The following is a 55847-nucleotide window of genomic DNA, read 5'->3' as shown; positions in this document are numbered from 1 at the left end:
TCCGGCGAACCGCCGAAGAGCTCGATGTTGAACGGGCCCTTGCCGTCCTTCAGGCCGAGACCGTCGACGATCGAGGACGCCTGGAGAACGCCGACCTGGAAATTGTCGAAGGTCGCGTAATAGTCGACATTGCCGGAATTGCGGATCAGGCGGTCATAGGCGATGACCTTGATACCGCTGTCGGCGGCCTGCTGCAGAACGTCGGTCAGCGTGGTGCCGTCGATCGAGGCGATCACCAGCACCTTGGCGCCCTTGGTGACCATGTTCTCGATCTGCGAGAGCTGGGTCGGGATGTCGTCTTCGGCGTACTGGAGATCGGTCTTGTAGCCGCGCTCCTGAAGCACCTTCACCATGTTGTCGCCGTCGGCGATCCAACGCGTGGAGGACTTGGTGGGCATGGCGATGCCGACGGTGCCCTTTTCCTGCGCGAAGGCGCCCGACATCAGCGTGAGGCCGAGGGCGACGCCCGCCGCCAGGATCTTCAGAGATTTCATGCTTCTCCCCTTTGATGACGCAAGACGGGCATCCCTCGCCTGCGATTGCGCGACCGTCCCCATCCTGCGTGACCCCGGTCCGATCCGCGGCCATCGCGGCACTCCCGGACAAAGGGCAGGAGACAGTCGTATTTCCAGCCGGGCGCGAGCCGCTGGGGGCTCGCCTTCCCTTCCCCGATCACCCTCCGTGAGGAGGTCCCGATCGGCCGAAGATCGGCGGCGCCGGGTTTCTGCCGGCGCCGCCCTTATGGATTACTTGATCTGGTCGGCCTTGTAGTAGCCGCTGTCGATCAGAACCTTCTGGACATTGTCCTTGGTGACGAGGATCGGCTTCAGGAGTTCGGCCGGCACGATCTTCTCGCCGTTGTTGTAGGTCTTGGTGTCATTGACCGTGACCTCCTTGCCTGCAGCCATGGCGTCGACCATGTCCACGGTAACCTTGGCGAGATCGCGCGTGTCCTTGAAGATGGTCGAGGTCTGGTCGCCTGCGAGGATCGCCTTCACCGAAGGCAGCTCGGCGTCCTGGCCGGTGATGACCGGCATCTTCTTGCCGCCCGAACCGTAGCCGACGCCCTTCAGCGACGAGATGATGCCGATGGCGAGAACGTCGTTGGGAGCCAGCACGGCGTCGACGGTCTTGTCGGTGTAATGAGCCGACAGGAGATTATCCATGCGCGACTGTGCGGTGGAAGCGTCCCAACGCAGGGTGCCGACCGTGTTCATGCCGGTCTGGCCCGACGGGATCACGAGCTTGCCCTGATCAATATACGGCTTCAGCACGCTCATCGCGCCGTCGTAGAAGAAATAGGCGTTGTTGTCGTCCGGCGAGCCGCCGAAGAGCTCGATGTTGAACGGACCCTTGCCTTCCTTCAGGCCAAGCGCGTCGACGATCGAATTAGCCTGATAGACGCCGACCTGGAAATTGTCGAAGGTCGCGTAGTAGTCGACATCCGGCGAATTGCGGATCAGACGATCGTAGGCGATCACCTTGATGCCGTCCGCATGAGCGCGCTTGAGAATGTCGGTCATGGTCGTGCCATCGACCGGTGCGATCACCAGAACCTTGGCGCCCTTGGTAACCATGTTCTCGATCTGCGAGAGCTGGGTCGAGACGTCGTCCTCGGCATATTGAAGGTCGGCCGCGTAGCCCTTGTCCTTCAAAGTCTTCACCATGTTGGCGCCGTCCGCGATCCAGCGCGCGACGGACTTGTCGGGCATCGAGACGCCGACCGTGCCCTTGTCCTGCGCGGACGCGGCGCTCGCCAGAGCGACCGCACCAAGCGACGCCGCAACCAAGAGTGTCTTCAAAATCTTCATTCAGCCCTCCCGAACGAGGCCGGGCTGACAGCCCTTCCCCGGAACCGCGGGTCATGCCCGCGCTGCGTGACCCGACTCGGGTGTCTCTCCTCACCCGAAATCGAATTGTCTGACGATTAAACCATCGTCAATTCAGCGACAATGGAATTCTTCCAGCCGTCTGATTTATCCTAAACCGAATATTCGGTCGTAGAGCAAGACGGTCTCGTCGGCGCGCACACGTATTTCTTGTGAGGTCATTCCCGGCTTGTAGAGCGAGGAACCGAGGCCGAAGGAGCGCACGCCGACTTTCGAAAAGGCCTCGAAATCCTTCTCCGACACGCCGCCAACCACGCCGACTTCGCAATCCTTCGGCAGCACCGCGCGGATAGCGGAGACGCCGGCCGGGCCAAGGACGCTGGCGGGGAAGAACTTCAACGCCGAGGCGCCGGCGGCGAGCGCCTGGAACGCCTCGGTGGGCGTAAAGACGCCGGGCATGGTCAGCATGCCATGCTCGCCGGCCCGGCGCAGAACGCCGGAGTCGACATTCGGCGAAACCAGAAGACGTCCGCCGACATCGGCCAGCCGATCGACATTCTCCACCGAAAGGACGGTGCCCGCTCCGATCCAGTGCCGGTCCGACCCGAGGCGCACGGCCGTTTCGATCGAGCGAAAGGCGTCGGGCGAGTTCAAAGGGATTTCGATCGCCTCAAAGCCCGCCTCGATCAGCTCCGACACGACGGACTCGACCTCTTCCGGCCGGATACCGCGCAGAATGGCGACGAGCGAGCGGCTGAACTGCGGCCAGGGAACGCGGGTCGAGGACATGGATCAGCTCTCCGCTGCAAAAAGGGATCGGGCGGCCTGCGCGAGGCCATGCCGGACGCAGGCGTCCGCATCGAGATGCCGGAACGCTCCAAAGCCCACGGCCTCGAAGGCGGCCGCATAGAGATCGGCGATCGAACCGGAGGCCAGCAGCGCGGCCCCCTTCAAAGCGCCGTGCCGCTCGGCCGCGCCGGCCAGTTCCAGGCCGAGAAGAAGGCCGGACAGGCGCGCCGCCTGCTCGGCCGGCTCCGTGCCGTGCAGGAGCCACCCGGCGCGAATTGAGAAGAGCATGTTGGTCGCCAGCGCAGGCGCCTCGAAGGCGCGGCGCACGCCGTCGAGAAAGGCAGGCGTGGCACCGACAGCCGCCTCGCCTTCCACCGCCTGCCGCAAGATGGAGTGCGTGCGCAGGAGCTGGAACAATTCGCCGGTCATGAAAGTGGAAAAAGATTCGATCACTCCGTCCGACAGCGAGACCCATTTGGAATGGGTGCCCGGCATGCAGACGAGACCGCTGCGATAGCCCTCGGCAACGACGCCGAGAAGCTGCGTTTCCTCGCCGCGCATCACGTCCGGCTCCCAGGCGGCGCGCTGCGCGAGACCCGGCAGGATGAAGACATCTCGCGCGAGGCCCGGCACCTTGACGGCGCGCGAGCCGAGATCGCCGAGTTCCAGCGGCGTTTCAAGATAGGCCGCCTCGAGCCAGCCGGCGCGCGAGCCGACCATCCCGCAGAGAACCGCTGGCGCCTCAGTGCCCAAGCCGAGCTGGGAAAGATGCGTTTCCAGAACGGTCTCGAAGCCGCGCTCGCTAGCGGTCGTCAGCCCGTCCTTGGCGCGGGTCTCGGCGAGAACGCGCCCCTCCCCGTCTATAGCCCAGGCGCGAAAGGAGGTCGTGCCCCAGTCGACGGCCGCATAGGTCGGCATCATGGCGCGGTAATCCGAACGCGCGGGTCGGGAATGCCGCGCGCATGGACGTCGAGAAGCAGGGTCTTGCCCGACTGCGGATCGGCCAGCCTCTCAGCCTCGCTCATGCCTTCCTGCGCCGTGGTTACCAAGAGACGGTCGAGATCGGCTCCGACGAAGGCGGGGCAGCTCGGCCGGGTCGCCGGCACGCGGATCGTGCGGATCCGATCGCCTTCCGGCGAATAGACGTCGATCGAGGAGGCGCCCCAGCGCGCGCTCCAGATCCGCCCGTCCGCATCCACCACCGCGCCGTCCAAGCCGCCCTCGCCGCCGCGATGATCGTAGAGCACGGATGGCTGACCGATCGGCAGGCCGGTGTCGGGGTCCAGCGGAACGCGGTGGAGAAGGCCGACATGCGTGTCGGTAAAATAGCCCGTGCGCCCGTCCGGCGAGAAGCAGATGCCGTTCGGGATCGTGATGTCGGAATAAAGACGGCGAAGTTCGCCATCCCGAAACCAGTAGATCGAGCCGACGCCCTCTTCCGCCTTGCGGCCCATCGTGCCGATCCAGAGCGCGCCCGCCGGGTGGACGCGGCCGTCGTTCGATCGCGTGCCGGCATTGTAGGACTCGAGCGCGGTGTGCAGCTCCATGCGCCCGTTCACGATGTCGCGGACGAGGAGCCCGTCGGCCGTCGCCACGAGCTGGCGAGCGTCGTCGATCGGCGCGAGCACGCTGCCCATCGACGGCAGGTCGTGCACGCGGACCGAGCGATCGGCGATGCGCGCTTCGAACAGCTTGCGTTCGAGAATGTCGAACCACCAGGCCGTGTCGGTCCGCCCGTCATAGGACGGACCTTCGCCCAGATGGCACCTATGGTCCGACAGAATCTCGATCGCAACGTCGCTCAAGCCGCGCTCCCTTCCTGACCTTGATTGAGGTCGTATCTTAGTGCCCGCGCCTTAGTGGTTGTCGCGCGGCACGCCGCGCGTCTGCGCGAGGCGCTGGTACTGGACCGCGTTTTCGAGCACGGCGCCAGTCTCCATTTGGCCGACCAGCGTGCGCTGGATTTCCTGCCAGGGGGTCTGGTGCTCGGGATACTTGTAGCCGCCCTCGGCTTTCAGCGCCGCGCGGCGCTCGGCCAGCTCCTCGTCGGAGATGAGGATGTTGGCCGAACCTCGACCGAGATCGATCCGCACCCGGTCGCCCGTCTTCAACACGGCGAGATTGCCGCCCGCCGCCGCTTCCGGCGAAGCGTTGAGGATGGACGGCGAACCCGAGGTGCCGGACTGACGACCGTCGCCTATGCAGGCGAGCGAGGTGACGCCTTGCTTGATGAGATAGTCCGGCGCCCGCATGTTCACGACCTCGGCCGCGCCGGGATAGCCGATCGGGCCGGCGCCGCGCATGAAGAGGATCGTGTGCGCGTCGATCCCGAGCGCGGGATCGTCGATCCGGTGGTGGTAGTCCTCCGGCCCGTCGAACACCACCGCCCGGCCCTCGAAGGCGTTCGGGTCTTCCGGGTTGACGAGGTAGCGGTCGCGGAACTCCGGCGAGATCACCGAGGTCTTCATGATCGCGGACGAGAAGAGATTGCCCTTCAGGACGAGGAAGCCGGCCTTGTCCTTCAGCGGCTTGTCATAGGGGCGGATGACGTTCTCGTCCTCGATGATCGCGCCACGGCAATTGTCGCCGATCGTGCGGCCGTTCGCGGTGATGGCGCCCTCGTGAATGAGCCCCTGCGTCATCAGCTGGTTCACCACGGCCGGCACGCCGCCGGCATGGTAATAGTCTTCGCCGAGATACTCGCCGGCCGGCTGCAGGTTGACGAGCAGCGGGATTTCCTCGCCGAACTCCTGCCAATCATCGATCGACAGCTCGACGCCGATATGGCGAGCCAGCGCGTTGAGGTGGATCGGCGCGTTGGTGGAACCGCCGATCGCCGAGTTGACGCGGATGGCGTTGATGAAGGCTTCGCGCGTGAGGATATCGGAGGGCTTCAGGTCCTCGCGCACCATGTCCACGATGCGAAGGCCCGTGCGATAGGAGACCTCCTGCCGGTCACGATAAGGTGCGGGGATCGCTGCCGAGCCCGGCAGCTGCATGCCTAGGGCCTCGGCCAGCGAGTTCATCGTCGTCGCCGTGCCCATCGTGTTGCAATAGCCGGTGGAGGGCGCCGAGGAGGCGACAAGCTTCACGAAGCCGGCATAGTCGATCTCGCCCTTGGCCATCAGCTCACGGGCCTTCCAGACGATGGTGCCAGAGCCGGTGCGCTGGCCGCGGAACCAACCGTTCAGCATAGGGCCGACCGAAAGGGCGATCGCGGGAATGTTCACGGTCGCCGCCGCCATGAGGCAGGCAGGCGTGGTCTTGTCGCAACCGATGGTGAGCACGACGCCGTCGAGCGGATAGCCGTACAGGATCTCGACAAGGCCGAGATAGGCTAGATTGCGGTCGAGGCCGGCGGTCGGCCGCTTGCCGGTTTCTTGGATCGGATGAACCGGAAACTCGATGGCGATGCCGCCCGCTTCGCGAATGCCCTCGCGCAGGCGGTTGGCCAGTTCCAGATGATGGCGGTTGCAGGGCGAGAGATCGGAGCCCGTCTGCGCGATGCCAATGATCGGCCGGCCGGACTGGAGTTCTTCCTGGCTGAGCCCGAAATTCATGTATCGCTCGAGATAGAGCGCGGTCATGTCCGCATTGGCGGGATTGTCGAACCAAGCGCGCGAGCGCAGCTTGGTGTGCGCGCGGCCATGGGCGGCGTTGCCGTTCGGGCTGGTGAGTTCGGTGCTCATTGGGTCTTCTCCCCTTGGGGGTCCTTGCCCCTGGCCGCTCCGCTGGCGCAGGCGGCCGATCGGTCAGATCGTCGAAAATTTGAAGATGGAGCGGTGGCGGTAGGTCGCCCCCGCATCGAGACGCGCCGTCGGAAAGTCGGGCCGGTTCGGCGTGTCGGGATAAAGTTGCGGCTCCAGGCAGAAGGCGTCGCCCATGCGATAGGCGTGTCCGTTCTTGCCCGCCACCGTGCCGTTGAGGAAATTGCCGGAATAGAACTGGACGCCCGGCTGGTCGGTCCAGAGTTCCATCGCCCGGCCGCTCGCCTCGTCCTCGACCCGCGCGGCAAAGCGCGGCGCGTCCATCTTTCCACCATCGAGGCAGAAATTGTGGTCGTATCCCCGGCCGCGCAGGATCTGCTCGTGCGAGGCGTCGCGAACGCGCCCGCCGATCTCGGCCGGCGCCCGGAAGTCGAAGGGCGTGCCTTCGACCGGCGCGGGACCGCCTTCGGGAATCGAGCCGCCATCGATCGGCAGATAGGTCTCGGCCGCGATGCGTAGGCGATGCGATAGAACGCTCGCTGGCTCGGTGGCGCCGCCGAGGTTGAAATAGGCGTGGTTGGTAAGGTTTACGACGGTCGGGCGATCGCTCACCGCCTCAAAGTCGAGTTCCAGCTCGCCGGCCCGGAGCCGGTAGGTCACGCGCGTGTCGAGCGTACCGGGAAAGCCGGCCTCGCCGTCCGCACTCTGCCGCGCGAAGGTGACGAAGGGATCGGCCTCGTTACCCAGCGCCTCGATCCGCCAGACGCGCTGGTCGAACCCATCCGCGCCGCCATGCAGCGCGTTGGCGCCGTCGTTCGGCGCAATTTCGACGGTGTGGCCGTCCAGATCGAAGCGACCCTTGGCGATGCGGTTGGCATAACGGCCGATCGTGGCGCCGAAGAAGCTGCGATGCTCGACATAGCCGGCCAGATCGTCATGGCCGAGCACGATGTCGCCCGTCGTCCCGCCGCGATCCGGCGCATGCAAAGCCTGTAGCGTCGCGCCATAGGTCAGGACGCGCGCTTCCAGGCCGCCCGCCCGCAGCGTGATGATCTCGACCGTCTCGCCCGAGGCAAGCACGCCGAAGGGCGCGCGAGACACCGCATCCGCCATGAGCTCAATCCTCGATGAAGGCTTCGACGCCGTGACGGCGGCCGAGCAGGAAGGCGTCCGCCACGTGCTGAAGCGGCGACAGGTCGACGTCGAGCGCGCCGGTTTTGGTCATTTCCACGAAGCGCCGGTAGAGGCCGACATATTCGGCATCCGCCTCGTCCACCTGCGGCGCGTCGTCGATGAAGAGCTTCTTGCCGCCCTCGCGCAGGCTGAGGCGGCCCATGTCGGTCTCGACGTGAATGTTCCAGGTTTCGCCGCCTGTCTCGCGCCAGTCGAACTCGGCGCGGATCGGCGTGCCGACCGCATCGGTGAACTCGAGATCGGCAGCGATCGGCGCGGCGCGGTTCTCGGGAAAGGACAGGTCTGAGCGCAGGAGAAACATCGGACGCGGCAGGATGGCGGTCACGATCGACAGCGCGTTGATGCCGGGATCGAAGACGCCGAGGCCGCCGGGCTGCCAGATCCAGTCCTGGTTCGGATGCCACTTGCGGACGTTTTCCTTCCACTCGACATGCACCGAGCGGATTTCGGCGTCCGCCAAAAAGGCGCGCGCCGGCGCAACGGCGGAGGCCTCGCGCGAATGCCACGTGGCGAACAACGTGACGCCCTTCTGCCTGGCGAGGGAGACGAGCGGCGCGATCTCGCTGACCGTGGCGCCCGGAGGCTTTTCCAGCATCACATGCTTGCCGGCCCGCAGCGCGGCCTCGGCCTGGGCGTTGCGGCCCTGCGGCGGGGTGCAGAGCGACACGGCGTCGATCTCGGAGCCCATACCGGCGAGCAGCGCGTCGACGTCAGGGAAAGACGGCAAACCATCGATCGATGCGTTACGGCTGGCGATGGCGACGAGATCGACGCCCTCGACCTTGGCGATCGATGGAACGTGCTGGTCGCGGGCGATCTTGCCGAGGCCGACAATGGCGGTGCGAAGCGTCATCGATCGACCCTCAGAGCGCCTTGACCGACACCGGCGTCTCGGCCGCCGTGGCAAGCGTGTTGACCAGCGGCAGGCGGAAGGGGCGCGCCTCGATCTCGAACCGGTCGCCGTCCTGCGTCTTCACGCCGTCGGTGACGGAGAGCGTCGCCGTGCCGAAGAAGTGGACGTGCAGATCGCCAGGGCGGCGGAACAGATCGTACTTGAAATGGTGATGCTCGAGATTGCGGATCGAATGCGACATGTTCGCCTCGCCCGACACGAAGGGCTTGTCGAACACGACCTCCTCTCCGCGCAGGATGCGCGACGAGCCTTCGACGCCCTCCGGCAATTCTCCGACCAGAAGCTCCGGGCCGAGCGAGGCCTGACGCAGCTTGGAATGGGCGAGCCAGAGATAGTTGCCGCGCTCGGTCACATGGTCCGAGAACTCGTTGGCGAGGCAATAGCCGAGGCGGAAGGGCGTGCCGTCGGGGCCGATCAGGTAGATGCCGGCAAGCTCGGGCTCCTCGCCGCCATCCAGCGCGAAGGCGGGCGAGCTCAGCGCCTCGCCGGGGCCGACAAGGCAGGAGCCGTCGCCCTTGTAGAACCATTCGGGCTGCGCGCCGACCTGCCCCTCGGCCGGCTTGCCGCCCTCGACGCCGAGGCGGAACATCTTCATGGAATCGGTGACATGCTCGCCCGCCGCCGACTTGTGCATCTTGTCGCGACCGTCGGCGGAGCCGAGATGCGTGAGACCCGTTCCGGCGACGATGAAATGCGCGGGGTCGGCATGATGGATCGGCAGGCCGATGCGCCCTTCCGCCAGAGCGGCATCGAGATCCACCCCCTCGCCGCGCCCGGCGGCATTCACCGTGGCCGCAAGGGTGGCGCCGTTTCCGATGGCCGCATTCGCCAGATCGTAGACCGAGGCATATCCCGGAACGACATAGGCCGCGCCATCGTCATCGCTTGCCACGACGGCCAGCGCGCCACCGAGTTTCACCTGGAGAAGTCGAAGTGCCATCGCGGTTCGATCCGTTGGGTCGGGAGGTAGCCGAGTTCGCACCGCTGTGTCCCACTCCAACGCGGCGCCAATTGTCTGCGTTATTTCGAACCGTTCCATCCTTGTCAATGAGACGCACCACCGCTCCGCCGATGGCAAGGGAGAATTCGTCGCTGCACCGCAAAAGAGGCTGACAGAGGGTCTCGGGCCCGACGCTGGACAAGGTCCGGCCGGCACCGTAACCAACCCATCCAATCCCTCGACCAGAGCGGGCAAGCCGAGATGAAACCGCAGTCCGTCGCCCTCCACCAACCCATGCTCGCGTCGTGGCGAACGCATGTGAAGGCGACCTTCGCGCTCGGCCTGCCGCTGGTCGGCGCGCAGCTCGCGCAGATTTCGATCAACGTCACGAACACGGTGATGATCGGCCAGCTTGGCGCGGCGGAACTAGCCGCCGCCGTACTGGCGACGCAAACGTTCTACGTCTTCTGGATGTTCGGCTCGGGCTTCGCCTATGCCGTCATGCCGTTGGCCGCCGCCGCGCATGGCAATGGCGACACGCGGGCCGTACGCCGATCGGTCCGCATGGGGCTGTGGGTCGTGGCTCTCTTCAGCCTCCTCGTGATGGTTCCCCTCTGGTTCACGGAGGCGATCCTCGTAGCGCTCGGCCAGGAGCCCGGCATCGCGGCGCAGGCCGGCGCCTATGTGCGCGTGCTCCAATGGTCGATGCTGCCTTATCTCTCCACCTTCGTGCTGCGCTCCTATCTCAGCGCACTGGAGCGGCCGAGCGTCGTGCTTGGCATCACGCTGCTCGGCGCCGGGCTCAACGCCGTGTTTAACTATGTCCTGATCTTCGGCCATTTCGGCGCGCCGGCGCTGGGGCTCACTGGCTCGGGCATCGCCTCGGTCGGCACGTCCATCGTCACGCTCCTGCTTCTCGTCGCCTACACGAGGCGCGCGCGCGGGCTCGAGGTCTTCGAACTCTGGCGTCGCTTCTACGCGCCGGACTGGGCGGCGTTTTTCGAGGTGCTGCGGCTCGGCTGGCCGATCGGCGCGACGATCCTTGCGGAGGTCGGCCTCTTCACCGCCGCGTCCATCATGATGGGCTGGATCGGCACGCTGGAACTCGCCGCGCATGGCATCGCGCTGCAGCTCGCATCGATTTCGTTCATGATCCCGCTCGGTCTTGCCAGCGCCGCAACGGTGCGGGTCGGCACCGCCTTCGGTCGGCACGACGCGGCCAATCTCGCCCGCGCGGCGCGCACGTCGCTGATCGTGGCGGGCGTCATCTCCTGCTCCGCCGCCGCCCTGTTCTGGGCCATTCCGACCGCTCTGATCGGCCTTTATCTCGACATGAGCCTGCCGAACGCGGAGGCTGTTCTCGCCGCGGCCGTACCACTGCTGGCGGTCGCCGCGGCCTTCCAGATCGTCGATTCGTTGCAGGTCACGGCCAGCGGCATCCTGCGCGGCATGAAGGACACCCGGCTTCCCATGTTCATCGCCGTCGCCAGCTACTGGCTGGTCGGAATGCCCATCGCCTACGGCCTTGCCTTCGGCCTTGGCTGGAACGGAACCGGGGTCTGGTGGGGCCTCGCGGCGGGGCTGCTCGTGGCCGCACTTCTCATGAGCGTGCGCTTCGCGATTCTCGAGACGCGGTGGCGAAAAGGCCTCGCGCAAACCGCTCTGGCTTGAGCGATCGGGCGACGGGGAGCCGTCGTGACAATTTCACAACTTCCCCTCTCCGGAATCTTTCTACATTAACTTTCGCTGCTCATCATGTGGTGCGGCGCGATACGAAGGACCGGGAGGTTGCCGGGGCATGGGGCTCCGATCAGCACCTTGGCCCATCGTATCGCCGGAATGGAAGCTGGCCTTTCCTCAGGCTGGATTCAGGAAGGGCGTAGAACATGCAGCATGCTGGCGGTCTTCAGGGCAAACGCGTCCTCGTCGTCGAGGACGAGTTCCTGGTCGCGCTGGATCTGGAATGCGAGTTGGAAGAGTCCGGCGCCGAGGTGACCTGCGCGAGCACGCTGGGACAGGCGACGGGTGTCGCCAAATCCGGCGCCTTCGACGCCGTGGTTCTCGATCTCAACCTGCATGGCGAAACGTCGTACCCGCTGGCGGACTATCTCGCCGCGAACGACGTGCCCTTTGTATTTCACACCGGTCAGGGCGAGCAGAGCATCCTGGCAAAGCGCTATCCCGGCGTCGCGGTCTGCAACAAGCCCTGCGACGGCCGAGTCCTTCTGAGGACGCTGGAATACGCGATGTCCGAGCACACAGGGGCTTCCGGCCAGTCAGCCTGAGCGTTTCCGCAAGCCGCCAGCGCAACCATTTCGGGGCCGACGAGTTCATTTGTCACAGTCGGCGCAGGAACGCTCCGACCCCACAGATGAACTGGAGCCCGACAGGATGAAGAAGACCCTTTTCGCCGCCGCTTCGCTGACGCTGCTCCTGGCCGGATCGGCCTTCGCCCAATCGTCCACGACGACCAATCCCGTGCCGGGCACGAGCGCAGGCGAAGAAAGCAAGATGCCGGCCGGCGCGGCTAGCAAGGTGACGACCACGACGGACGCAACGAGCGTCGATACCAAGGAGTCTGCCAGCAAAGTTCCGGTTCCCGGCAATGGCTCCGGTATAGACAGCACCGAGCCAGTTCGCCCGCCTGTGATCGGCACGGATGCGAATGCCGTTCCGAGCGACACGAGCAACCCGGTTCCCGGCACGAGTGCTGGCGAGAACAGCACCACGCCCGCTCGCTGAGGCCTAAATTCCCATACGAAAAGGGCGGCTCGTAAGCCGCCCTTTTTTTGTGCCTGCTGTTTGACATCGAAACCGATCGTCAATGAGAGGCGTGCGAGCCCTTCTCCGCGTTTCGCTTGCGCGTTTCGGCAGCCTTCTTCGCGGAGGCGGAACGCTCGACTGCGGTGCGCGAAGCCGAAGCTTTGCCACCCTTTTCGCCGCCCTTCTTGGACGAGTCGTGATTTTCGGGGTGGCCCCTGCCCGAGCCGCTCTTGTTCCCCCCGCCGCTTTCCTTGTTCACCGTCGCCCAGGCCCGGCGCTCGGCTTCCTTCTCGGGAACGCCACGCGCCTCGTAGCCCTCCGCGATGTGATCGGCCTTCCGCTCCTGCTTGTCGGTGTATTTCGACTTGTCGCCCCGGGGCATGGAGATCATCCTTTCAAGCCAAATTGAAAGACTTAATTCACGGCCGACGGGTGCGGTTCCCGCCCGGTGCTTGCGGGGCTATTCCATATTGGTGTGATGGCCGCGCATGGTCTCGCTGGAGACATGGAGCAGGCCCTTGAGCTTCAGCACCATGAGCTCGAACAGCACGAAAAGCGCGCCCTCGAAGAGCGAGCCCATGGGCAGCACGGAACTGGCTGTCTCGCCCTGATCGTCCGCCATGGTCTGAGCCGGGATGGTCAGCACGAAATCCGCCATGCCCGGCACGCGGCCCATGGGCTGCGCGGTCACCACGAGAACCCTGGCACCCGCCGCCTTGGCGACGCCGATCAGGGCGACTGACGTCGAGATCTCTCCGGGGCCGCAGACGACGAGAAAGAGGTCGCCGGGCCCGAGCGGTGGCACGGTCATGTCGCCCACTACCGACACGGAGCGTCCGAGATGGAAGAGGCGCATGGCGAAGCCCTTGAGCTGCAACCCCTCGCGCCCGCCGGCATAGGTGCAGACATGCCGGGCCTCAGCGATCATGCGGCAGGCCTGATCGACCTGCGTGTCGTCAATCCGCGAAACGGCGCCCGCCAGCTCGTCGATCGCGGTGCGATAAAGATCGGTCATGCTCTTCCTCCCTTAGACGATGCCGCCGCCGGAGCCCCGGGACGCCGGGCGCTCGGCCGAGACCTTGGCGCGATAACCGCTGGCGCGATAGGCCGCGATCGGATCGATCGCGCCACCGGCTTCCAGTCGTGCACGGGCGAGGATGGGTTCGACATCGAGCCGGAACCCGTCCTTGAGCGTTTCCGAGGCCATCACGGCGTCGTTCTCGTCCTGGAAGCCGGCGAGCGCCGCGCGGTCCACGAGAAGCGCCTGTGTATAGGCGCGGCGGATTTCCCCGGCTGTGCGGATCAGGCTTTCGATCGGGTCGGTGACGTTGTGCGACTGGTCGATCATGTAGGACGGATGCAGCGCATCCAGCCGCGCCCCGGCCCCAACCAGTTCGTTGAAGACGAGGAAGAGGCGGAACGGATCGATCGATCCCGCATCCAGATCGTCGTCGCCATACTTGGAGTCGTTGAAGTGGAAGCCGCCGAGCTTGCCGGTGTGAACGAGCCGCGAGACGATCTGCTCGATGTTCACGTTCGGCGCATGGTGGCCGAGATCCACGAGGCAGAAGGCCTTTTCGCCAAGCTCCACGGCGGTCAGATAGCTCGTGCCCCAATCCTGCACCACGGTGGAATAGAAGGCCGGCTCGTACATCTTGTGCTCGGAAAAGATGCGCCAATCCGCCGGGAGACCGGACACGATCTCCTTCATCGCGCCGAGATAGCGCTCGAAGGCGCGGCCGAGATCGCTCTGCCCGGGAAAGTTGGACCCGTCGCCGATCCACACCGTCAAAGCCTTGGAACCGATCGCCTCGCCAATCCCTACAGTTTCCAAATTGTGCTCAACAGCCTGGCGTCGCACAGCTACATCCGTATGGGACAGCGAACCATATCTGTACGAGTGTGGTTGGTTCGGATCGTCAGGATGATCCTGAAACGTATTGGAATTCATCGCATCAAAGCCGAGGCCCAGCTCCTCGGCCTTAGCGCGGAGATCGGCGGGGTCGGCCTTGTCCCAAGGAATGTGAAGCGAGACGGTCGGCGTCGCGCGGCCGAGATCGTTGATCACCGCGCAGTCGTCCAGCTTCTCGAAAATGCCGCGTGGCTCGCCGGTGCCGGGGAAGCGGGCAAAGCGCGTGCCGCCCGTCCCAACGCCCCAGGAGGGAACGGCGACCGTGAAGGCCGAGACCTTGCGCGTCACCTCGTCGATGGAGATGCCGCGCCGGTCGAGGCGCGCGCCGAGCGCGGCGTAATCCTCGTCGAGCGCCCGGCGGCGGGTCTCGTTGCTCTTGTCGATAATGACGCGATCGATGCGCGAAGCCATGCGCTGTCCTCCCCGTTGCGAAAGCATCCGGTAGCGTCCTCCGGCCGCCGGATGCGTCTTATCCGTTTGCGTCAGCGTGTGAACGAGATCTGGTTGCCCGCGTCCACGTTGACGATATTGCCTGTGGACTTGGCCGACAGTTCGCTCGACAGGAAGTAGACGGCCTCCGCAATGTCCTCGGGAAAGACCGAGCGCTTCAGGAGCGAACGCTGGCGGTAGTGCTCCTCGAGCTGCGCCTCGTCGATCTTGGAAGAGGCGGCGCGCTGCTCGCGCCATTCGCCATTCCAGATCTTGGAACCGCGCAGCACCGCGTCGGGGTTCACCGTGTTCACGCGAATGCCCGCATCCGCTCCCTCCAGCGCGAGGCAGCGGGCGAGATGAATCTCGGCCGCCTTCGCCGTGCAATAGGCGGAGGCGCCGGCCGAGGCCGCGAGCCCGTTCTTGGAGGCGATGAACACGATGGCACCGCCGAGTTTCTGGCGCCGGAACAAGCGGAAGGCCTCGCGCGAAACGAGAAAATAGCCCGTCGCCAGGATGTCGATATTGCGGTTCCAGACTTCCAAAGTCGTGTCCTCGACCGGCGAGGCCGAGGCGATGCCGGCATTGGACACGAGAATGTCGAGCCCGCCGAACTCCGTCACGGCCTCAGCGAAGGCGGAGGCGACGGCGTTCTCGTCCGTCACATTGGCCAAAACCCCGCGCACCTGATCGGCGCCGAAGCGTTTGGCGAAGTCGGCCCTGGCCGCGTCGAGTGCGCCGGCATCGATATCGGCGAGAACCACGCAAGCCCCCTCGCCCATCAGCCGCTCGGCCGTGGCGCGGCCGATGCCACCGGCACCGCCCGTCACGAAGGCGACGCGCCCGGCAAGCGACTTGGGCTTGGGCATACGCTGGAGCTTGGCCTCTTCCAGAAGCCAATATTCGATGTCGAAGGCTTCCTGCTCGGGCAGGCCCTGATAGGTGTCGACGCCCGATGCCCCGCGCATGACGTTGATGGCGTTGACGTAGAATTCCGAGGCGATGCGCGCGGTCGCCTTGTCCTTGGCGAACGAGATCATGCCGACGCCCGGCACGAGATAGATCACCGCGTTGGGATCGCGAATGGCCGGGCTGTTATCGTGCCGGCAGCGCTGGTAATAGGCGCGGTAGCCCTCACGATAGGTCTCGACGGCCCCATCCAGGCCAGAGACCAAAGCATCGAGATCGCCGTCGTAGGACAGGACGAGGGGGCGGATCTTGGTGCGCAGGAAATGGTCGGGGCAGGACGTGCCGAGCGCGGCGAGTTCCTCCAAGCGCTGCGAGCCGACGAATTCGAGCACGGCGGACGAATCGTCGAAATGGCCGATCTTGCGCTCTTCGGTGCCGATGCGGGCGCGGATTTCGGGCATCAGCCGCGCGGCGACGCGCAGACGCTCATTCGCCTCGCGCGGGGCGACCTTCTCGCCGCCGAAGGCCGGCTTGCCGGAAAGCTTGCCGTCGAACCATTCGATGGCGCGATTGATGATGCGCAGCGTCGTCTCGTAGCTGTCCTTGGCCGTGTCGCCCCAGGTGAAGAGCCCGTGGCTTTCGAGCACGACGCCCTTGGCGCTTGGGTTTTCGGCGGCAAAGCGCGACAGGTCGAGGCCGAGCTGGAAGCCGGGCCGGCGCCAGGGCAACCAGCCGATCTCTTCGCCATAGATCTCCCGCGTCAACTCGCGCGAGCGCCCCGTCGCGGCGATGGCGATCACCGCGTCAGGGTGCATGTGGTCGACATGGGCGTAGGGAAGATAGGCGTGCAGCGGCGTGTCGATCGAGGAGGCGCGCGGGTTGAGGTTGAAGGTGCAGTGGCTGAGCAGCCCCACCATCTCGTCTTCCTGCGCCTCGCCCTTGTAGAGGCCGCGCAGCTGTTCGAGCTTCGACTGGTAGAGCGTCGCGAAGCCGTCAAGCTTCATCGTGCCGACATCGCCGCCCGAGCCCTTGACCCAAAGCACGGTGACGGTCTCGCCCGTCAGCGGGTCGCGCTCTTCGACCTTGGCCGAGGTGTTGCCGCCGCCATAATTGGTGATTCGCTTGTCGGAACCCAGCAGGTTGGAGCGATAGAGCAGCCGCTCGGGCTCGCTCATGCCGGCCGCCTTCGCGTCGTCCCAGCGGTTTTCCAGAAGCGTGATGGTCATGGGTGGGGCCTCCTCTCCGGCGATCGCGATGCCCGTCGCGACGGCGCGAACCATCCGCCGAAGCGAGAAGCCTGTCAACCAAATCGATCAACTTCAATCATATGGCATTGCACAATGAGCGAAATTGATCGAACGTGATTGACAAGCGGATCGGAACATTCGAACCTCGGTTTCAGGAGGAACGGGAATGCACGAGCGGGAACGCCACCGCATGATCCTGAGCGCCATCGAAGGGCGCTCGGTCGCGACCGTTCAGGACTTCGCGGCGCTCACCGGCGCGTCGGAGGCCACGATCCGGCGCGACATCGCGCTTCTCGACGAGCAGAAGAAGCTGCGGCGCGTGCGCGGCGGGGCCGAGGCGCTGCGGGCGCCGCTTCCGCGCGCCGTCTCGGCCGAGAGCTTCGGCACGCTTCAGGCGCGCAACGCACCCCAAAAACTCGCGATCGCGCGCGAAGCCGCACGGCTCTGCGCCGACGATGATTCCATCATCATCAACGGCGGCACCACCACCTTCGGCATGGTCCACTATCTCACCGGCCAGAGACTTCAGATCCTGACCAACTCCTTCCCGATCGCCGAGCATCTGCTCCAGCATTCCAAGGCAAGCGTGCTGCTGCCGGCCGGGGCCGTCTATCGCGAGCAGGGCCTGATCCTTTCGCCCTTCGAAGCGGACGGGATCGCGCATTTCCGCGCAAGGCGCATGTTCATGGGCGCGCAGGGCATCTCGCCGCTGGGTTTCGCCGAGTCGGACCCGCTCATCATCCAGTCCGAGCAGCGGCTGATGCGACAGGCGGACGAGCTGGTGATCCTTGCCGACGCCTCGAAATTCGACGACCGGTCGAGCTTCATCATCGCGCCGCTGGAGCGGGCCGACCTTTTGATCACCGACGAACGGATCGACGACCGCGCCGCCGCCATGGTGGAGGCAGCCGGGCTTCGCCTCGTGGTCGCGCAACTGGAGCCGAGGACCGAGGCATGAGCGAAACGGATCTCGAAACCTATGCCTTCCGAATGCAGCTCCACCCGGGCCAGGCCGAGACATACCGCGCGCGTCACGACGTCATTCCGGCCGACCTCGTGGCGCTGCTGCGCGAGGCCGGGGTCCGCGACTATTCCATCTTCCTCGACCCCGAGTCCCATGCGCTCTTCGCCATCCTGAAGCGCCCGAAGATCCATGGCATGGAGGACCTGCCGAGCCATCCGGCGATGCAGCGCTGGTGGGCGGGCATGGGCGACATCATGGACACCCATCCCAGCAACGAGCCGGTCAGCGTACCGCTCGTCGCCATGTTCCACATGGACTGAGCCATGAGCGAGGCGCCCCGTTTTATCGCCGTGGTCGATATCGGCAAGACCAATGCCAAGATGGTGCTGCACGATCTTAACGAACGGCACGACCTTGCCGTGCGCTCGCTCCCCAACGCGCCGCGCCGGGACGGGCCTTATCCGCATTATGATACTGACGCGCTTTTCGCCTTCATCCTGGAGAGCCTGACGGAGTTCGCGGCGGCGCATCCGATCGACGCGATCTCGATTACGGCCCACGGCGCCTCCGCCGTGCTGATCGGCGAGCACGACCTCGCGCTCCCCGTCCTGGATTACGAGGCCGCGCTGGAAGGCGTGGAGGGCTACGAGACGTTGCGGCCGCCCTTCTCCGAAACGCTCTCGCCGCCGATGGCGAACGGGCTCAATGTCGGCCGCCAGCTCTTCTGGCTCCAGGCGCGCTTTCCCGAGCGCTTCGCAAAGGCCCGGCACATCCTCACCTATCCCCAATACTGGGCCTTCCGCCTGACCGGCATCGCCGCCTGCGAGCCAAGCTCGCTCGGCTGCCACACCGATCTCTGGGCGCCGGAGCGGGGTGACTTCTCCTCGCTCGTGGATCGGGCCGGCTGGCGGCCGCTCTTCGCGCCGCTGCGCCGCCCGTTCGACGTGCTCGGCCCTCTCAAGCCGGAATGGGCCGAGCGGATCGGGCTGGCCGGGCGCGAAATTCCCGTGCTATGCGGCATTCACGATTCCAACGCGTCGCTTCTGCCGCATCTCCTCGCCCTGCCCGCGCCCTTCGCCGTGGTGTCCACCGGCACCTGGGTGGTGAGCTTCGCGATCGGCGGTCGCAAGACCGCGCTGGATGCCTCGCGCAACATGCTGGCCTATGTCGACGCCTTCGGGCGGCCCGTTCCATCGGCGCTGTTCATGGGGGGCCGCGAGTTCGACATTCTGACCGACCGGGCGCCCGCGCCGCCGGACGAGGCCGCCCTCGCTCGCGTGATCGAGCAAGGGTTGATGGTTCGGCCGCCCATCGTGCCGAACACTGGCCCGTTTCCGGATGGCAAGGGCGACTGGAGCGAGCCGGCGGAAGACCTTTCGGCGATGGTGCGAACGGCTGCGGCCAGCCTCTACGTGGCGCTGATGACGACGGAGAGTCTGGCCTTGATCGGAGCGAACGGGCCGATCGTGGTGGAAGGCCCGTTCGCGCGCAACCTGCCCTTCCTTCGCGCGCTGGGGCAGCTGACCGACCGCCCGATCTTCGCGCCAACGGACGGCACGGGCACCAGCGCGGGTGCGGCGCTTCTTGCATTGGGGCCGGAGGTCGCGGTCGCTGGCCGTCCCACTGAGCAGCCCGTTGATCTCGTCCCGATCATGGGCCTCGACGCCTATGCCGCCAAGTGGCGAAACGCACTGGCCGAACAGGGAGACGCGCTGCCATGACCCATCCCGCTCTCGGCGCGCGCCCTCGCCCAGTGGAGCCGCTTCCCGCCGGCGGGCCGGCTCTGGAACTCATCCTGTGCGGCCCGCGCGAGTCCTTTCGATGGGCGACGCACGACTATCCCCATCACCTCGCCAAATGGCACTGCCATCCCGAATACGAGCTGCATCTGATCCGGGAAAGCACCGGGCGGATGATGATCGGCGACCATGTCGGCGCCTTCGAGCCCGGAAGCCTGATCCTGACCGGGCCGAACCTGCCGCACAATTGGGTAAGCGCCATCGAGCCGGGCGCGAGCCTGCGCGAGCGCGACGTGCTGGTGCAGTTCACAGGCGAAATCGCCGACACGCTGTCGCATGCCTTCCCCGAATTCGCCGAGGTCGGCGCGCTTCTGGAGGAGGCAGCCTTCGGCGTCGAGTTCACCGGCGAGACGGCGGCGCTAGGGCGCAAGAAACTTTGCGAGATCGGAACGCTGGAAGGGCCGCGCCGGCTTCTCGCCTTTCTCGACCTGATGGCGACACTTGCGGCAGGCCGAGGTGACCGGCGCACCCTGTCGCGCTGCGCCCCGGCGCTGGGGCTGCACACGCCCGCCTCCCGCAAGTTGGAACGGGTGATCGGTTTTCTGGCGGTGGAATTCCGGCGCGACATCACGCTGTCAGAAGCGGCCGCCATCTGCACGATGGAGGCGACGGCCTTCTCACGTTTCTTCAAGCATCAGACCGGGCACAACTTTTCGGCCTATGTGAACCATCTGCGCGTGCAGGCCGCCTGCCAGCTCCTGGCAGCCACCGACAAATCGGTGACCGAGATCTGCTTCGAGACCGGCTTCAACAACACGGCCAATTTCAACCGCCGATTCGCTGCGGTCTGCGGCGAGACGCCGAGCGCCTACCGCGCCGGCGCACGCCGCATCCAGCGCTCCTCGTTTCGCGAGACGGAGGCAGCATGATGCCAGAAATGCCAAGAAAGTTTGGAACCTCGCCGGATTCCGCGTCGCCTGCTGCGCCATCACTGCATAGCATCCATTCCAGAAACGCATGACAGCGAGAGGTCTTCGGATGTCGTCCGCCGCTTCCATTCCCACGATCGACCCTTCCAACATCAGCGCGCTGGTTCTCGAAGAGAAGGACCGGCTGTCGCTTCGCGACTTTCCCGTGGACGAGCCGCTCGGGCCCCATGACGTGCGAATCGCGATCCACACTGTCGGCATCTGCGGGTCGGACGTTCACTACTTTACGCACGGCGCCATCGGCCCCTTCGTGGTGCGCGAGCCGATGATCCTCGGCCACGAGGCGTCCGGCATCGTGACCGAGACCGGCTCGGCGGTGACGACGCTGAAAGCCGGCGACCGCGTCTGCATGGAGCCCGGCATCCCGAACCCGAACGGGCGCGCGACCCGCCTCGGCCTCTACAATCTCGACCCCGACGTGCGCTTCTGGGCGACGCCGCCGATCCATGGCGTTCTGCGCCCGAGCGTCGTCCACCCCGAAGCCTTCACCTTCAAGCTGCCGGACAATGTCTCCTTCGCCGCCGCCGCGATGGTGGAGCCGCTTGCCGTCGGCGTTCACGCCGTGACCAAGGCCAAGGCCGCGCCCGGCCATGTCGCGGTGGTCGTCGGCGCCGGGCCGATCGGCCTCGTCACCGTTCTCGCCGCGCTGGCCGGCGGCTGCGCGCATGTGATCGTCTCCGACGTCGACGACACCAAGCTCGACATCGCCCGCACGCTGGGCTCGGTCTCGACCGTGAACGTCGCGCGCGAGGACCTGGCAGAGGCGGTGAAGGCGCGCACCGACGGTTGGGGCGCCGACGTGATTTATGAATGCGCGGGGTCGGAACGGGCCATCGCAAGCATTTTCGAGCCGCTCTGCCCCGGCGGGGTGGTGGTCTTCGTCGGCATCCCGTTGAAGCCGGCGAGCTACGACGTGTCGGCCGCGATGCTGAAGGAAGCGCGGGTCGAGCACGTCTTCCGCTACGCCCATGTGTTCCCGCGCTGCGTCGCCATGCTCGCCTCGGGCGCCATCGACGTGTCGCCTCTGATCACCCGGACCTATCCGTTCGAGCGGAGCGTCGAGGCCTTCCAGGACGCGGCCTCCGCGCCCAAGGGCCAAGTGAAGATGCAGATCACCATGGGCCTACCCGGAGAATAAGGCGCTTCGCCACTACGATCGGATGTCTACGCTTTGGGAGGAGCAAGGATGGGTTTCGAAGGAAAGACGGTGATCGTCACCGGGGCCGGCAAGGGCATCGGGCGGCGCACCGTGGAGCTTCTCACCGAGCGCGGCGCGGAGGTCGTCGCCCTGTCGCGCTCGCAGGCCGATCTCGATCGGCTGGCGGGTGAGACCGGCGCGCGGGGTCTGGCCGTCGATCTGGCGGACGCGACTGCCACGCGCGCTGCGGTGGCCGAAGCTCTGCCGGCCGACTTGCTCGTCAACTGCGCGGGCATCAACATTCTCGAGCCCTTCCTGGAGATGAAAGACGAGTCCTTCGACACGGTCCAGGCGGTGAACGTGCGCGCCGCCGCCATCGTCTCGCAGGTCTTCGCGCGCGACCTCGTGGCCCGCAAGACGCCGGGCGCGATCGTCAACGTTTCCTCCATCTCGTCCTTCCTCGGGTTTCGCGACCATGCCGCCTATTGCGCCTCCAAGGGCGCTATGGACGGGCTGACGCGCGTCATGGCCAACGAGCTCGGTCCCCTCGGCATCCGCGTCAATTCCGTGGCCCCCGGCATCACGCTGACCGACCTCGCCCGCGCCGCCTGGGAGGCGCCGGAAAAGGGCGGTCCGATGCTCGCTCGCACGCCGCTCGGCCGCTTCGCCGAGACGGGGGACGTCGCCGAGGTGATCCTGTTCCTCCTAAGCGATGCCAGCGCCATGCTGACCGGCGTGACGTTGCCGATCGACGGAGGCTTCCTTGCCAACTGAAGCCTCCCCCATCGTCGCGCTGCGCGGCATCGAGAAGAGCTTCGGCCCGGTCGCCGTGCTGCGCGGGGTCGATTTCGACCTCTTCGCCGGCGAGGTCCATGCGCTGATGGGCGAGAACGGCGCCGGCAAGTCCACCATGATCCGGCTGATGTCCGGCGCCCACCAGCCCAACAAGGGCGCGGTGGAGGTGAATGGCGCGGCGGTGCGCTTTTCCGGCCCCGGCGAGGCCAAGGCGGCGGGCATCGCGGTGGTGCATCAGGAATTGCTGCTCTTCCCGGCCATGACGGTGGCGGAGAACATCTTTCTCGGCCACGCGCCGCGCACCAGGGCGGGGCTTCTCGACTGGAACGAGATGCGCCAGCGCGCCCGCGCCCTTCTCGACCGGCTCGACTGCCCCGATCTCGACGTGGACGAAAAGGTCTCGCGCCTCTCGGTCGCCAACCGTCAGCGCGTCGAGATCGCCCGCGCCCTGTCGCGCGACGCCCGCGTCTTGATTATGGACGAGCCGACGGCGGCGCTGGCCGAGGCCGACGTGCGCCGTCTGCTCGACGTCGTGCGCTCGCTGCGCCGCGAGGGCGTCGGCATCGTCTATGTCAGCCACCGGATGAACGAGATCTTCGAGATCGCCGACCGCATCACGGTTCTGCGCGACGGCAAGACGATCGACACGCGGGCCGCCAGCGAGGCGACCGAAGCCACGCTCGTCTCGATGATGGTCGGCCGCGAGATCGACCAGCTATTTCCAAAAGACACGATCACCCCCGGGGAGACGGTGCTGGAGGTGCGCAACCTCGCCCATGCCGGCAAGATCCAGGATGTGAGCTTTTCCGTGCGGGCGGGCGAGATCCTCGGCATTGCCGGCCTCGTCGGCTCAGGCCGGACGGAGCTGGCTCAGACGATCTTCGGCGTGACGCCGGCGACAGCGGGCGAAATCCTGATCGACGGCAAGCCCGTCACCGTCTCCAACGTGCGCGAGGCCATCGCCCATCGCATCGCCTATGTGCCGGAGGATCGCGCGCAGCATGGGCTGGTGCGCCCGCAGACCATCCGCGAGAACGTCTCCATGGCGATCATCGACCGCTTGACGCGGCGGGGCATCGTCGACACGGCGCGCGAGACCGAGATCGCCAGCGACGCCATTCGCCGCTTCGCCATCCGCGCGCGTGGCCCCGCCCAAGTCGTCGCCCAGCTGTCGGGCGGCAACCAGCAGAAGGTGGTGATCGCCAAATGGCTCGCCACCGATCCGCGCATCCTCATTCTCGACGAGCCGACGCGCGGCGTCGATGTCGGCGCCAAGACCGAGATTCACAAGCTGATGAACCAACTCGCCGCCCAAGGGCTCGCCATCGTCATGATCTCCAGCGAACTGCCCGAGGTTCTGGGCATGAGCGACCGGGTCCTGGTCATGAACGGGGGGCGCATGTCCGCCATCCTGCCGCGCGCCGAGGCGACGCCTGAAACCGTGGGCGCGGCCATGATGACAGGGCACGCGGCATGAACGGCCCGTCGCTGTCGCGCCGCCTGTCCGGCTCGGGCCAGGAAATCCTGCTGCTCCTGGCCATCGTCGCGCTGTTTCTGGTGGTTGGCTGGGTCAACCCGCGCTTCGTCTCGCAGAACAACCTCACCTCGATCTTCGTCGGCAACGCCTATATCGCGGTGGCCGCGATCGGCATGTCGATGGTCATCATCTCCGGCCATATCGACGTGTCGGTCGGCGCGCTGATCGGGGTGCTGGCAACGATCAGCGGCCTTCTCGTCACCAACGGCTATCCCGTCTGGCTCGCGTGGCTCCTGCCTGTCCTGATCGGCGGCGCCGTAAACGCCGTGCTCGGAGCGGTGATCGCCTATCTCAAGGTGCCGTCGATCATCGCGACGCTCGGCATGCTGTCGATCCTGCGCGGCGGGCTCATCACGGCAACCGGCGGCGCCTGGATCTCCGGCCTGCCGCCGGGCTACCAGCTCGCCCAGTTCCGGCTTTTCGACATTCCCTCCCCCGTCTGGTTCATGGTGGGCATGACGATCGTCGCCGCGTTCCTCCTGCGCAGCACCGCCTTCGGTCGCTCGATCTACGCGGTCGGCGGCAACGGCGAGGCGGCGGAGGCCGAGGGCATTCCCTACAACCGGACCATCGTGAAGGTCTTCACCCTCCACGGCATGATCGCCGGCGTCGCGGCCATCCTGTTCGCTACGCAGCTGCAGGTCATCCAGTCCACCGTGCCGAACGGGCTGGAGCTCATCATCATCACCGCGTCCGTCGTCGGCGGCGTTTCGATCCTGGGCGGCATCGGCACGGTGACGGGCTCGACGCTCGCCGCCATCCTGTTCGCGGCGATCGGCTCTTCGCTGATCTTCCTCAACGTCTCGGCCTACTGGCTGCGCGCCGTTCAAGGCATTCTCATCCTCGGCACCGTGCTCATCGACATGGCGCGGCGCGGGCGAACCGGCTGAGGAGGACCGATCATGACCCTTCGCTCCCTTCTTCGCCACGACGCGCTTCTGGCGCTCATCCTCGCCCTCGCCCTCGCGGTGCTGGCGATCGACAACGAGCGCTTCTTCACCGCCGCCAACCTCCTCAATCAGGGCCGGCTGATGACGGAGGTCGGGCTGATCGCTGTCGTGATGACCTTCGTCATCATCACCGGCGGCATCGATCTCTCGGTCGGCTCGATCCTCGGCCTTTGCGCCATCCTGGTCGGCGTGTTCTGGAAGACGCTGGGCCTGCCGCTCCCGGTCGCGATGGCGCTCTGCCTCGTGGTCGGCACGGTGGCGGGCTTTCTCAACGGCTGGATCATCACCCGCTTTCGTGTGCCACCGCTGATCGCGACGCTGGCGACGCTGGCGCTATATCGCGGGCTTGCCGAGGGCATCAGCCAGGCGCAGTCGATCCGCGGCTATCCCTCCTGGTTCTTCGTCCTGGGACAGGGCAATTTCCTCGGCATCCCGACGCAGCTCTGGCTCCTAGGCCTCGTCGCCATCGTCGGCTTCTTCATCCTGCGCTTCACCGCCTTCGGCCGCGCGACCTACGCGATCGGCAACAACGAGATGGGCGCGGAGTTTTCCGGCATCGACGTCACCCGCACCAAGCTCCTGATCTATTCGGCCTCGGGCTTCGTCTCGGCGCTCGCCGCCCTCGTCTTCGTCTCGCGCGTCTCCACCACGCGCTCGGACATGGGCACCGGCATCGAGCTCGACGTCATCACCGCCGTGGTGCTGGGCGGCACTTCGATCTTCGGCGGGCGCGGCCTCGTGGTCGGCACGCTGATCGGCCTGTGTCTCGTGCAGGTTCTCAAGAACGGCCTCGCGCTTTCGGGCGTGAAGGGCGACGGGACGATCGTCATCATAGGCTTCGTGCTGATCGCCGCCGTTCTGATCTCCAATCTCCTCAAGCGCTATTCCAGCGATTGAGAGACCGAATGCCGGCCCTTTGGGAGAAGGGTCGGAGCCATGACATCAACAGGGAGGACTCACCCCATGCGCACGCTTCTCGCCCTTCTTCTGGGCACCAGCCTTCTCTCGGCCCCGGCCATGGCGCAGAGCGCCTGGACCGGCGGCGACGGCGCCCCGGCCAATCCGCTGGCCTGCGACGCCTCGGTGACGCCGGTTCCGCCCGGCGAGTACAATGGCGGCTCGCCGACCGGCGCGCCGGACCGCAAGGGCAAGCCGCTCAAGGTCGTGGATATTCCGAAGCTCGTCGGCGTCGGCTATTTCAACTCGACCTCGCAGGGCATTCAGGAAGCGGCCAAGGAGACGGGTTCGATGACCGTCACCACGGACGGTCCGACCAAGGCCAATATCGACGAGCAGATCACCTTCATCGACAACTACATCACGTCGGGCGTCGACGGCATCCTGTTCGCCGCCAACGACCCGGTCGCCATCGCGCCTGTTCTGAAGCGCGCGCTGGAAGCGGGCATCAATGTGGTGGGCTACGACGCCGACGCGGAAGCCGACGCGCGCCAGTGGTTCGTCAACCAGGCGCAGCCGAACGGCGTCGCCAAGGCGTTGCTCGATCAGCTCGCCTCGGAAGTCGGCGAGGACGCGTCCTTCGCCATCGTCACCTCCACCTTCACGACGCCCAACCAGTCCCGCTGGATCAGCGAGATGCAGGGCTATGCCGAGAAGTGCCATCCGAAGCTGAAATTCCTGGAGACGGTGGAAGCGCAGGAGGACAACATCCTGTCCTTCAACCAGGCGCAGACGCTCATCAATAAATATGGCGACGAGCTGAAGGGCATTCTCGGCATGACCTCGGTGGCGACGCCGGCCGCCGCCGAAGCGGTTCAGCAGAACAAGCTCTGCGGCAAGGTCTCGGTGGTGGGCCTCGCCCTGCCCAACGCGATGAAGCCCTACATCAACGGCGACTGCATCAAGTCCACCGTGCTTTGGTCCACCGTCGATCTCGGCTATGCCGCCGGCCTTGCCATGCGCGCGGTCGCAGACGGCACGCTGAAGCCGGGGGATACGAGCTTCAAGGCCGGGCGCCTGGGCGACCTGCAGGTCGTCAACCAGAGCCAGATCCTGCTCGGCGCGCCGAAGATCTTCACCAAGGCCGACATCAACAATTTCGACTTCTGATCAAGACGCGGCGCGGCTCTTTAGGGCCGCGCCGTTCCCCGCTCAGTCCGACGGCTCGACATCGCCGCGATGCTGAAGCCAGCGGGCAAGGAGCAAGCAGAGAAACGCCCAAGCCGCCCCGGCGCACCAGCCGGCCAGAACGTCGGTCGGGTAATGCACGCCGAGATAGACCCGGCTCGCGCCGATCAGGAGCGTCAGCGCCACCGCCACCCCGATGAAATAGGCGCGCATCACGAAGCGCTTTTCCGTTCGCGCCAGAAGCGCGCCGAGCGTGAGATAGGTCACGGCCGAGAGCATGGCATGGCCGCTCGGGAAGGACAGGCTATGCACATCCACGAGATGGCCGACGACATCCGGTCTCTGCCGATCGAAGAAGACCTTCAGGACATTCGACAAAGCCGTGCCGCCCACCACGGCGCCGATGACGAGCAGCGCGGACACACGCTTGCCGTTGAGCAGGAGATAGGCGACGGCGGCCACAAGAATGAGGCTGAGGACGGTATAGCCGCCGAGCGCCGTGATGTCGCGCAGCGCGGCCTCGACCCAGAATGGGCCGATCGGATCGTGCGGATCGCCCGGCTGGCGCAGGGCGAGGAGGATCGCGTCGTCGAAGGCGTGCGTGTCGCCCTCCATCACCTCGCCGGCGATGGAAACGAAGCCCAGCAACGCGCCGGACAGGCCGACGAGCCAAAGCAGAAGCTGCGCTTCGATGCGGCCGAGGATCGGCAGGCGGCGAAAACGGGAAACGGGCGCCGCGAGGCGGTCGGTCGGTCGATCACTCATTCCCGCCGATATATGGCCAGCCAAAAGTCTGGCGAGGGGGAAGCCGGCCTTTCGGCCGGCTTCCCCTTGGCGTCGTCTTGCGCTTATTGCCCGCCGTGTGCCTTCAGCCAATCGCGCAGTTCGGCGATCTCGCGCTCCTGCGAGGCCACGACATCGCGCGCGATCTTGGTGATCGTCGGATCGTTTTCGCCGCTTTCGAGATAGGCCTTGGCCATGTCGATGGCGCTCTGGTGATGCGGGATCATCATCTCGGCGAAATCGACGCCCGGCTTGCCGGACATGGGCGCGGAGGCCATCGCGACGTCCATCCGCTTCATGGCCTCCATGTAGGCCGCCGACGTCTTGTCATGCGCCATGCCGGCGGCATGGCCGGAATGGTCCTGCGCGAGCGCGGGAGAAGCGACCAGCAGGCCGAGAGCAACAAGGGAAAACGTGAAGCGCTTCATGGGTCAGGCCGCCATCTTCCGGCATTCCTCGGCGCAGGCATGGCAGGCCGCGACGCAGCGTTCCATATCGCCCACCCGCTCGCAATCGGCGGCGCAGGCGGCGCAGATTTCAGCGCAGGCCGCGCAGGAATGCTTATGGGCCGGCGATCCGGTCAGCATGATGGCGGCGCTCGCCCGGCACATCTCGGCGCAGGCCAGCATCAGACGGAAGTGGGCGGGCTCGGTGTGCTTGCCGCCGGCCTCAAGGCAATGCTGGGTCGCCGTGGAGAAACAGGTGCGGTAGCAGTCGAGGCAGGCATCGATGCAGGCCTGCATGTCGTGGTGCATGGTGTCCATGGAAAATCCTTTCGCGTCTTTCGGCAATGCGCAGGGTGGCGGACAGGGAATGGCCCTTCGCTGCGCAACGATGTGTGAATGCCTAAGGTTCAGCCCGCTCGCGGCGGCGGCGTTCGAACCGGCGGGTTCACGCCCTGCGCTAGGACGGAAAGGGTCAGCGGCAGCGCTTCGGAAGTCCGCGCCATAGGTGGCGCGCCGACAAGCGCGAAAGGCGCGATCGGAACGCAGTGAAACAAACAGCAGAGGTCGCCATGGTGGCCGCCCTCGGGCGCCTTGCCCCTTTGTCCGTGCTTGCCCGAAAGCCCCATTGCGGCGTGGTCGCAGGGGGCGGTCGAGGACATGGCCGCCTCGGCCCTCGGCACGCCGCCGGCAAGCGTCAGGCCGAGCGCCAGCAGAAGGCCGAGCACCAGCAGCCGGGCGGCAAGGCCGAAGCGGGCATGAAGGGGTCGGCTTTGAAAGCGGGCACGCGTCATGCCGACAGAGATGCGAGCGCACCTCCCAAGATCAAGCGCGCCGGCGCAAAACGCCTCTTCGCGCCCAGACTGCTCTACCCGGCCGCTCCTTACCCCTTCCCGCTCGGCCCCTTGCCTAACAGCTGAAAATCGCCACGTCTGGCCCGAACAGGAGATTTGGAGCCATGACGGACCCGACCGATCCCGCCCATCCCGACACCAAGCTCACCCGCACCAAGGAAAGCTGGGCCCGCGAAGGCCGCTTCCTCACCGGCCGTCATGGCCGGCCGGACACGGAGCGACTGCCCCCGGGCCAGCATCTCGTGAAGAATTGGCCGGTGCTCGATCTCGGCCTGCTGCCGGAGATCCGCGAAAGCCAGTGGCGGCTCGACGTCAAAGGCTCGGTGGAGCACCCGCAGAGCTTCGACTGGGCGGCCTTCCAGGCGCAGCCGCAGAGCGAGGAAGTGACGGACATTCACTGCGTCACAACCTGGTCGCGCTACGACAACCATTGGAAGGGCGTCTCGACGCGCGATCTCCTCGCGCTGGTCCAGCCTCGCGCGGACGCCGCCTTCGTCGTCCTCTCGTCCTATGACGGCTACACGACCAATCTCGCGCTGGAGGATTTCGCCGCTGACGACGCGATGCTCGTTCACAGCTGGGAGGACCAGCCCCTGACGGCCGAGCATGGCGGCCCGGTGCGGCTTATGGTGCCCCATCTCTATTTCTGGAAAAGCGCCAAATGGCTGCGCGGCATCGAGTTTCGCACGCGCGACCAGCCCGGCTTCTGGGAGGTGCGTGGCTATCACAATCGCGGCGATCCCTGGGCCGAGGAGCGCTATTCCGACTGATCCGGCGCTAGCCAGAGCCGGCCCCACGCGCCACACTCCCTCCCGGCCGGCCAAAGAGTCGGCCTTCGGGAGGAAGACGCGGAATGGACATGGGTCTTGGCGGCAAAGTCGCCGTGGTGACGGGCGGTTCGGTGGGCATCGGGCTTGCGGTGGCGGAAGCTCTGGCGGCCGAGGGCGCGCATCTCGTGCTCGTGGCGCGCGGCGCCGAACGGGTGGAAGCGGAGGCCGCCCGCCTCGCCTCGCGATACGGCGTGACAGCCGTCGGGGTGGCGGCGGACGTGGCGACACCGGAGGGAACGGCGGCGGTGATCGAGGCGGCCGAGTCGCGCTTCGGCGGCGCCGACATCCTCGTCAACAATGCCGGCACCGGCTCCAACGAGACGGTGATGGAGGCGCCGGACGAGAAGTGGCAGAGCTATTGGGACCTGCATGTCATGGCCGCCGTGCGCCTGGCGCGGGGTCTCGCGCCGCAGATGAAGCGGCGCGGCGGCGGGGTGATCCTGCACAATGCCTCGATCTGCGCCGTCCAGCCGCTCTGGTACGAGCCGATCTACAACGTCACCAAGGCCGCCTTGATGATGTTCTCCAAATGCCTGGCGACTGAGCTGATCCCCGACAACATCCGGGTCAACTGCATCAATCCCGGCCTGATCCTGACGCCCGACTGGAAGAAGACCGCCCGCCAGCTAACGGAAGGCACGGGCGGCGACTGGGAGGGCTATCTCCAGGGCGTCGCCGACGAGCACGCCGCGATCAAGCGCTTCGGCTCGCCGGAGGAACTCGCCAACTTCTTCGTGTTTCTCTGCTCGGACAAGGCGAGCTACAGCGTCGGTTCCACCTATTTCGTGGATGGCGGCATGCTGCGCACCGTCTGATCCCAGCCGTTACGTGGCCGGGCCGAGATAGGTGTCGATCAACTGCTCGACCCGCGCGTCTCGCGCCCGGCCCGTCTGCCCGCCGATCACCACCACGATGACGCCGCGCCCGTTGCGGCGCGCCGAAGCGACGAGGTTGAAGCCCGAGGCGTTGACGAAACCGGTCTTCATCCCGTCCACGCCCGGCACGCGGCCGAGCAACTTGTTGGTCGAGACATAGTGCCGGCCCGCATAGTCGAAGCTCTCCGTCGAGAAGAGCGGCACGAAGCCGGGAAAGCGCCTGCGGATCTGGATCGCCAGCACAGCCATGTCGCGCGCCGTGGTGATCTGCAGATCGTCCGGCAGGCCGGAGGGCGTGACGAAGTTGGAGCGGTTCATGCCGAGCTTGCGCGCGGTCAAATTCATCTGCCGCGCGAAGGCTTCCTCGGAGCCGTTGGCGAGATTTTCGGCAACCACCGTCGCCACGTCGTTGGCCGACTTCACCGCCAAGGCATACATCGCGTCGCGCACGCGGATCGTCGAGCCCGGCCGCAGGCCGAGCTTGGAGGGCGGCTTGGAGGCGGCATTGGTGGACACGACGAGCTCGGTGTCGAGCGTCACCCGCTTGCCCTCGATCGCTTCGAACAGGAGGTAGAGCGTCAGGAGCTTGGACAGCGAGGCGGGATGGCGCAGCCCGTCCGGGTCCTCGCTATAGAGAACGCTTCCCGAATCGGCGTCCACCACGATCGCCGCGCTCGCCCGCACCGGCACGATCTCGCCGTTCGAAACGGAAAAGGCCGGCGCCTTGGACCCGGAGGCCAGCCCTGCCGCCAGATCGTTTCGCGACAGGTCGACGCTCTGGCAACCCGCCAGCCCGAGGGCCAGAAACGCGGCGAGGATGCGGGACGAGACGCGCGAGCGCGAGGCGAGGAAGGAAAGCGACACGAGGAACAGTCCGATGCCTGAGAAGCGCTGCGAGGGCGCGCGTCGAAAAAAGGTCCGCGCCCGGGTGGCCGAGCGGGCGCGATAGGTCCGGAGGGTGGTCCCATCTTGGTTTCGTTCCAGTTAAGCCGGACGATGGGCAGGGAGCCATAGCGTATGTCGGACACCGTCGACAGGCTCGCCCACCCGCAGAAGGACTTCTCGATGTCATCGCAAGAAACGCCCGTCTGGTTCATCACAGGCTGCTCCACCGGCTTCGGACACGACCTCGCCAAGCTGGTTCTGGAGCGCGGCTGGCGGGCCGTCGTCACCGCCCGCGACAAATCGCGCCTCGACGATCTGGTGGCGGGCCACGAGGACCGAGCCCTCGCCGTCTCGCTCGACGTGACCGAGCAGCCCGAGATCGACGCGGCGGTCCGGCAAGCCGAAGCGCGCTTCGGGCGGATCGACGTGCTCGTCAACAATGCCGGCTACGGCTACCAGGCCGCGATCGAGGAAGGCGACGAGAACGAGATCCGCGACCAGTTCGACGCCAATGTCTTCGGCCTCTTCGCCATGACCCGCGCCGTGCTGCCGATCATGCGCGGCCAGGGCAAGGGCCATATTCTGAACCTCACCTCGCAGGCCGGCTTCGTCGGCTTTCCCGGCTCGGGCTACTACGCCGCGACGAAGCACGCCGTGGAGGGTTTCTCCGACGCGCTGCTGGCCGAAGTGAAGCCGCTCGGGCTCCATGTCACCTGCGTCGCTCCAGGCCCGTTCCGCACCGACTGGGCTGGCCGCTCGCTGCGCCAGACGCCGAACCGGATCGAGGCCTATGCTGACACCGCCGGCGCGCGGCTGAAGGGCACCGCGGACATCAGCGGCAAGCAGGCGGGCGATCCGTTGCGCGCGGGCGAGGCGATGATCCGCGTGACAGAGATGGAAAATCCGCCGCGTCATCTCGTGCTCGGGCGCATCGCCTATGACGGCGTCACCGCAAAGCTGCGCGAGCGTTTGGCCGAGATCGAAGGCATGAAGAGCGAGAGCCTGTCCGCCGACTTCCCGGAGTAAACCGTCAGCCGCCGTTCTCCTGGATCAGGTCCTCGATCGACATCGAATCCAGCCCGGCCGGACGGCCGGGCGGAGGCGGCAGGCTGGGAGCCTTGCCCACAGTCATCTGGCGCGCGATGCGGCTCGACTGCACGGGCGGGCGCATAATGGCGGGAGCCGGCGTCTGCACGGCCTGGGCGGCGGCTTCCGAGCGCTGGGGCGGGTTGAACGGCAAGCGCCCGGCCCGCTCGGCCTCCTCGCGTTCCGCGACCATGCGCTGCGTCACGGTGGCGCCGCGCCGCTTGTCGTAAAAGGCGTTCCCGCCCTGGATGGTGAGGTACTGCATGTTGGAATAGGGATAGGAATAGCCGGCCGTGTGGAAGAACATGGCCTTTTCCACCCGGGGGTGGCGCTCGCCGCGCAGCACGCGTCGCGCCGTCTTCGCCGCGAGATCCCGCCCCTTGCCCATGGACTTGGATAGGACGCCCGGCGCGAACTGGTTGGGCTGGCCGACCACGCCGCAGACGGACTTGGGATAGCGGCCCGATTCCAGTCGGTTCATCACCACCGTTCCGACCGCCAGCATCCCCTCCTCGCTGGAGCGGTTGCTCTCGAAATACATCGCGCGGGCGAGGCATTCCTCCGAGCTCATGCGGGGCACGCTGGCGCAGCCGCCCACGACGGCCAGGGTTCCCAGCGCCAGGGAGGTCAGAACGAAGCGGCTGGACGGCATGGCATGTCCGAAGGCAGTGGGTCTTGGCCGCGACTCTCGCAGCCCATGCTTAATGCTTCGTATCCAAACCCGTCACGAAAAAGGGCGCCCTGCTCGGCGGGGCGCCCTCGGCCATCCTAAAAAGGCGGGTCGGTTTAGAGCAGCGCGGACACAGCCTCGCGCTCTTCCACCAGCTCGGCCACGGTGCGATCGAGCATCTCGCGGGCGAAGCCCTCGACCTTGAGGCCCTGGACGCGCTCGTAGGAACCGTTCGAGCAGATCACCGGCACGCCGGCCATGATGCCCTCGGGAATGCCGTAGGAGCCGTCGGACGAGATGCCCATCGAGACCCAATCGCCGTCCGAACCGGAGATCCAGTCGCGCATGTGGTCGATCGCGGCGTTGGCGGCGGAGGCCGCCGAAGACGCGCCGCGCGCTTCGATGATCGCGGTGCCGCGCTTGGCGACGGTCGGGATCAGCGTTTCCTTGTACCAGGCCTCGTCACCGATCACCTGCGCGAGCGGCTGGCCGTTGGCGGTGGCGTTCGACCAGTCGGCGAACATGGTGGGCGAGTGGTTGCCCCAGACCACGAACTTCTCGATCGCGTCGACCGAGACGCCCGCCTTCTTGGCGAACTGCGTCAGGGCGCGGTTGTGGTCGAGCCGCAGCATGGCGGTGACGTTCTCGGTCGGGAAATCCTTGGCGTTGGCGGCCAGGATCATCGCGTTGGTGTTGGCCGGGTTGCCGACCACGATCACCTTCGCGTCGCGCTTGGCCGCCTCGTTCAGGGCGCGGCCCTGCGTGCGGAAGATCTCGGCATTGGCCGACAGGAGATCGCGGCGCTCCATGCCCTGCGTGCGCGGACGCGAGCCGACGAAGAAGCCGGCGTCGATGTCGCGGAAGGCGGTGGTCGGATCGTCGGTGATCACGACGTCCTGCAGCAGCGGGAAGGCGCAGTCCTCGAGTTCCATGACGACGCCCTGCACGGCCTTCTGGGCCTGGGGCAGGTCGAGGAGCTGAAGCACGACGGGCGTGTCCTTGCCGTAGACGTCGCCATTGGCGATGCGGAACAGCAGGGAGTAGCAGATCTGGCCGGCCGCGCCGGTGACGGCGATGCGTTTGGGCTGCGTCATGGAATACCTTTCGCTCCGAATAGGGGACCGCATGGTCTGGGCAGGCACTAGCGCGATTGACCTTGCCGATCCATGACGAAAACCGGGAAAAACGGCTCGCAGGGCACAAAAATCGGTTTGGGCAAGCCGCGCTCCCGGCGCGGATCGCGATCGAACCGATTAGACATCGCCGTCCCTCGCCCACCCTCGCATCATGCCCGGCGGGCCGAACCGAATCAAAACGGCCCGGCGCGATCACAGTTTGGAACGGCTCGAAATCGCGTGCTGATTTCGTCACATCGGAGGCGGGAAGAAAAGTCGCGCGCAAAACATGACTCCAACTATCATGTTGAGCACGCTAAGCAGAATTCCGAGTTTCATCGGAGTCCATCATGCGTTCCCCGCTCCCTCTTCGCCGCGCGCTCCTGATCGGCTGCGCGCTGTTTCATTTGCCAGCCTCAGCACTTGCGCAGGATACGGTCGTGCTCGACACCGTGACCGTCGAGGGTAGCGGCGGCGGAACGGGCAGCGGCTCGACCGCAGCGACGGGTCCGGTGAACGGCTATGTCGCCAAGGAGACCACGACGGGATCGAAGAGCGACACGCCGCTGATCGAGGTGCCGCAGTCGGTTTCCGTGCTCGGCCAGGAAGAGCTCGCAGATCGCGGCGTGCAGAAGGTGGACGAAGCCCTGCGCTATACGCCCGGCGTCTTCTCTCAGCCCTTCGGCAAGGACACCGACACGGACTGGATCCACATTCGCGGCTTCAACGCCACGCAGACCGGCGTCTATCTCGACGGAATGAACCTTTATTCCTATGCCTTCGGCGGCTTCATCATCGACCCGTTCCTTCTGGAACGGATCGAGGTGCTGCGCGGGCCGGCCTCGGTTCTCTACGGTGGCAGCAATCCGGGCGGGCTCGTCAACTCCGTATCCAAGCGCGCCACGGGCGACCGCATCCGCTACCTCGAAGCGGGCGTCGACAACGATCCGAACGGCTATGTCGCCTTCGATCTCGCGGAAAAGCTGAGCGCCGATGGCGCCTGGAGCTATCGCCTGCTCGGCAAGGTGAAGGGCGGCGACACCGACACGGACTATGCCGAGAACTTCCGCGGCCTGATCGCGCCGAACCTCACCTATGCGCCGGATGCCGACACGCGGCTGAACCTTTACCTCAACTATCAGTATGACGACCAGAACCACGTCAACGGGTTCCTGCCCTATTACGGCAGCGTCGTGCCCGCGCCGTTCGGCCGGATCAGCGAGCATCTCTTCTATTCCGAGCCCGATCTCGACAAGTTCCTGAACCGCCAGGTGCTCTTCGGCTACGAGTTCGAGCACAAGACCGAGGACGGCGTCACGCTCACGTCGAACACGCGCTACGGCCACGCCCAGCGCAACGAATACGGTCCGTACTTCTTCGGCTGGTACGACAGCGCGTCAGGCTTCGGCGGCTTCGAGAAGCCGATCGGCCCGAGCTATCTTCTGAACCGTCTGAACTTTGCGCACGACACGCAAGTGGACACGTTCACGACCGACAACCGCGCGAGCTTCGAATTCGCGACGGGCGCGATCGACCACACGCTGCTCGCCGGCATCGACTATAAGTTCTTCCGCATCGACCAGGTGCAGGCGGTCGGCGCCGCGCCGCCGCTGAGCCCCACCAACCCGGTCTATACCAATCAGCTGGCGGCGCTCTACGCGCCCTATCTCAACGAGACGATCGACCTCAACCAACTCGGCGTCTACGCGCAGGAGCAGGCCAAGTTCGGCGACGGTTTCATCCTGACGCTGAACGGACGTTACGATGGCGTCTGGATCGACCGCGACGACCGTTCGAGCTTCAACTCGGACTATGACAATCGCGACGGCGCGCTCAGCGGCCGCGCCGGCCTCGCCTACGAGTTCGCCAACGGCCTCGTGCCCTATGTCAGCGCCTCGCGCTTCTTCAACCCGCAGATCGGGACGGACGCCAGCGGCCAAGGCGTGGTGCCGGAGGAAGGCGAGCAGTACGAAGTCGGCATCAAATACGCCCCGACCTTTATCGACGGCGTGTTTACCGCCTCGCTCTTCGACCTGACCCGCCGCAACACGCTCCAGTCCGTCGCCCCGCTCTTCACGCCCAGGACGGTGGGCGAGATCAACTCGCGCGGCGTCGAGCTGGAAGCCAAGGTCAATCTCGACCAGAACTGGCGCGTCACCGGCGCCTTCACCGCTTATGACCTGACGATCGAGGACGATGCGGATTCGGCCGTCATCGGCAAGCGCCCCTATCTCATTCCCGAAGTCCTTGCCTCGCTATGGCTCGACTACACGGTGAAGGGCGGCCAGCTCGACGGACTCTCGCTCGGCGGCGGCATTCGCTACCAGGGCGACAGTTACGCCGACAACGCCAACACGCTGAAAGTGCCGGACGCCACTGTCTTCGACGCCGCCGTGCGATACGACCGCGAGAATTGGGGCCTGTCGCTGAACGTGAATAACGTCTTCGACAAGAAATACGTCTCCGGCTGCCAAACCTTCGCCAGCTGCGGCTATGCCGAAGGCCGTTCGGGCCTCTTGAAGGCGCACTTCAACTTCTGAGTGCGTGGTCTCCGTCTCTCCGGCGGAGGCCATCCCAATCCCTTTCGCGGCGACATGAAAGGTCTCCAGGGACAGACGGTGGAAGCGATGGCGGCTGCGCTCTGCAGCGCCGTCGTTCGCCTTTTCGGCGCAGCCGCAATCTCCGGTTTATGCCGCTTAGGGCTTTCTTAGGGAGACAACGATCATATCTCGCTCATCTTGATGCGAGCCCGGGTCTTGCCGTCGGTCGCATACGTCCTATTGCGACGGGGCCGTTTTGACATCGCTTGACCTTGGGACCGTGATCCTCCTCCACAAAACCTCGCTGCTGGCGGGAAGCGGAACGCTGCTTCTGCTCTGGTTTCGGGTGGATCGGCCGCCCGCCGTGGCGATGATCGCCTCCGCCTTCGCCACGCTCGCCATCGGCGCACTGCTGGCGGGGCTGGGCGAACACAATCTCATTCCCCCCACCCTTTGGCGCGACACGAGCATTGCCCTCGGCGTCTGCGCCTACACGCTCCTTTGCCTGGGAACGCGGCGGCTCGACCGGCGCGTCGGCGCCCTTTGCTGGGCTTTCCTTCTCACGCCTCTCATGCTGGGCGTCGGCCTCCTGACTCCCGTTTTCGCGGACGACGTGTTCCGAGCCCTGATCTTTCACGGCACGTCCGCCGCCGGCTCGCTCTTCGCCGGCCTGGGACTTCTGACCAACCGCCGCAGTGAACCCTTGCCGTCTCGAATGCCGCTGGCGGCTTCCTTCCTGACCTGCGCCGCCTTGTATGGCGGTCAGATGCCCCTGCTCGCGCTGGGCCTCGCCACGCCCGACACGATTTCCATCGTCTTCGCCGCGACGATGATGCTGAACTTCGCTATCGCCGCCCTGGTCGTGTCCTTCGTGCGTGAGCGCCGCGAGGAACTCTATCGGCGCTCGTCCCTGACCGACGCTCTGACAGGCACCCTGAATCGGCAGGGGTTCCGGGTTCTGGTTCCCTCCACCATTCCGGCGGGCGGGGCGCTCGCCCTGTTCGACCTTGACCTGTTCAAGCAGATCAACGACCAGTACGGGCATCCCGCCGGCGACCATGTGCTGATCACGTTCGCCCGGCTGTTCGAACGCTTCGTCGGCCAAGGCGAAATCCCGGCCCGGATCGGCGGAGAGGAGTTCGTTCTCTACATTCCGCCCGGTCGGACGGAGCATGCGCTCTGTCTAGCGGAGGAAATCAGATTGGCTTTGTCCACGCAGCAGATCCGCTGGAAGGGCGAAACAATCACCGTCTCGACCAGCGTCGGCCTCGCGATTTCCGATGGTATGGGTACGGCCAGTCGGACGGCCCTGTTCGCCCAGGCGGACAAAGCACTCTACCTCGCCAAGGAGCTCGGCCGAAACCGTGTGGCGACAGCGTCGGACGTCGCGCAAGCGGGCGCATCGATGGACGCCCCGCCGGTCTGCACTCTGGCGGCTTAGGACTTGCCCCAGCGTCGCAAGTCGACGTTCATTCGGCAGCTTCGCGCTCGTCGTTGAAAATGCCGTTCTGCGCTTCCACGAGCCTGGCATAGGCTCCCTTTCGCTCCAGCAGCGTCGCGTGGCTCCCCTCCTCCAGAATGCGCCCGTCGGAGACGACGACGATCCGGTCGGCATGGCGGATGGTGGACAGGCGATGGGCGATCACCAGTGTCGTGCGCCCTTCGGCCAATTCGCTGAGCGAGGCCTGGATCATGCGCTCGGTTTCGGTGTCGAGCGCCGAGGTCGCCTCGTCCAGGATCAGGATGTCCGGGTTCTTCAGGAACATGCGCGCGATCGACAAGCGTTGCTTCTGGCCGCCGGAGAGTTTGACGCCGCGCTCGCCGACCACCGTATCCAGCCCCTGCGGCAGGGCGGCGATCGTATCGCCGAGATGGGCACGCTCAACGGCCCGCGCGATGTCCTCCTCCGAGGCACCGAGCCGGCCATAGGCGATGTTCTCCCGCACCGTGCCGCCGAACAGGAACACATCCTGGCTGACGACGCCGACGCGCCGGCGCAGCGAATCCAGCGTGGTCTGGCGCACGTCCAGCCCATCGATCAGGATGGCGCCGGCGGATACGTCGTAGAAACGGGGCACGAGCGAGCAGATCGTCGTCTTGCCGGCGCCCGAGGGGCCGACGAAGGCCACCGTCTCGCCCGGCCGAATGCTGAGATCGATGCCTTTCAGGACGGCGCCGCGCGAGGGATAGCCGAATTCGACCTTGCGGAACTCCACCGCGCCCGGGCCGGCCGGCAGGGGCACGGAATCCGCCGCGTCAGCGATGTCGGGCTGCGTGTCGATGAAATCGAGATAGCGTCGAAAGCCCGCGATGCCCTTGGGATAGGACTCCAGAACGGCTGCGATCTTCTCCACCGGGCGGAAGAAGACGTTGACGAGCAGCAGGAAGCCGATGAAGCCGCCATAGGACAGATCGCCCGAGATGACGTACCAGGTGCCTGCCACCATCACGACGATCTGCGTCAGGCGCATCGAGAGGTAGTTCAGCGACTGGCTGACCGCCATGATGCGATAGGCATCGAGCTTGCGGGCGCGATATCCCTGATTGTTGACCGCGAAGAGCGAGCGCTCGTGCGCCTCGTTGGCGAAGCTCTTCACCACCCGAATGCCGCCGACATTCTCCTCGATGCGGGCGTTGAAGTCGCCGACGCTCATGTAGATGGACTGCCAAGTGCGGGTCATCCGCGCGCCGTAATGGGTCGTCGCCCAGGTGCCGATCGGCACGATCACGGCGGTGATCAGAGCCAACTGCGGATGCACCCAGAGCATGAGCAGGAAGGCGCCGACGAAGGTCATGACGGCGATGAAGAGATCCTCCGGCCCGTGATGGGCGACTTCGCCGATCTCCTCTAAGTCCTTGGTCAGCCTGCCGACGAGATGGCCGGTCTTCTGGTTGTCGAAGAAAGAGAAGGAAAGTTTCTGGAGATGGTCGAAGGCCTTGGCCCGCATCTCGGTCTCGATGTTGATCCCGAGCATGTGCCCCCAATAGGTCACGATCGCGTTGAGACCGGTGTTGAGGACGTAGATGACGAGAAGCCCCAGCGAGGCGAGGACGATGAGGCCCCACTGCCCGCTCGGCAGAAGCGTGTCGACGAAGACCTTCACGGCGACGGGAAAGCCGAGTTCGAGAAGGCCGGCCAGCACCGCGCAGGAGAAATCGAGAATGAACAGCCCGCGCCAGGGCGCGTAATAGCTGAAGAAGCGCGACAACATCGGCCTTCGTCCTTTCGGCATGATCTGGGATGGATAGGCCATTCGACGGCGTGGGCGCCGGAGGCGCAATCATCCCGTACCGGGGCTGTAGAAATCGGGACTTCGCCTGTCAACGTCTTGAAGCTCAAAGCGTATTGCCGGCAAGCTTCCGCGCGTCGCGCGTTTGCGTCGGCTCCCGCTCCCGGCGGACACCCGCGTCCGAACGCGAGCGCGCGATCGGCGCGTCAGTTCTCCTGCGTGTCTTCGCTTTCGGCGTCCTGCGTCAGGCCGCGACGCCAATAGGCGACGACGAGATGCTGGTTGCGCTTCAGGCCGCGCTCCTTGCGGCAGAAGCGCCGGATGTCCTTGAAGGCGTTGAACTCGGACCCCGCCCAAACGAAGACATTCGGCCCACCCGGCCAGGTGACGGCGCGCGCCGCGTCGACCAGAAGCGTGGTCGTGCCCGCCGGGCGGCCCGTGCGATGCAGCCAATGAAGCCGGATGCCGTCGGGCTTCTGGAGCACCAGTTCGTCGGCCGGGCCGTCCACCTCGATGAACACCTCCCCGCGCGCCTCGATCGGCATCTCTTCCAGCGATCGGGCGATGGCGGGCAGCGCGCTTTCGTCGCCGAGCACCAGCACCCAGTCCGACGGCGGAATATCCCCGCCGCCGGGGCCGAGCATCCCGACCCGGTCGCCCGGCTGCACGAGGCGCGACCAGCGGCAGCCGACGCCCGGCGGATCGTGCAGCACGACGTCCACCGCCAGACGCCCCGCAGCGGGATCGACGCTGCGAACGGTGTAGACGCGGGTCTTCAACGCATCCTCGCCCTCGGGCCAGATCGGCAGCGCGGCAGGGCCGGCCTTCGGCCAGACCGGCTCGCGGCCTTCGGGCGGAAGCAGCAGGCGCACATGCAGCCCACCGCTGGCGAAGCGCTCCAGCTTCTCGCCCGCTAGATGAACGCGGCGCATGCTGGGGGAGATATTCTCGGCCGAGACGACGCGGAGCTCGCGAAAATGCGGCAGCTCCGTCATTCCAGCGCCGTCGCCGGTCCATTCCAGCGGCGGGCAGTCCGCGCCGAACACCGCCTGCATGTAGTAGGAAACGATGCCCTTGGCGACGCCGTGCTGCGCGGCGTCGTCGCCCTCCAACGCGATGGTCACGCCTCGGTCGGCGAAGCGGATGCGGGCCAGCGAGCCGTAGACCGGCAACAGGGTCTCGCCTTCGGGATCGAAGGTTTCCGGCACGTCGTCCTGCAGGCGGCGGGACAGCTGCGTCCAGAACCAGTGCGGATCGTCCAGGGGCAGGGAAAGTCGCGCCAGAAGAGCTGATGTCATGAGGCTCCCGCTCGTCGTGACTTCGCGCCTGGGTTATGCGCGAAGTTGATCGCAAGGTTTCAACTGCGGCTGGACTAGCTCGCCCGGCCTCACCTCGTCAATAAAGCTGACTTAGATTATCATGTTTCTAAACTGGCGCGCGGCTCGACTTTAGCGCCGGTTTGTGTTGCGTTGCACGCCCAAGCCGGGGCCCCCGCCTGCGGCCTCGTGGTCCGTTTTCAGACGAGGGAAACTCGCCTCATGTCTCTGCGCCGTACGATCTTCCGGCCTGCCCTCCTCGCCGCCGCGCTCATACTTGGCGCGGGCGGGCTGGCGAGTGCCGCGCCACGCGACGACGTGACCATTGGAATGGGCATCGAGCCCGCCGGCCTCGATCCGACCGTGGCCGCGCCGGTGGCGATCGGCCAGGTCGTCTGGCAAAACGTCTTCGAAGGGCTGACGCGGATTGACGAGACCGGCAAGGTGCTGCCGCAGCTCGCCACGAGCTGGACCATGAGCGAGGACCAGCGGACGCTGACCTTCAAGCTGCGGGCGAATGTGCGCTTCCACAACGGAGCACCCTTCGATTCGGGCACCGCGAAGTTCTCGCTCGACCGGGCGCGCGGCGAAGGCTCGACCAATCCGCAGAAGGCGTTCTTCTCGGTGATCGAGCGGGTGGAAACGCCCGACCCGACCACGCTGGTCGTGACGCTCGCAGAGCCCTCGGGCAATCTTCTCTACTGGCTGGGCTGGCCGTCCTCGGTGATGGTGGAACCCGGCAGCGCGGAGACCAACCGGACCAAGCCCGTGGGCACCGGCCCGTTCCGCTTCGCCGAGTGGCGCCCGGGCGACCGGCTGCGGCTGGAGCGCTTCGACGCGTATTGGAACAGCGAGGACCGACCCGCGCTGGCGAGCGCCACCTTCCGCTTCATCAGCGACCCGAGCGCGCAGGCGGCGGCGCTGCGCGCGGGCGATGTCGACGCCTTTCCCGAATTCGGCGCGCCGGAACTCTACGACGGCTTCAAGGACGACCCGAAATTCACACAGGCCGTGGGCAATACGGAGCTGAAGGTCGTGGCCGGGCTCAACAACCGCCGCACGCCCTTGAGCGACGCGCGCGTGCGGCGCGCCCTGATGATGGCGGTGGATCGAAAGACGCTGATCGACGGCGCCTGGGGCGGCTTCGGCACCCCGATCGGCAGCCACTACACACCGAACGATCCGGGCTATCGCGACCTGTCGGCGGAAGTGCCCTACGACCCCGCCGGCGCCAAGGCGCTTCTGGCCGAGGCCGGCTATCCCCAAGGGTTCGAGCTTTCCATCCGCATGCCGCAGATGAGCTATGCCACGCGCTCGTCCGAAATCCTCCAGGCCTTCTTCGCCGAGATCGGCGTAACGCTTCGCATCGTGCCCACCGAATTTCCCGCCGTCTGGGTGGATCAGGTGCTGAAGGGCCACGACTTCGACATGACGATCGTCGCCCATGCCGAACCGCTGGACATCGGCATCTACGCCCGGCCCGACTATTATTTCGGCTATGCCAGCCCGGAGTTCAGCAAGGTCATCCACGAGGCCGAGCGCACGATGGACGATAAGGCCCGCCTCGCGCTCTACGGCACGGCGCAGGAGATCCTAGCGCGTGATCTGCCCGCGCTGTTTCTCTTCGTCATGCCAAAGCTCGGCCTTTGGAACGCCGACCTGCAAGGGCTCTGGCGCAACGAACCGATCCCCGCCAACGACCTGACCGACGTGCGCTGGGTTCGCTGAACGGGGTCACCGCCCGCGCCGGAACTCGGCGACCACCGGCAGGTGGTCCGAGGCCGGCGCGGCCGCTCGAAAGGCTTCAGCGTGGACAAGAGCCAAGTCCGCGCTGGCATAGAGCCGGTCCATCGGCACCAGGGGTCGCTTGGCCGGCCAACTCACCGGCTGCACCGCGAGCGGCAGCACGGCGCGAAGCGTCCAGTCGACCACGCCGGATGGGCGCCATTCGTTCAAGTCCCCCATCGTGAGGCTCGTCTCGCCCGGCCGCACGAGTTGGGCCAGGAAGGCGGCCTGCCGGCGACGCGCGGCCGGACGCAAGCCGAAATGCGTGGCGAGGACCCTCACCGGGCCGAGCGGCGTCGCGGCCACCGCTTCGATCACCGCACGCGGCTCGAAGCCGGGTCCCGGCAGCAGGTGGACTTCCGCCTGCTCCAGCGGATAGCGCGACCAAAGGAGTTGGCCGTAGTCCCGGCCCGGCGGGCCGAACAGGCGCGCCTCGACGCAATGGTCGCCGAGCGCTTCGCGCAGCCGCTCGAAGGCGAAGGGCTCGCGCCTGAGATGGGTGCGGGCATCGACCTCCTGCAGGGCCAGGAGATCGGCGTCGATGACGCGCAAGAGGCGCAGCGTGCGCTCGAAATCGGGCCGTCTGCCTTCGCCCAGGAAGCCGTGAATGTTCCAGGTCGCGACGCGCAGCGCGGCCCTATCGGACATGATCCCCCTGCCCGCTGCCGGTCACCGTTTTGAGGATCAGCACGAGATCCCCGACGAACGTGCGCTGGGCGAGATAAGCGGCGTCCGCCTCGGCGAGCCGCACCGGCGTCGACATGTCGATGTCGCTGACCTGCGCAAGGCCCGTGATGCCCGGCCGGAGCGCCAGGACGCCGCGCTTCTGCCGCTCCTCGATCACCTCGTGCTGGATCGGCAGGCAGGGCCTCGGGCCGACAAAGCTCATGTCACCGCGCAGGACGTTCCAAAGCTGGGGCAACTCGTCCAGCTTCCAGCGCCGCAGGTTCTCGCCGAGCGGCGTCACGGCGGAGGCTGACATTTCATGCGTGGCGACCGACGCCGTGCCCTGGCGCATAGTGCGCAGCTTGTAGCAGATGAAGGTCCGGCCGTGCCGCCCCACCCGCTCCTGCGCGAAGAGGCCCGGCCCCGCGCTGTCCCGGCGCACCAGGATGACGAGAAGACCGATCAGCCAGCCGAGCGCGAGAAGACCCGCGAGACTTGCCAGAATGTCGAACACACGCTTCATGACGCAGCGATTGCCGCAACTTGCGCGTCAGGGCAAGCGGCGCGCGACGGAGCACCAGGGAAAGTCGAACCCATGCGCATACTCGTCACCGGCGGCCGCGGCTTCATCGGCCGGGCGATTGTCCCGCTTCTGGAGGCGCAGGGACACGAGGTCTTCGCGCCGCGCCGGGGCGAAAACGGCTTTCCCGCCGATCTGGCGACCCTGGACAGCTGGGACGGCTGGCCGGCGGACATCGACGCGGTGGTGCATCTGGCGGCGCTGAACCCGGAGCGGGGCGCGGCTGCCGCGCAGGACGACGCGGCGCTGATGCGGGCGAATGTCGCGGGTACCAAGGCGCTGGCGGAGCGCGCCGCGCGCGAGGGCGTGCGCCGCTTCGTTCTGGCCTCGACACTGCTCGTGCATCCGTTTTCCCCCCGCCCGATCCGCGAGAGCGACGCGGCCGCGCCGCAGAACGCCTATGCCGGCTCCAAGCTCGCGGCGGAGGACGCCCTTGCGCAGGCGCTCGCCGGAACAGGGACCGAGCCTTGTGTGCTGCGCCTCGCGCCCGTCTATGGGCCGGGCGGGCGCGGCGGCGTACAGGCGCTCCTTCGTCTGGCGCAAGGCGGCTTGCCGCTGCCCTTCGGCGGCGGCGCCCCGCGCAGCCTCCTCTCGCTGGGCAATGCCGCCAGCGCACTCGCCTTCGCCCTCGCCAGCGACAAGACGGCAGGCGAAACCTTTCTCGTCGCCGATAGCGAAGCACTACCGCTGGGCGAGATCGTCGCGCGCGTGCGCAGGCTTCGGGGCCGCCCGGCTTGGGTGCTCGACCTTCCGCAGGGGCTGGTCGGTGGATTGGCGCGGGCGCTCGGCAAGGGCGCGGCCTATCAGCGCCTGTTCGCCGGCTTGGCCGTAGACGGCGCCAAACTGCGCCGCGCCGGATGGACGCCACCGGAAACGCTTGACGAGGGCCTGCGACGCTTCTTCGCCGGCTCGGACCGGGGCTGACGTGATCTTGATGGGAGAGGGCACCCTTCTGTAGACTATGCGGCATGTGCGCCCACACCCCTGTCGACCCCGCCAAGATCGAACGCCAGAAGCGGTTGGAAGAAACGCTGAAGGAGAACCTGCGCCGCCGCAAGGCGCAGGCGCGCGCGCGCAGCGAGGCACCGGCGCGACCCGGCGTCATGCAGACGGAGGACGACGAGGAAGAGTGAGATCCTACTCCCATTGTCGGCAAGACGGGCCATGCATTCGTGCATGGGACGGTCCCGTTTCGTCCGCCCTGACAGGTCTTCGACAGGTGGACTTTAAAGGTCCGGAACCTTAGAAACCTTCTCACGAAGGAGTTCCGGATGATCGACTATCAGTCCCATTTCGAATCCGCGATCGAAGCTCTCCACGCCGAACGGCGCTACCGGGTCTTCGCCGATCTCGAGCGTATCGTCGGACGCTTCCCCACTGCGATCTGGCGCAACGAGGGAACTGCGCGGGAGATCACCGTCTGGTGCTCCAACGACTATCTCGGCATGGGCCAGCACCCGAGCGTGCTGGATGCGATGACGCAGACGGCCGCGAGCATGGGCTCGGGCGCCGGCGGCACGCGCAACATCTCCGGCACCAATCATCCGCTGGTCGAGCTGGAGCGCGAGCTTGCCGATCTGCACGACAAGGAAGCGGCGCTGGTCTTCACCTCGGGCTTCGTGTCCAACGAGGCGTCGATCTCGACCATCGCCAAGCTGCTGCCGGACTGCCTCATCTTCTCCGACGAGCTGAACCATGCCTCGATGATCGAGGGCGTGCGCAAGTCCGGCTCGCGCAAGCACGTCTTCCGGCACAACGATCTCCAGCATCTCGAAGAGCTTTTGAAGGCCGCCGACCCGGAGCGCCCCAAGCTCATCGTGTTCGAGAGCGTCTATTCCATGGACGGCGACATCGCGCCGATCGCCGCGATCTGCGATCTGGCTGACCGCTACAACGCCATGACCTATATCGACGAGGTCCATGCGGTCGGCATGTACGGCCATCGCGGCGGCGGTATTTGCGAACGCGACGGCGTGGCGCATCGGCTCGACGTGATCGAGGGAACGCTCGCCAAGGCCTTCGGCGTGCTCGGCGGCTACATCGCCGGGAGCCGCGCCCTGATCGACGCCGTGCGCTCCTACGCGCCGGGCTTCATCTTCACCACCGCCCTGCCCCCCGCGCTGGCGGCGGCGGCGGCGGCCTCGATCCGCCATCTCAAGACCTCGCAGGCTGAGCGCGACGGACAGCAGCGTCAGGCCGCGCGGGCGAAGGCGGAGTTCGCGTCCGCCGACCTCCCCGTCATGCCCTCCGACACGCATATCGTGCCTGTGCTCGTGGGCGATGCCGAGCTTTGCAAGCAGGCGAGCGACCGGCTCCTGAAGGTGCACGGCATCTACATTCAGCCGATCAACTACCCGACCGTGCCGCGCGGCACCGAGCGCCTGCGCATCACGCCGACGCCGCTCCACACCGACGCGCTGATTGCCGGCCTTCGCGACGCCCTAGTCGAGACCTGGACGGCGCTCGGCATTCCCTTCGCCTCCTCCCAGCCGGCGAGCGAGGATCGGCGCGAGGACGTCACGTCTCTGCTCGTCGCCCAGGCGGGCGGCTGAACGCTTTTACGCTCTTCCACAACGCAAAACGCCGGGCGCGATGCCTGGCGTTTTGCGTTGTGGTGCTCGCCTACTTCGGCGCGTCCGGTCCGCTCGTGTCGTGCGCGTCCGCCTCGGGTGCGGCCTCGCGCTCGACGATGTTGCGCTCGGTCCGCTGGCGCGGCAGCTGACGGGCGAGGATCGGCACGATCATCGCCAGGCACATGAAGCGCACGACGTGATGCGCGGCGACATAGGCCGGGTCGAGATTGAACTGGAAGGCCAGAACCGTCAGCGCCTCCAGCGCGCCCGGTGCGTAGGCCAGCGCGATCTTGCCGAAAGTGATGCCGAGCAGGAGGAGCGCCGCGACACCGGCAAGTCCCGACAGGACGATGCCGATGGCGAAGGCGCCGAGCGAGGCCGGTAGGAGCTGGAACATGGCGTCCCTGTCCTCCCGCCGCAGGCGCCCGCCGATGGTGCAGCCGAGAACGACGAGAGCTGGCGTTGCGACCCAGGCCGGAATCGCGACCGGCGCGATCTCGGTGCCGTGCATGAAGGCGCTGGCGAGCAGCGCGCCGAGGATCAGCCCGCCCGGCACGCGCGAGCGAATGCCGATCCAGGCCAGCAGCAGCGCGGAGCCCATCAGAAGAGCATATTGAAGCGGCGAGCCGACGATGCCGCCGCGCAGACCTGTATTGACGGCGTCGCCCCCTTCCAGCCAGCCGAGCAGCGGCGTCAGTGCGCCGATCAGGAGAAGCAGGCGCGTGGACTGAACGACGATGATGCGCGTCATGTCCGCCTTGGTTTCGGACGCCGCCGCCAGCACGAAGGACAAGGCGCCGGGCAGCGAGGCGAAAAGCGCGGTTTCACGATCCCAACCGAAGGCGCGCTGGAGAAACAGGTTGGTGGTCGCCGCCACGCAGACGACGCCGATCATCTGGATCAGAAAGGAGAGCGGCCAGAGCGCCAGCTGGTTCAGCACCTCCGGCGTGACGCCGGAGCCGGCCTGGATGCCGAGCACGAAGAAGGTCGCGTCCCGCAGCCGTGTCGGGATGGTGACCGGCACACCGGACAGGCTGGCCGCCGCGATCGCGATCGTGGCACCGAGCAGCCAGGCAACCGGCAGGCCGGCCGCATTGGCGATCGCGCCGCCGAGCGTCCCGAGCGCGAGGGTCAGAGCCAGTTTCGCCACGGCCCCGACCGGGCTCAAGCCTCGTTTCCGATCCAATGCGCCAGCCGCTTGGCGGCCTCCTCCACCTCGTCCAGACGACGATGGAAACAGGCCCGGAGGTAGGATCGCGTGCCGCTGCCGAAAGCAGTGCCGGGCGCGAGGCCGACGCCCGCCTCGTCGGCGATACGGAAGGCGGCCTTGTAGCCGTCGTCGATCCCGTCCACCGCGAAGAAGGCATAGAAGGCGCCGGCGGGCGGAGCCAGCCGAACACGGTTGGTGGCGAGAAGGGTCTGCGTGAAGATATCCCGCGCCTTATGCGCACGGGCGACCTGCTCCTCGACGAAGCTCTCGCCCCGTTCGATGGCCGCGACCGCGCCGCGCTGCATGAAGGCCGCGACGCCGCTGTTGGAATATTGGATCAGGTTCTCGAACAGCGCGCCGAACTCCTTGGGCGCCTCGATCCAGCCGACGCGCCAGCCCGTCATCGCCCAGTTCTTGGAGAAGGAGTTGACGAAGATCAGCGGGTCGTCGTCGCGCATCTCGTCGTGAAACGAGGGCGCGCGGCCGCCCTCGTAGAAGAAGCGGGAATAGATCTCGTCGGCGATGACGAAAATCCCCGCTTCGCGCGCGACCTCGAGAATGGCGCGAATGGTCTCGCGATCGGCCACCCAGCCGGTCGGGTTGTTGGGCGTGTTGACGAAGAGGGCGCGGGTGCGAGGCGTGATCGCCGCGCGCAGCCGTTCGACATCGAAGCGCCAGTCCGTCCCGTCGAAGCGCAGCTCCACCGGCACGGGCTGGGCGCCGGACAGGGCCGCGGCGGCTTCGAAGTTGGGCCAGAGCGGCGCGATGAAGGCGATCTCGTCGCCCTCGCCGACCAGCGCCGCGACAACGGTCTGGATCGCGTGCATGCCGGAGCCGGTGACGAAGATGCGCTCGGGCGAGGTCGGGCGGCCGTAGAGGCGCTCGGTATAGCCGGCGAGTGCGGTGCGCAGCTCGGGAATGCCGCGCTGCCAGGTGTAGAAGGTCTCGCCTGCCTTCAGGCTCTCGGCGGTCGCCTCCGCGATGAAGGCGGGGGTTGCGAGGTCTCCCTCGCCGGCCCAGAGCGGGATCAGCCCCTCGCGGCCGCGCGCATGATTGATCACGGCCACGATGCCGCTTTCGGGCGCGGCCAGCGCGCCCGCTCGAAGACGATGAAGATGGCTCACTTCGCGAAACTCACCCAACTGCTCCGCGCCGCTGACGATCATGCGGGCGACAGCGGGGGAGTCGATCTTTCCGCTTCGCGCGTCAACCCCTTCGTGTGGCCAAAGCAGCCAAACCCAAGCTCAGAACCCGGTTCCCGGCACCTGTCCCGGCCGCACATTGTGGCCCGAGGCGAGGAGATCGCGGATCTCCTCCAGAAGCTCCTCCTCGCGCGGAACCTTCTTTTCCTCCACCGGCTTGGCGTCTTCCCGACGCTTCAACCGGTTCATGCCCTTCACCACGAGGAAGAGCACGAAGGCGACGATCACGAAATTGATCGTCAGCGTCAGGAAGTTGCCATAGGCGAGAACCGGTCCTTGCTCGCGCGCCTGCGCCAAGCTCGTAGCCGTGACGTTGGAGCTGAGCGCCAGGAACTTGTTGGTGAAGTCGACGCCGCCGGTCACGAGACCGATCAGGGGCATGAAGAGATCGGCCACCACGGAATTGACGAGGCCGGAAAAGGCCGCGCCGATGATGATGCCGATAGCCAGATCGACCATGTTGCCCTTTAGGGCAAATTCCCGAAATTCCTTAAGCATGCCCGTTCCCCCAACGCTGACCCTTCGCTCGGAAGAAGTGTGGCCAACACGCGGCGCGACAAGATGCCTTCAGTTTCGTTCGCAGCGGCTGAAACGGCCTACTGCGTGCTCGACCCGAGGAAATGCAGCACGATCTCGCGCCGATGCGGCCGGGCGCGATGCTCGAAGAGGTAGATGCCCTGCCACGTGCCGAGCATCAGCCGCCCGCGCGAGACGGGGATGGACAAGCTCGTATCGGTCAGCGCGGTCTTGATATGGGCCGGCATGTCGTCCGGCGCTTCGATCGTATGGACATAGGGCGCGCTTTCGGGGGCCAGACGGTCGAAGGCCGCCAGGAGATCGGTCCGCACGTCCGGGTCGGCATTCTCCTGAATGGTCAGGGAGGCCGAGGTGTGGCGGATGGAAAGGGTGGCGAGACCGTCCCCCGCCCCTTGCGCACTCAATCGTTCGCCGACGCGCCGAGAAATGTCGGTGAAACCGCGCCCCCGCGTCTCGAAGGTCAGCGTTTCGATGAACTGTTGGTCCGCTTTCTGCATGCTCGTCCCCTCGCTGGCTGCTTCGCCTACGATAGGTCGCGCGGGTTCTAGGGGAAGCGGCCTGGCGCGGCAGGACGGCGCAAGGGGCTTTTCCCATGCGTTTGCGGATTGCGCGCCCGAGAGAAATTGATTTTGCTGGCCGTGTCTGGCAGCGGAACGATCATGAGCACGCAAGCCCCCATCTACAAGCTGACCCCGCGAAGCGCCTGGCTCGAAGCCGAGGCGGCAGGCCGTTTCGATGGCGCGCCGGTAGACCTCGCCGACGGCTATATCCACTTCTCCACCGGCGAGCAGGTTCGCGAGACGGCGGCCAAGCATTTCACGAACGAGGACGCCCTGCTTCTGGTAGCGGTGGACCCGGGCGCGCTGGGGGACGCCTTGCGCTGGGAACCCTCGCGCGGCGGCGCGCTCTTCCCCCATCTCTACGCGCCGCTGTCGCTCGACGCGGTTCTTTACGTGCAGGATATCCCGCTCTCCGAGGGCGGCACACATCTCTTTCCGGAAAGCATTCGATGAGCCTTTACGATCTCGCGCGTCCCCTCGTCTTCCGACTGGACGCGGAGCGCGCGCATGGACTGGCCATCGAGGCTTTGAAGCGGGGCCTCGTCAAGCGGCAGGACATTCCGCTGGACTCGCGCCTGCGCGTCGATCTCGTTGGTCTTTCCTTCGGTAATCCGCTGGGGCTCGCCGCCGGGTTCGACAAGAACGCCGAAGTGCCGGACGCCATGCTGCGGCTCGGCTTCGGCTTCGTCGAGATCGGCACGGTGACGCCGCTACCGCAGGAGGGCAACGCCAAGCCGCGCATCTTCCGCCTGCCCGAGGCCCTGGCCGTCATCAACCGGCTGGGCTTCAACAACGAGGGCCATGCCGAGGTGGCCGAGCGGCTGGAGAAGCGCGCGCGCAAGCCCGGCATCGTCGGCGTCAATATCGGGGCCAACAAGGATTCAGCGGACCGGATCGCCGATTACGTCACCGGCATCCACCGCTTCGCCGAACTCGCCCGCTATCTCACGATCAACATTTCCTCGCCCAACACGCCGGGCCTGCGCAACCTGCAGAAAGGATCGGATCTCGACGATCTCCTGACTCATGCAGTGGCGGCGCGCGACGGCGCGGCGGCGCTGACGGCGAGCGACCGCAAGCCGCTGTTCCTTAAAGTGGCGCCGGACCTCTCCCTGGACGAGGTCGAGGCAATCGCCGAGACCGCCAAGCGGCGCAAGGTGGATGGGCTGATCGTGTCCAACACGACGCTATCTCGCCACGGCATCGAGGGGCACAAGCTGGTGAACGAGATCGGCGGCCTGTCGGGCAGGCCGCTCTATGGCCGCTCGACCTATGTGCTCGCCGCCTTCCGCAGGGCGCTCGGCCCCGAGTTCCCGCTGATCGGCGCCGGCGGCGTGGAAAACGCGCGCACGGCGCTCGGCAAGATCGAAGCCGGGGCCGACCTCGTGCAGCTCTACTCGGCCATGGTCTATGGCGGCCCGGACCTGCCGATCCGCATCCTCAAGGACATGATCCGCTTTCTCGACAAGACGGGCCTCGATACGATCCGCCATCTGCGCGACTCGAAGGTCGAGGAAATCCTGGCCCGCGATCCGCCGGTCGGCTGGGAGCAGGCGCGGGCCTGATCCCAGCGCCGCGCCTCATGCCACTGCCTCTGGTCCACCATCCCGCCTTCGACGCGCTGTTCGACGAGGCGCATCGCTTTCCCATGCGCAAGTTCACGCGGCTTGCGGAAATCCTGATGGAGGACGGGTTGGTGCCGGGCGGTTTCCATGTGCCCGCTCCGGCCCCGGTGGAGGCGCTGGAGCTGGCGCACGACGCCGCCTATGTCGAAGCGGTGCTGACACAGACCGTCTCGCCAGCCATCGAGAAAAACATCGGCTTTCCCGTGGACGCGCGCGTGGCGCTTCGCTCACGCTGCGCCACCGGCGGCACGCTGCTTGCCGCCCGGCTGGCGCTGGACGGGGGCCTTGCCTGCAACACGGCAGGCGGCAGCCATCACGCGAGCCGCGAAGGCGGCGCCGGATTCTCGGTGTTCAACGACGTGGCCGTCGCCGCCGCGACGCTTCTGCACGAAGGCACGATCGGCCGCGTCCTCGTCTTCGACTGCGACGTTCATCAAGGCGACGGCACGGCCCGCATCTTCGCAGACGATCCGCTGGTCTATACGCTGTCCATGCATGGCGAGCGCAACTACCCGATGGAAAAGGCACGATCGGACTGCGACGTGCCGCTGCCGGACGGAATGGAGGACGAGGCCTATCTCGCCCTCCTCCCCGATCTCCTCGCCCATGGCTTCTCGGCCGCCCGGCCAGATCTCGTTTTCTACAATGCCGGGGTCGATCCGCACCGCGACGATCGATTGGGTCGCCTGTCGCTGTCCGACGCCGGGCTCGCGGAGCGCGACCGGCGCGTCATGGGTTTCTTCCGCGAGCGGGACGTGGCCGTGGTCGGCGTCATCGGCGGCGGCTACTCCCGCGATATCGAAACGCTCGCCCGCCGCCACACGATCCTGCATCGCACGGCGGCGGAGTTCATCTGAAGCGAAGACCGGTCAGCGGCCCCGCGTCTTCATCAGACGCGAGATCAGGAAGATCGGCACCACGATCGCCGCGCCCATCAGGACATAGTCGATCGCCCGGTTGAGCGAGCCGAACACGCTGACCCAGGCCCAGTGGACAAGGTTCACGAGGCTGTCGAGGATCTCCGCCGGGCGAAGGTCGAGCCAGGACAGGACGACGCCAACAAGCAGCGAGATGACCAGGAGCCGCGCGGCGACACCCAGCGGCGAACCGCCCAGAAAACTCGTCATACGACCAGACATGGCACCTCTTCTCGACCCGCTTCGTAATCGTCGAGGTAAAGGCGCGATTGTGGCGTTGCAAGCGCGCGGCGCGAAAGTCCCGCCTCTGTGGCCCCGATCGTCTCGGTCGTAGCTGGCCCCGCCCCCTCAGGCCAGCATGGCCTGCAACGTTTCCAGCCTATCCGCCTCGAAAGCCGGCTTGTCCCAGCGCAGGCGGGACACACGGGGAAAGCGCATGGCGACGCCCGACTTGTGGCGCGTCGAGCGCGCCAGTCCTTCGAAGGCGACCTCCAGAACCAGCCCATGGTCGGGCTCCGCCCGAACCGAGCGCACCGGGCCGAAGCGGCTGATCGTGTTGTCGCGGATATATTTGTCGAGCTGCTTCAGCTCCTCATCGGTGAAGCCGAAATAGGCCTTACCGACGGGCACCAGCTCCGGCTGATCTTCCGGCCCGGTCCAGACGCCGAACGTGTAGTCGGAATAGAAGCTGGAGCGCTTGCCGTGGCCGCGCTGGGCATACATCAGCACCGCGTCGATGAGATGCGGGTCCTGCTTCCACTTGAACCAGGGGCCCTTGGGCCGGCCCGGCACATAGGCCGAATCCCAGCGCTTCAGCATCAGGCCTTCGATCACGGGATGGGGCGGCGAAGCCCGAAGCCCCGCCAGCGCTTCGAAGTCGTCGAAGGCGACGAAAGGCGAGATGTCGAAGCGCGTCGGCTCCAGCGCCGCCACGAACCGGTCCAACCGCTGGCGCCGCTCCGCGAAGGGCAGGCTGCGCAAATCCTCCGCGCCATCCTGCAGGAGGTCGTAGGTCCGCAAGAAGACGGGATGCTTCTTCAGCACCGCGGCCGACACCGTCTTGCGGTTGAGCCGCTGCTGCAGGTCCGAGAAGGTGCCGACCACGATGTCGTCCCGCACCGCGCCCTCGTGCGGTTCCACCCTCGGCGCGCCCCCTCGATCGGCAGGGCGAGCCACCAGAAGCTCGCCGTCGAGCGAGCCGTCATAGGTCATGAAGTCGAGAAGATCGGGAAAAGCGCCGGAAATGTCATCGCCGGTCCGGGAATAGAGCCGGCGCACCCCGCGCTCCACGGTCGCCTGAACGCGGATACCGTCCCACTTCCATTCGGCGGCGTAGGTCGAGGGGTCGATCCGGCCATAGTCCGGCTCTTCCAGCGGCTGCGACAGCATAACGGGCCGAAACGGCGCGGCGGCGGCCGAGACCGGCTTATCGCCCTCGCCTTCCAGCCAGGCGAAGAGATCCTCGTAGGGCGCGCGCAGCCCGTGCCAGAGCTCCTCGATCTCGGCGATCTCCTTGCCGCCGAAATCGGCCAACGCCTGCTTGGCGAGGCGGGACGAGACGCCGATGCGCAGCGAGCCGGTGACGAGTTTCAAGAGCGCGTAGCGGCCCGAGGAATCCAGCCGGTCGAGCCATTCCTCCACCAGTTTCGGCCCTTCCGCGCGCGTTGCCGCGTCCAGCACTGTTACCACCTCAGAGAGGCTGGGAATGTCGTTGCGCCCCCTCGCCTCGCCGTCATGCGGCGAGGGCCAGACGAGCGCAATGGTCTCTGCGAGATCGCCGACATAATCATAGGAATAGCCGAACAGGACTTCGTCCATCCGACTAGCCATCAGTTCACGCAGCATGGCCGGCTTCACCGAGCGGATGTCGAGTTCTCCCGTCAGTGCCGCCAGCGCCGTGCCCCGCTCAGGGTCGGGCACGACCCGGAAATAGTCCACCATCAGCTTCAGCTTGCCGTTGCGCGACGGCGTGAGAACGAGGCGGTCGAGAAGTTCGGCAAAGCGCTGCAAGGCGGCTCGCTCCGATGGAAGGCCCTTGGTCGACCGCTTTAACTAGGGCCGAGGGCTCGTCTCGGAAGCCTAGCAGGCCGCAGGCAAAGGCCGGGCGAAGGCCGACAGCGCCTTCTCCGCGCGCCGCTGCAGGTGATGGCGCGCGCTATAGACAGCGTCGGCCTCCATGCCGGGCTCGCGCACCAGCCATTCCAGGTAGTCGGTCGGCACATCGCGCAGGAGGGCATTGCGATGCCGGCCGAAGCGAAGCCGCGCCAGGAGAGCCGGCTCGTTCGACACGCGCTCGGCTCGCTCCAGATAATCCGAAAGGTCGCGGCAGCGCGGCAGCAGCTCGGCCGTGATGCGGCGCAGGAGCACCGCCGTGCAGAGCGCATCGAACAAAGCGCGGTGCGGGTGAAGCCCTTCGAGATCCGACGCGACGTCGGACAGGTCGAGCGGCACGTATTTGACCAGCGACTGCAACCCATGCGCCCGCACGTCCGGGAAGGCCCGCAGCGCCAGCTTGTAGGTGCAGAGCCAAGTGCCAGACAGGCGAAGCCGCGAGCGGTCGAAACTCGCGCGCTGGGCGGCGAAGAGACGGCTCGTCGCGAAAGGCTGCACGGCCTCGCTGAAGGGCGGTGCGCCCACCAGCATCTCGTCGCTGATCTTATGGACGCGCCGCGCATGCGGGTTGATCTCGATACCGGCGGGATCGGCCAGGGTCTGCATCGGGTTGAAGATGCGACC

56 protein-coding genes (1 of these 56 running past the window's edge) are annotated in these 55847 nt (G+C 66.4%); 25 read left to right on the top strand and 31 right to left on the bottom strand.

Features of this window, described 5'->3' with window-relative positions; genetic code table 11:
* The 9 genes from chvE (AUL32_RS05470) to araD1 form a co-directional block, all read right to left on the bottom strand.
* Positions 1-494 carry the 5' end (the start) of a multiple monosaccharide ABC transporter substrate-binding protein gene (chvE, locus tag AUL32_RS05470; protein ID WP_061975497.1) on the bottom strand. Its footprint begins 568 nt before the window's first position, so 494 of the gene's 1062 nt are visible here — the first part of the coding sequence; it begins with the start codon at positions 492-494; its stop codon lies off the left edge, out of view.
* Positions 495-746: 252 nt separating this feature from the next.
* Positions 747-1811, bottom strand: a complete 1065-nt coding sequence (chvE, locus tag AUL32_RS05465) for a multiple monosaccharide ABC transporter substrate-binding protein (protein WP_062112401.1) — start codon at positions 1809-1811, stop codon at positions 747-749.
* Positions 1812-1976: 165 nt separating this feature from the next.
* A complete protein-coding gene (locus tag AUL32_RS05460; RefSeq protein ID WP_062112399.1) occupies positions 1977-2618 on the bottom strand; it encodes a 2-dehydro-3-deoxy-6-phosphogalactonate aldolase in 642 nt (213 codons plus the stop codon).
* 3 nt (positions 2619-2621) lie between these two features.
* Positions 2622-3539 (bottom strand): 2-dehydro-3-deoxygalactonokinase, encoded by a 918-nt coding sequence (locus AUL32_RS05455; RefSeq protein ID WP_374700924.1) that lies wholly within the window; start codon positions 3537-3539, stop codon positions 2622-2624.
* Positions 3536-4423, bottom strand: a complete 888-nt coding sequence (locus AUL32_RS05450) for an SMP-30/gluconolactonase/LRE family protein (protein WP_062112397.1) — start codon at positions 4421-4423, stop codon at positions 3536-3538. Before AUL32_RS05450 ends, AUL32_RS05455 begins: the two co-directional genes overlap by 4 nt.
* Positions 4424-4474: 51 nt before the next feature.
* Positions 4475-6307, bottom strand: a complete 1833-nt coding sequence (locus AUL32_RS05445) for an IlvD/Edd family dehydratase (protein WP_061975489.1) — start codon at positions 6305-6307, stop codon at positions 4475-4477.
* A 63-nt stretch (positions 6308-6370) separates the two neighbouring features.
* Entirely contained in the window at positions 6371-7438 is a 1068-nt protein-coding gene (locus AUL32_RS05440) for an aldose epimerase family protein (RefSeq protein ID WP_062112395.1), read from the bottom strand.
* Between the two features lie 4 nt (positions 7439-7442).
* A complete protein-coding gene (locus AUL32_RS05435) occupies positions 7443-8372 on the bottom strand; it encodes a Gfo/Idh/MocA family protein (protein WP_062112393.1) in 930 nt (309 codons plus the stop codon).
* A gap of 10 nt (positions 8373-8382) precedes the next feature.
* A complete protein-coding gene (gene araD1 / locus AUL32_RS05430) occupies positions 8383-9372 on the bottom strand; it encodes an AraD1 family protein (RefSeq protein ID WP_062112391.1) in 990 nt (329 codons plus the stop codon).
* 261 nt (positions 9373-9633) lie between these two features.
* Between araD1 and AUL32_RS05425 the strand changes: the two genes are divergently transcribed.
* The 3 genes from AUL32_RS05425 (at position 9634) to AUL32_RS05415 (ending at position 12114) form a co-directional block, all read left to right on the top strand.
* On the top strand, positions 9634-11043 hold the full coding sequence (locus AUL32_RS05425; RefSeq protein WP_082659312.1) for an MATE family efflux transporter: 1410 nt from the start codon (positions 9634-9636) through the stop codon (positions 11041-11043).
* 215 nt (positions 11044-11258) lie between these two features.
* Entirely contained in the window at positions 11259-11657 is a 399-nt protein-coding gene (locus AUL32_RS05420) for a response regulator (protein WP_061975481.1), read from the top strand.
* Between the two features lie 106 nt (positions 11658-11763).
* The gene (locus tag AUL32_RS05415) at positions 11764-12114 is read left to right on the top strand and encodes a hypothetical protein (protein WP_062112387.1); all 351 of its coding nucleotides are present in this window, start codon (positions 11764-11766) and stop codon (positions 12112-12114) included.
* Positions 12115-12193: 79 nt separating this feature from the next.
* On the opposite strand, the gene AUL32_RS05410 is transcribed toward AUL32_RS05415, so the two are convergent.
* The 4 genes from AUL32_RS05410 to AUL32_RS05395 form a co-directional block, all read right to left on the bottom strand.
* Entirely contained in the window at positions 12194-12517 is a 324-nt protein-coding gene (locus AUL32_RS05410) for a hypothetical protein (RefSeq protein ID WP_062112573.1), read from the bottom strand.
* A 78-nt stretch (positions 12518-12595) separates the two neighbouring features.
* Positions 12596-13150, bottom strand: coding sequence for an SIS domain-containing protein (locus AUL32_RS05405; protein WP_062112385.1), 555 nt, complete (start codon positions 13148-13150; stop codon positions 12596-12598).
* A 12-nt stretch (positions 13151-13162) separates the two neighbouring features.
* Positions 13163-14458, bottom strand: a complete 1296-nt coding sequence (rhaI, locus tag AUL32_RS05400; RefSeq protein ID WP_062112383.1) for an L-rhamnose catabolism isomerase — start codon at positions 14456-14458, stop codon at positions 13163-13165.
* A gap of 71 nt (positions 14459-14529) precedes the next feature.
* Positions 14530-16611: a bifunctional rhamnulose-1-phosphate aldolase/short-chain dehydrogenase gene (locus AUL32_RS05395; RefSeq protein ID WP_062112570.1), complete on the bottom strand. Its 2082-nt coding sequence runs from the start codon at positions 16609-16611 to the stop codon at positions 14530-14532.
* 187 nt (positions 16612-16798) lie between these two features.
* On the opposite strand from AUL32_RS05395, the gene AUL32_RS05390 reads away from it, so the two are divergent.
* The 10 genes from AUL32_RS05390 (at position 16799) to AUL32_RS05345 (ending at position 26811) form a co-directional block, all read left to right on the top strand.
* Entirely contained in the window at positions 16799-17590 is a 792-nt protein-coding gene (locus tag AUL32_RS05390) for a DeoR/GlpR family DNA-binding transcription regulator (protein ID WP_061975471.1), read from the top strand.
* Positions 17587-17916 (top strand): L-rhamnose mutarotase, encoded by a 330-nt coding sequence (locus tag AUL32_RS05385; protein WP_062112381.1) that lies wholly within the window; start codon positions 17587-17589, stop codon positions 17914-17916. The genes AUL32_RS05390 and AUL32_RS05385 overlap by 4 nt, the downstream gene beginning before the upstream one ends.
* A gap of 3 nt (positions 17917-17919) precedes the next feature.
* Positions 17920-19317: an FGGY-family carbohydrate kinase gene (locus AUL32_RS05380; protein ID WP_062112379.1), complete on the top strand. Its 1398-nt coding sequence runs from the start codon at positions 17920-17922 to the stop codon at positions 19315-19317.
* The gene (locus AUL32_RS05375) at positions 19314-20264 is read left to right on the top strand and encodes an AraC family transcriptional regulator (RefSeq protein WP_062112377.1); all 951 of its coding nucleotides are present in this window, start codon (positions 19314-19316) and stop codon (positions 20262-20264) included. Before AUL32_RS05380 ends, AUL32_RS05375 begins: the two co-directional genes overlap by 4 nt.
* Positions 20265-20415: 151 nt before the next feature.
* Entirely contained in the window at positions 20416-21462 is a 1047-nt protein-coding gene (locus AUL32_RS05370; RefSeq protein WP_062112567.1) for an NAD(P)-dependent alcohol dehydrogenase, read from the top strand.
* A gap of 48 nt (positions 21463-21510) precedes the next feature.
* Positions 21511-22236: an SDR family oxidoreductase gene (locus AUL32_RS05365; protein WP_062112375.1), complete on the top strand. Its 726-nt coding sequence runs from the start codon at positions 21511-21513 to the stop codon at positions 22234-22236.
* Complete coding sequence (locus tag AUL32_RS05360; RefSeq protein ID WP_062112373.1) at positions 22226-23734, top strand: sugar ABC transporter ATP-binding protein; 1509 nt, start codon at positions 22226-22228, stop codon at positions 23732-23734. Before AUL32_RS05365 ends, AUL32_RS05360 begins: the two co-directional genes overlap by 11 nt.
* Positions 23731-24684, top strand: a complete 954-nt coding sequence (locus tag AUL32_RS05355; RefSeq protein ID WP_062112372.1) for an ABC transporter permease — start codon at positions 23731-23733, stop codon at positions 24682-24684. Before AUL32_RS05360 ends, AUL32_RS05355 begins: the two co-directional genes overlap by 4 nt.
* Positions 24685-24696: 12 nt before the next feature.
* Positions 24697-25641: an ABC transporter permease gene (locus AUL32_RS05350; RefSeq protein ID WP_062112370.1), complete on the top strand. Its 945-nt coding sequence runs from the start codon at positions 24697-24699 to the stop codon at positions 25639-25641.
* 66 nt (positions 25642-25707) lie between these two features.
* Positions 25708-26811 carry an autoinducer 2 ABC transporter substrate-binding protein gene (locus tag AUL32_RS05345; RefSeq protein WP_061975456.1) on the top strand — a complete coding sequence of 368 codons (1104 nt, stop codon included), beginning with the start codon at positions 25708-25710 and terminating at the stop codon, positions 26809-26811.
* 42 nt (positions 26812-26853) lie between these two features.
* On the opposite strand, the gene AUL32_RS05340 is transcribed toward AUL32_RS05345, so the two are convergent.
* From AUL32_RS05340 to AUL32_RS05325, 4 genes are all read right to left on the bottom strand, one after another.
* The gene (locus AUL32_RS05340; RefSeq protein ID WP_082659310.1) at positions 26854-27594 is read right to left on the bottom strand and encodes a phosphatase PAP2 family protein; all 741 of its coding nucleotides are present in this window, start codon (positions 27592-27594) and stop codon (positions 26854-26856) included.
* An 83-nt stretch (positions 27595-27677) separates the two neighbouring features.
* The gene (locus AUL32_RS05335; RefSeq protein WP_062112368.1) at positions 27678-28040 is read right to left on the bottom strand and encodes a DUF305 domain-containing protein; all 363 of its coding nucleotides are present in this window, start codon (positions 28038-28040) and stop codon (positions 27678-27680) included.
* A gap of 3 nt (positions 28041-28043) precedes the next feature.
* Positions 28044-28367: a hypothetical protein gene (locus AUL32_RS05330; protein ID WP_062112561.1), complete on the bottom strand. Its 324-nt coding sequence runs from the start codon at positions 28365-28367 to the stop codon at positions 28044-28046.
* 98 nt (positions 28368-28465) lie between these two features.
* The gene (locus tag AUL32_RS05325; RefSeq protein ID WP_062112366.1) at positions 28466-28849 is read right to left on the bottom strand and encodes a hypothetical protein; all 384 of its coding nucleotides are present in this window, start codon (positions 28847-28849) and stop codon (positions 28466-28468) included.
* 164 nt (positions 28850-29013) lie between these two features.
* Between AUL32_RS05325 and AUL32_RS05320 the strand changes: the two genes are divergently transcribed.
* Positions 29014-29679, top strand: coding sequence for a sulfite oxidase-like oxidoreductase (locus AUL32_RS05320; RefSeq protein ID WP_062112364.1), 666 nt, complete (start codon positions 29014-29016; stop codon positions 29677-29679).
* An 83-nt stretch (positions 29680-29762) separates the two neighbouring features.
* On the top strand, positions 29763-30554 hold the full coding sequence (locus tag AUL32_RS05315; protein WP_062112363.1) for an SDR family NAD(P)-dependent oxidoreductase: 792 nt from the start codon (positions 29763-29765) through the stop codon (positions 30552-30554).
* Positions 30555-30563: 9 nt separating this feature from the next.
* Here the strand turns inward: AUL32_RS05315 and AUL32_RS05310 are convergent, their stop codons facing one another.
* Positions 30564-31478 (bottom strand): D-alanyl-D-alanine carboxypeptidase family protein, encoded by a 915-nt coding sequence (locus AUL32_RS05310; RefSeq protein ID WP_062112362.1) that lies wholly within the window; start codon positions 31476-31478, stop codon positions 30564-30566.
* A gap of 201 nt (positions 31479-31679) precedes the next feature.
* On the opposite strand from AUL32_RS05310, the gene AUL32_RS05305 reads away from it, so the two are divergent.
* Complete coding sequence (locus AUL32_RS05305; protein WP_062112559.1) at positions 31680-32525, top strand: oxidoreductase; 846 nt, start codon at positions 31680-31682, stop codon at positions 32523-32525.
* Positions 32526-32529: 4 nt separating this feature from the next.
* Here AUL32_RS05305 and AUL32_RS05300 read toward each other — a convergent pair whose 3' ends face one another.
* Complete coding sequence (locus AUL32_RS05300) at positions 32530-33237, bottom strand: cell wall hydrolase (protein WP_244497674.1); 708 nt, start codon at positions 33235-33237, stop codon at positions 32530-32532.
* 134 nt (positions 33238-33371) lie between these two features.
* Positions 33372-34349 (bottom strand): malate dehydrogenase, encoded by a 978-nt coding sequence (locus AUL32_RS05295; RefSeq protein ID WP_061975445.1) that lies wholly within the window; start codon positions 34347-34349, stop codon positions 33372-33374.
* Between the two features lie 371 nt (positions 34350-34720).
* Between AUL32_RS05295 and AUL32_RS05290 the strand changes: the two genes are divergently transcribed.
* The gene (locus AUL32_RS05290; protein WP_062112361.1) at positions 34721-36910 is read left to right on the top strand and encodes a TonB-dependent siderophore receptor; all 2190 of its coding nucleotides are present in this window, start codon (positions 34721-34723) and stop codon (positions 36908-36910) included.
* 280 nt (positions 36911-37190) lie between these two features.
* Positions 37191-38351 carry a GGDEF domain-containing protein gene (locus AUL32_RS05285; RefSeq protein WP_062112360.1) on the top strand — a complete coding sequence of 387 codons (1161 nt, stop codon included), beginning with the start codon at positions 37191-37193 and terminating at the stop codon, positions 38349-38351.
* Between the two features lie 28 nt (positions 38352-38379).
* Here AUL32_RS05285 and AUL32_RS05280 read toward each other — a convergent pair whose 3' ends face one another.
* Entirely contained in the window at positions 38380-40122 is a 1743-nt protein-coding gene (locus AUL32_RS05280; RefSeq protein WP_062112359.1) for an ABC transporter ATP-binding protein, read from the bottom strand.
* 224 nt (positions 40123-40346) lie between these two features.
* Complete coding sequence (locus AUL32_RS05275; RefSeq protein ID WP_062112358.1) at positions 40347-41438, bottom strand: siderophore-interacting protein; 1092 nt, start codon at positions 41436-41438, stop codon at positions 40347-40349.
* 240 nt (positions 41439-41678) lie between these two features.
* Here AUL32_RS05275 and AUL32_RS05270 point away from each other — a divergent pair, with 240 nt between their 5' ends.
* A complete protein-coding gene (locus AUL32_RS05270) occupies positions 41679-43184 on the top strand; it encodes an ABC transporter substrate-binding protein (RefSeq protein WP_062112356.1) in 1506 nt (501 codons plus the stop codon).
* Between the two features lie 6 nt (positions 43185-43190).
* Here AUL32_RS05270 and AUL32_RS05265 read toward each other — a convergent pair whose 3' ends face one another.
* Both AUL32_RS05265 and AUL32_RS05260 read right to left on the bottom strand, forming a co-directional pair.
* Complete coding sequence (locus AUL32_RS05265) at positions 43191-43889, bottom strand: endonuclease/exonuclease/phosphatase family protein (RefSeq protein WP_062112354.1); 699 nt, start codon at positions 43887-43889, stop codon at positions 43191-43193.
* Positions 43879-44430, bottom strand: a complete 552-nt coding sequence (locus tag AUL32_RS05260) for a sugar transferase (protein WP_062112352.1) — start codon at positions 44428-44430, stop codon at positions 43879-43881. Before AUL32_RS05260 ends, AUL32_RS05265 begins: the two co-directional genes overlap by 11 nt.
* A 72-nt stretch (positions 44431-44502) precedes the next feature.
* On the opposite strand from AUL32_RS05260, the gene AUL32_RS05255 reads away from it, so the two are divergent.
* The 3 genes from AUL32_RS05255 to hemA all read left to right on the top strand — a co-directional run bounded on the left by AUL32_RS05255 (position 44503) and on the right by hemA (position 47039).
* On the top strand, positions 44503-45411 hold the full coding sequence (locus tag AUL32_RS05255) for an NAD-dependent epimerase/dehydratase family protein (protein ID WP_062112350.1): 909 nt from the start codon (positions 44503-44505) through the stop codon (positions 45409-45411).
* 44 nt (positions 45412-45455) lie between these two features.
* On the top strand, positions 45456-45620 hold the full coding sequence (locus tag AUL32_RS25565) for a hypothetical protein (protein ID WP_192847431.1): 165 nt from the start codon (positions 45456-45458) through the stop codon (positions 45618-45620).
* Between the two features lie 141 nt (positions 45621-45761).
* Entirely contained in the window at positions 45762-47039 is a 1278-nt protein-coding gene (gene hemA, locus AUL32_RS05250) for a 5-aminolevulinate synthase (protein WP_062112554.1), read from the top strand.
* 70 nt (positions 47040-47109) lie between these two features.
* Here the strand turns inward: hemA and AUL32_RS05245 are convergent, their stop codons facing one another.
* The 4 genes from AUL32_RS05245 to AUL32_RS05230 form a co-directional block, all read right to left on the bottom strand.
* The gene (locus AUL32_RS05245) at positions 47110-48228 is read right to left on the bottom strand and encodes an AbrB family transcriptional regulator (protein ID WP_244497672.1); all 1119 of its coding nucleotides are present in this window, start codon (positions 48226-48228) and stop codon (positions 47110-47112) included.
* Positions 48225-49436, bottom strand: coding sequence for a pyridoxal phosphate-dependent aminotransferase (locus tag AUL32_RS05240; RefSeq protein WP_192847430.1), 1212 nt, complete (start codon positions 49434-49436; stop codon positions 48225-48227). Before AUL32_RS05240 ends, AUL32_RS05245 begins: the two co-directional genes overlap by 4 nt.
* A gap of 78 nt (positions 49437-49514) precedes the next feature.
* A complete protein-coding gene (gene mscL / locus AUL32_RS05235) occupies positions 49515-49970 on the bottom strand; it encodes a large conductance mechanosensitive channel protein MscL (protein WP_061975424.1) in 456 nt (151 codons plus the stop codon).
* Positions 49971-50068: 98 nt separating this feature from the next.
* Positions 50069-50506, bottom strand: a complete 438-nt coding sequence (locus AUL32_RS05230; RefSeq protein WP_062112348.1) for a secondary thiamine-phosphate synthase enzyme YjbQ — start codon at positions 50504-50506, stop codon at positions 50069-50071.
* A gap of 162 nt (positions 50507-50668) precedes the next feature.
* On the opposite strand from AUL32_RS05230, the gene AUL32_RS05225 reads away from it, so the two are divergent.
* The 3 genes from AUL32_RS05225 to AUL32_RS05215 are packed head-to-tail and all read left to right on the top strand — an operon-like array spanning position 50669 to position 53051.
* Positions 50669-51022, top strand: coding sequence for a DUF952 domain-containing protein (locus AUL32_RS05225; protein WP_062112544.1), 354 nt, complete (start codon positions 50669-50671; stop codon positions 51020-51022).
* The gene (locus AUL32_RS05220; protein WP_062112346.1) at positions 51019-52134 is read left to right on the top strand and encodes a quinone-dependent dihydroorotate dehydrogenase; all 1116 of its coding nucleotides are present in this window, start codon (positions 51019-51021) and stop codon (positions 52132-52134) included. Before AUL32_RS05225 ends, AUL32_RS05220 begins: the two co-directional genes overlap by 4 nt.
* A gap of 17 nt (positions 52135-52151) precedes the next feature.
* Entirely contained in the window at positions 52152-53051 is a 900-nt protein-coding gene (locus tag AUL32_RS05215; RefSeq protein WP_062112344.1) for a histone deacetylase family protein, read from the top strand.
* A gap of 12 nt (positions 53052-53063) precedes the next feature.
* On the opposite strand, the gene AUL32_RS05210 is transcribed toward AUL32_RS05215, so the two are convergent.
* The 3 genes from AUL32_RS05210 to AUL32_RS25560 all read right to left on the bottom strand — a co-directional run.
* Positions 53064-53333: a DUF6460 domain-containing protein gene (locus AUL32_RS05210; RefSeq protein WP_062112342.1), complete on the bottom strand. Its 270-nt coding sequence runs from the start codon at positions 53331-53333 to the stop codon at positions 53064-53066.
* Positions 53334-53459: 126 nt separating this feature from the next.
* The gene (locus tag AUL32_RS05205; protein ID WP_062112340.1) at positions 53460-55121 is read right to left on the bottom strand and encodes a cisplatin damage response ATP-dependent DNA ligase; all 1662 of its coding nucleotides are present in this window, start codon (positions 55119-55121) and stop codon (positions 53460-53462) included.
* Between the two features lie 69 nt (positions 55122-55190).
* The coding region (locus AUL32_RS25560; RefSeq protein WP_062112338.1) for a DNA polymerase III subunit epsilon at positions 55191-55847 on the bottom strand (657 nt) is incomplete at its 5' end.

The organism is Aureimonas sp. AU40 (assembly GCF_001463785.1).
Classification (GTDB): Bacteria; Pseudomonadota; Alphaproteobacteria; order Rhizobiales; family Rhizobiaceae; genus Aureimonas.
Note: the sequence above shows the minus strand (reverse complement) of the source record. Positions and strands in the feature narration are given on the sequence as shown.

Bases quoted from the DNA above. Each gene is read 5' to 3' on its own strand.
- AUL32_RS05415 (WP_062112387.1), top strand. From the start codon at position 11,764: ATGAAGAAGACCCTTTTCGCCGCCGCTTCGCTGACGCTGCTCCTGGCC.
- AUL32_RS05420 (WP_061975481.1), top strand. From the start codon at position 11,259: ATGCAGCATGCTGGCGGTCTTCAGGGCAAACGCGTCCTCGTCGTCGAG.
- AUL32_RS05295 (WP_061975445.1), bottom strand. From the start codon at position 34,349: ATGACGCAGCCCAAACGCATCGCCGTCACCGGCGCGGCCGGCCAGATC.
- AUL32_RS05380 (WP_062112379.1), top strand. From the start codon at position 17,920: ATGAGCGAGGCGCCCCGTTTTATCGCCGTGGTCGATATCGGCAAGACC.
- AUL32_RS05445 (WP_061975489.1), bottom strand. From the start codon at position 6,307: ATGAGCACCGAACTCACCAGCCCGAACGGCAACGCCGCCCATGGCCGC.
- AUL32_RS05350 (WP_062112370.1), top strand. From the start codon at position 24,697: ATGACCCTTCGCTCCCTTCTTCGCCACGACGCGCTTCTGGCGCTCATC.
- AUL32_RS05230 (WP_062112348.1), bottom strand. From the start codon at position 50,506: ATGCAGAAAGCGGACCAACAGTTCATCGAAACGCTGACCTTCGAGACG.
- AUL32_RS05260 (WP_062112352.1), bottom strand. From the start codon at position 44,430: ATGAAGCGTGTGTTCGACATTCTGGCAAGTCTCGCGGGTCTTCTCGCG.
- AUL32_RS05425 (WP_082659312.1), top strand. From the start codon at position 9,634: ATGAAACCGCAGTCCGTCGCCCTCCACCAACCCATGCTCGCGTCGTGG.
- AUL32_RS05355 (WP_062112372.1), top strand. From the start codon at position 23,731: ATGAACGGCCCGTCGCTGTCGCGCCGCCTGTCCGGCTCGGGCCAGGAA.
- AUL32_RS05270 (WP_062112356.1), top strand. From the start codon at position 41,679: ATGTCTCTGCGCCGTACGATCTTCCGGCCTGCCCTCCTCGCCGCCGCG.
- AUL32_RS05455 (WP_374700924.1), bottom strand. From the start codon at position 3,539: ATGATGCCGACCTATGCGGCCGTCGACTGGGGCACGACCTCCTTTCGC.
- AUL32_RS05275 (WP_062112358.1), bottom strand. From the start codon at position 41,438: ATGACATCAGCTCTTCTGGCGCGACTTTCCCTGCCCCTGGACGATCCG.
- AUL32_RS05215 (WP_062112344.1), top strand. From the start codon at position 52,152: ATGCCACTGCCTCTGGTCCACCATCCCGCCTTCGACGCGCTGTTCGAC.
- AUL32_RS05385 (WP_062112381.1), top strand. From the start codon at position 17,587: ATGAGCGAAACGGATCTCGAAACCTATGCCTTCCGAATGCAGCTCCAC.
- AUL32_RS05330 (WP_062112561.1), bottom strand. From the start codon at position 28,367: ATGCACCACGACATGCAGGCCTGCATCGATGCCTGCCTCGACTGCTAC.
- AUL32_RS05345 (WP_061975456.1), top strand. From the start codon at position 25,708: ATGCGCACGCTTCTCGCCCTTCTTCTGGGCACCAGCCTTCTCTCGGCC.
- araD1 (WP_062112391.1), bottom strand. From the start codon at position 9,372: ATGGCACTTCGACTTCTCCAGGTGAAACTCGGTGGCGCGCTGGCCGTC.
- AUL32_RS05315 (WP_062112363.1), top strand. From the start codon at position 29,763: ATGGACATGGGTCTTGGCGGCAAAGTCGCCGTGGTGACGGGCGGTTCG.
- AUL32_RS05220 (WP_062112346.1), top strand. From the start codon at position 51,019: ATGAGCCTTTACGATCTCGCGCGTCCCCTCGTCTTCCGACTGGACGCG.
- AUL32_RS05440 (WP_062112395.1), bottom strand. From the start codon at position 7,438: ATGGCGGATGCGGTGTCTCGCGCGCCCTTCGGCGTGCTTGCCTCGGGC.
- AUL32_RS05340 (WP_082659310.1), bottom strand. From the start codon at position 27,594: ATGAGTGATCGACCGACCGACCGCCTCGCGGCGCCCGTTTCCCGTTTT.
- AUL32_RS05325 (WP_062112366.1), bottom strand. From the start codon at position 28,849: ATGACGCGTGCCCGCTTTCAAAGCCGACCCCTTCATGCCCGCTTCGGC.
- AUL32_RS05240 (WP_192847430.1), bottom strand. From the start codon at position 49,436: ATGATCGTCAGCGGCGCGGAGCAGTTGGGTGAGTTTCGCGAAGTGAGC.
- AUL32_RS05305 (WP_062112559.1), top strand. From the start codon at position 31,680: ATGTCATCGCAAGAAACGCCCGTCTGGTTCATCACAGGCTGCTCCACC.
- AUL32_RS05265 (WP_062112354.1), bottom strand. From the start codon at position 43,889: ATGTCCGATAGGGCCGCGCTGCGCGTCGCGACCTGGAACATTCACGGC.
- AUL32_RS05395 (WP_062112570.1), bottom strand. From the start codon at position 16,611: ATGACCATCACGCTTCTGGAAAACCGCTGGGACGACGCGAAGGCGGCC.
- AUL32_RS05290 (WP_062112361.1), top strand. From the start codon at position 34,721: ATGCGTTCCCCGCTCCCTCTTCGCCGCGCGCTCCTGATCGGCTGCGCG.
- chvE (WP_062112401.1), bottom strand. From the start codon at position 1,811: ATGAAGATTTTGAAGACACTCTTGGTTGCGGCGTCGCTTGGTGCGGTC.
- AUL32_RS05375 (WP_062112377.1), top strand. From the start codon at position 19,314: ATGACCCATCCCGCTCTCGGCGCGCGCCCTCGCCCAGTGGAGCCGCTT.
- AUL32_RS05335 (WP_062112368.1), bottom strand. From the start codon at position 28,040: ATGAAGCGCTTCACGTTTTCCCTTGTTGCTCTCGGCCTGCTGGTCGCT.
- AUL32_RS05320 (WP_062112364.1), top strand. From the start codon at position 29,014: ATGACGGACCCGACCGATCCCGCCCATCCCGACACCAAGCTCACCCGC.
- AUL32_RS05280 (WP_062112359.1), bottom strand. From the start codon at position 40,122: ATGTTGTCGCGCTTCTTCAGCTATTACGCGCCCTGGCGCGGGCTGTTC.
- AUL32_RS05300 (WP_244497674.1), bottom strand. From the start codon at position 33,237: ATGCCGTCCAGCCGCTTCGTTCTGACCTCCCTGGCGCTGGGAACCCTG.
- AUL32_RS05225 (WP_062112544.1), top strand. From the start codon at position 50,669: ATGAGCACGCAAGCCCCCATCTACAAGCTGACCCCGCGAAGCGCCTGG.
- AUL32_RS05365 (WP_062112375.1), top strand. From the start codon at position 21,511: ATGGGTTTCGAAGGAAAGACGGTGATCGTCACCGGGGCCGGCAAGGGC.
- AUL32_RS05390 (WP_061975471.1), top strand. From the start codon at position 16,799: ATGCACGAGCGGGAACGCCACCGCATGATCCTGAGCGCCATCGAAGGG.
- AUL32_RS25565 (WP_192847431.1), top strand. From the start codon at position 45,456: ATGTGCGCCCACACCCCTGTCGACCCCGCCAAGATCGAACGCCAGAAG.
- AUL32_RS05410 (WP_062112573.1), bottom strand. From the start codon at position 12,517: ATGCCCCGGGGCGACAAGTCGAAATACACCGACAAGCAGGAGCGGAAG.
- AUL32_RS05405 (WP_062112385.1), bottom strand. From the start codon at position 13,150: ATGACCGATCTTTATCGCACCGCGATCGACGAGCTGGCGGGCGCCGTT.
- AUL32_RS05460 (WP_062112399.1), bottom strand. From the start codon at position 2,618: ATGTCCTCGACCCGCGTTCCCTGGCCGCAGTTCAGCCGCTCGCTCGTC.
- AUL32_RS05210 (WP_062112342.1), bottom strand. From the start codon at position 53,333: ATGTCTGGTCGTATGACGAGTTTTCTGGGCGGTTCGCCGCTGGGTGTC.
- rhaI (WP_062112383.1), bottom strand. From the start codon at position 14,458: ATGGCTTCGCGCATCGATCGCGTCATTATCGACAAGAGCAACGAGACC.
- AUL32_RS05435 (WP_062112393.1), bottom strand. From the start codon at position 8,372: ATGACGCTTCGCACCGCCATTGTCGGCCTCGGCAAGATCGCCCGCGAC.
- mscL (WP_061975424.1), bottom strand. From the start codon at position 49,970: ATGCTTAAGGAATTTCGGGAATTTGCCCTAAAGGGCAACATGGTCGAT.
- AUL32_RS05255 (WP_062112350.1), top strand. From the start codon at position 44,503: ATGCGCATACTCGTCACCGGCGGCCGCGGCTTCATCGGCCGGGCGATT.